Origin of the sequence: Brevundimonas subvibrioides (genome assembly GCF_027271155.1) — a bacterium.
GTDB lineage: Bacteria > Pseudomonadota > Alphaproteobacteria > Caulobacterales > Caulobacteraceae > Brevundimonas > Brevundimonas subvibrioides_D.
Window position 1 is genome coordinate 2752257 of record NZ_CP114542.1, and the last position, 54170, is coordinate 2806426.

The 54170-nt window shown below is 67.6% G+C and carries 57 protein-coding genes and 1 tRNA gene (2 of these 58 cut by a window edge); 25 read left to right on the plus strand and 33 right to left on the minus strand.

Annotated features, from left to right (window positions below; genetic code table 11):
* From O3139_RS13645 to O3139_RS13665, 5 genes are all read right to left on the minus strand, one after another.
* A protein-coding gene (locus O3139_RS13645; protein WP_269514638.1) for a Re/Si-specific NAD(P)(+) transhydrogenase subunit alpha crosses the window boundary here: on the minus strand, window positions 1–683 show its 5' portion. Its footprint begins 451 nt before the window's first position; only the first 683 of its 1134 coding nucleotides appear in the window; it begins with the start codon at window positions 681–683; the stop codon falls past the left edge of the window.
* A gap of 165 nt (window positions 684–848) precedes the next feature.
* A complete protein-coding gene (locus O3139_RS13650; protein WP_269514640.1) occupies window positions 849–1124 on the minus strand; it encodes an aa3-type cytochrome c oxidase subunit IV in 276 nt (91 codons plus the stop codon).
* Between the two features lie 68 nt (window positions 1125–1192).
* On the minus strand, window positions 1193–1408 hold the full coding sequence (locus tag O3139_RS13655; protein WP_269514641.1) for a BrnA antitoxin family protein: 216 nt from the start codon (window positions 1406–1408) through the stop codon (window positions 1193–1195).
* Between the two features lie 19 nt (window positions 1409–1427).
* The gene (locus O3139_RS13660; RefSeq protein WP_269514642.1) at window positions 1428–1727 is read right to left on the minus strand and encodes a BrnT family toxin; all 300 of its coding nucleotides are present in this window, start codon (window positions 1725–1727) and stop codon (window positions 1428–1430) included.
* 38 nt (window positions 1728–1765) lie between these two features.
* On the minus strand, window positions 1766–3574 hold the full coding sequence (locus O3139_RS13665; protein WP_269514644.1) for a M3 family oligoendopeptidase: 1809 nt from the start codon (window positions 3572–3574) through the stop codon (window positions 1766–1768).
* Between the two features lie 105 nt (window positions 3575–3679).
* On the opposite strand from O3139_RS13665, the gene O3139_RS13670 reads away from it, so the two are divergent.
* The 4 genes from O3139_RS13670 to O3139_RS13685 all read left to right on the plus strand — a co-directional run bounded on the left by O3139_RS13670 (window position 3680) and on the right by O3139_RS13685 (window position 10554).
* Window positions 3680–4165 (plus strand): DUF1203 domain-containing protein, encoded by a 486-nt coding sequence (locus O3139_RS13670; RefSeq protein ID WP_269514646.1) that lies wholly within the window; start codon window positions 3680–3682, stop codon window positions 4163–4165.
* Window positions 4166–4214: 49 nt separating this feature from the next.
* Window positions 4215–6005: a DUF4153 domain-containing protein gene (locus O3139_RS13675; RefSeq protein WP_269514648.1), complete on the plus strand. Its 1791-nt coding sequence runs from the start codon at window positions 4215–4217 to the stop codon at window positions 6003–6005.
* Between the two features lie 117 nt (window positions 6006–6122).
* On the plus strand, window positions 6123–7571 hold the full coding sequence (locus tag O3139_RS13680) for a sigma-54-dependent transcriptional regulator (RefSeq protein WP_269514650.1): 1449 nt from the start codon (window positions 6123–6125) through the stop codon (window positions 7569–7571).
* 178 nt (window positions 7572–7749) lie between these two features.
* Window positions 7750–10554 (plus strand): TonB-dependent receptor, encoded by a 2805-nt coding sequence (locus tag O3139_RS13685; protein ID WP_269514652.1) that lies wholly within the window; start codon window positions 7750–7752, stop codon window positions 10552–10554.
* On the opposite strand, the gene O3139_RS13690 is transcribed toward O3139_RS13685, so the two are convergent.
* From O3139_RS13690 to O3139_RS13730, 9 genes are all read right to left on the minus strand, one after another.
* The gene (locus O3139_RS13690) at window positions 10555–10812 is read right to left on the minus strand and encodes a hypothetical protein (RefSeq protein ID WP_269516495.1); all 258 of its coding nucleotides are present in this window, start codon (window positions 10810–10812) and stop codon (window positions 10555–10557) included.
* A gap of 170 nt (window positions 10813–10982) precedes the next feature.
* The gene (locus O3139_RS13695) at window positions 10983–11258 is read right to left on the minus strand and encodes a DUF2312 domain-containing protein (RefSeq protein ID WP_269514654.1); all 276 of its coding nucleotides are present in this window, start codon (window positions 11256–11258) and stop codon (window positions 10983–10985) included.
* A 203-nt stretch (window positions 11259–11461) separates the two neighbouring features.
* On the minus strand, window positions 11462–11587 hold the full coding sequence (gene ykgO / locus O3139_RS13700) for a type B 50S ribosomal protein L36 (protein WP_008263184.1): 126 nt from the start codon (window positions 11585–11587) through the stop codon (window positions 11462–11464).
* Between the two features lie 106 nt (window positions 11588–11693).
* On the minus strand, window positions 11694–11972 hold the full coding sequence (locus tag O3139_RS13705) for a hypothetical protein (protein ID WP_269514658.1): 279 nt from the start codon (window positions 11970–11972) through the stop codon (window positions 11694–11696).
* Window positions 11973–12052: 80 nt separating this feature from the next.
* Window positions 12053–12709 carry an SMC-Scp complex subunit ScpB gene (gene scpB / locus O3139_RS13710; RefSeq protein ID WP_269514659.1) on the minus strand — a complete coding sequence of 219 codons (657 nt, stop codon included), beginning with the start codon at window positions 12707–12709 and terminating at the stop codon, window positions 12053–12055.
* On the minus strand, window positions 12706–13524 hold the full coding sequence (locus O3139_RS13715; RefSeq protein ID WP_269514660.1) for a segregation and condensation protein A: 819 nt from the start codon (window positions 13522–13524) through the stop codon (window positions 12706–12708). Before O3139_RS13715 ends, scpB begins: the two co-directional genes overlap by 4 nt.
* Before the next feature lie 42 nt (window positions 13525–13566).
* Entirely contained in the window at window positions 13567–14613 is a 1047-nt protein-coding gene (gene nagZ, locus O3139_RS13720; protein WP_269514661.1) for a beta-N-acetylhexosaminidase, read from the minus strand.
* Between the two features lie 4 nt (window positions 14614–14617).
* The gene (locus O3139_RS13725) at window positions 14618–15367 is read right to left on the minus strand and encodes an SPOR domain-containing protein (protein ID WP_269514662.1); all 750 of its coding nucleotides are present in this window, start codon (window positions 15365–15367) and stop codon (window positions 14618–14620) included.
* A gap of 79 nt (window positions 15368–15446) precedes the next feature.
* Window positions 15447–16640 carry a deoxyguanosinetriphosphate triphosphohydrolase gene (locus O3139_RS13730; protein WP_269514663.1) on the minus strand — a complete coding sequence of 398 codons (1194 nt, stop codon included), beginning with the start codon at window positions 16638–16640 and terminating at the stop codon, window positions 15447–15449.
* Window positions 16641–16687: 47 nt separating this feature from the next.
* Here O3139_RS13730 and erpA point away from each other — a divergent pair, with 47 nt between their 5' ends.
* Window positions 16688–17065 carry an iron-sulfur cluster insertion protein ErpA gene (gene erpA, locus O3139_RS13735; protein WP_269514664.1) on the plus strand — a complete coding sequence of 126 codons (378 nt, stop codon included), beginning with the start codon at window positions 16688–16690 and terminating at the stop codon, window positions 17063–17065.
* A 12-nt stretch (window positions 17066–17077) separates the two neighbouring features.
* On the opposite strand, the gene O3139_RS13740 is transcribed toward erpA, so the two are convergent.
* From O3139_RS13740 to O3139_RS13750, 3 genes are read right to left on the minus strand one after another with little or no spacing between them, the layout of a single operon-like run.
* Window positions 17078–17377, minus strand: a complete 300-nt coding sequence (locus tag O3139_RS13740; protein ID WP_269514665.1) for a flagellar hook-basal body complex protein FliE — start codon at window positions 17375–17377, stop codon at window positions 17078–17080.
* A gap of 13 nt (window positions 17378–17390) precedes the next feature.
* Window positions 17391–17825 (minus strand): flagellar basal body rod protein FlgC, encoded by a 435-nt coding sequence (gene flgC, locus O3139_RS13745; protein ID WP_269514666.1) that lies wholly within the window; start codon window positions 17823–17825, stop codon window positions 17391–17393.
* Complete coding sequence (locus tag O3139_RS13750; RefSeq protein WP_269514667.1) at window positions 17822–18226, minus strand: flagellar basal body protein; 405 nt, start codon at window positions 18224–18226, stop codon at window positions 17822–17824. The genes flgC and O3139_RS13750 overlap by 4 nt, the downstream gene beginning before the upstream one ends.
* A 120-nt stretch (window positions 18227–18346) precedes the next feature.
* Here O3139_RS13750 and O3139_RS13755 point away from each other — a divergent pair, with 120 nt between their 5' ends.
* The 3 genes from O3139_RS13755 to O3139_RS13765 all read left to right on the plus strand — a co-directional run bounded on the left by O3139_RS13755 (window position 18347) and on the right by O3139_RS13765 (window position 19837).
* The gene (locus O3139_RS13755; RefSeq protein WP_269514668.1) at window positions 18347–18622 is read left to right on the plus strand and encodes a FliO/MopB family protein; all 276 of its coding nucleotides are present in this window, start codon (window positions 18347–18349) and stop codon (window positions 18620–18622) included.
* Window positions 18619–19443 carry a flagellar type III secretion system pore protein FliP gene (fliP, locus tag O3139_RS13760; RefSeq protein ID WP_269514669.1) on the plus strand — a complete coding sequence of 275 codons (825 nt, stop codon included), beginning with the start codon at window positions 18619–18621 and terminating at the stop codon, window positions 19441–19443. Before O3139_RS13755 ends, fliP begins: the two co-directional genes overlap by 4 nt.
* A gap of 115 nt (window positions 19444–19558) precedes the next feature.
* Window positions 19559–19837 (plus strand): HU family DNA-binding protein, encoded by a 279-nt coding sequence (locus O3139_RS13765; protein WP_209322515.1) that lies wholly within the window; start codon window positions 19559–19561, stop codon window positions 19835–19837.
* A 124-nt stretch (window positions 19838–19961) separates the two neighbouring features.
* On the opposite strand, the gene O3139_RS13770 is transcribed toward O3139_RS13765, so the two are convergent.
* On the minus strand, window positions 19962–22829 hold the full coding sequence (locus tag O3139_RS13770) for a tetratricopeptide repeat protein (protein WP_269514670.1): 2868 nt from the start codon (window positions 22827–22829) through the stop codon (window positions 19962–19964).
* 111 nt (window positions 22830–22940) lie between these two features.
* Here O3139_RS13770 and O3139_RS13775 point away from each other — a divergent pair, with 111 nt between their 5' ends.
* Complete coding sequence (locus O3139_RS13775) at window positions 22941–23357, plus strand: DUF983 domain-containing protein (RefSeq protein ID WP_269514671.1); 417 nt, start codon at window positions 22941–22943, stop codon at window positions 23355–23357.
* A 5-nt stretch (window positions 23358–23362) separates the two neighbouring features.
* On the opposite strand, the gene O3139_RS13780 is transcribed toward O3139_RS13775, so the two are convergent.
* Both O3139_RS13780 and O3139_RS13785 read right to left on the minus strand, forming a co-directional pair.
* Window positions 23363–23439, minus strand: a tRNA-Arg gene (locus O3139_RS13780).
* 222 nt (window positions 23440–23661) lie between these two features.
* A complete protein-coding gene (locus O3139_RS13785) occupies window positions 23662–23961 on the minus strand; it encodes a ubiquitin-like protein (RefSeq protein WP_269514672.1) in 300 nt (99 codons plus the stop codon).
* 172 nt (window positions 23962–24133) lie between these two features.
* Between O3139_RS13785 and O3139_RS13790 the strand changes: the two genes are divergently transcribed.
* Genes O3139_RS13790 through O3139_RS13815 form a run of 6 tightly spaced genes read left to right on the plus strand, consistent with a single transcriptional unit; the run spans window position 24134 to window position 30133 of the window.
* Window positions 24134–24574 (plus strand): ABA4-like family protein, encoded by a 441-nt coding sequence (locus tag O3139_RS13790; protein WP_269514673.1) that lies wholly within the window; start codon window positions 24134–24136, stop codon window positions 24572–24574.
* A 39-nt stretch (window positions 24575–24613) separates the two neighbouring features.
* Window positions 24614–25348, plus strand: a complete 735-nt coding sequence (locus O3139_RS13795; RefSeq protein WP_269514674.1) for an SDR family NAD(P)-dependent oxidoreductase — start codon at window positions 24614–24616, stop codon at window positions 25346–25348.
* Window positions 25345–25950 carry a 2-hydroxychromene-2-carboxylate isomerase gene (locus tag O3139_RS13800; RefSeq protein ID WP_269514675.1) on the plus strand — a complete coding sequence of 202 codons (606 nt, stop codon included), beginning with the start codon at window positions 25345–25347 and terminating at the stop codon, window positions 25948–25950. The genes O3139_RS13795 and O3139_RS13800 overlap by 4 nt, the downstream gene beginning before the upstream one ends.
* Before the next feature lie 57 nt (window positions 25951–26007).
* Entirely contained in the window at window positions 26008–28503 is a 2496-nt protein-coding gene (locus O3139_RS13805; RefSeq protein ID WP_269514676.1) for a helicase-related protein, read from the plus strand.
* Window positions 28504–28520: 17 nt separating this feature from the next.
* A complete protein-coding gene (locus O3139_RS13810; RefSeq protein WP_269514677.1) occupies window positions 28521–29846 on the plus strand; it encodes an MFS transporter in 1326 nt (441 codons plus the stop codon).
* Window positions 29843–30133, plus strand: coding sequence for an RNA-binding S4 domain-containing protein (locus O3139_RS13815; protein ID WP_269514678.1), 291 nt, complete (start codon window positions 29843–29845; stop codon window positions 30131–30133). Before O3139_RS13810 ends, O3139_RS13815 begins: the two co-directional genes overlap by 4 nt.
* A gap of 2 nt (window positions 30134–30135) precedes the next feature.
* Here O3139_RS13815 and O3139_RS13820 read toward each other — a convergent pair whose 3' ends face one another.
* Window positions 30136–30768 (minus strand): YceI family protein, encoded by a 633-nt coding sequence (locus tag O3139_RS13820; RefSeq protein WP_269514679.1) that lies wholly within the window; start codon window positions 30766–30768, stop codon window positions 30136–30138.
* Window positions 30769–30962: 194 nt separating this feature from the next.
* On the opposite strand from O3139_RS13820, the gene fdxA reads away from it, so the two are divergent.
* Together fdxA and O3139_RS13830 are read left to right on the plus strand one after the other, a co-directional pair.
* On the plus strand, window positions 30963–31304 hold the full coding sequence (fdxA, locus tag O3139_RS13825; protein WP_269514680.1) for a ferredoxin FdxA: 342 nt from the start codon (window positions 30963–30965) through the stop codon (window positions 31302–31304).
* 308 nt (window positions 31305–31612) lie between these two features.
* Window positions 31613–32173, plus strand: coding sequence for a CarD family transcriptional regulator (locus tag O3139_RS13830; protein ID WP_269514681.1), 561 nt, complete (start codon window positions 31613–31615; stop codon window positions 32171–32173).
* Window positions 32174–32231: 58 nt separating this feature from the next.
* On the opposite strand, the gene cckA is transcribed toward O3139_RS13830, so the two are convergent.
* Entirely contained in the window at window positions 32232–34292 is a 2061-nt protein-coding gene (cckA, locus tag O3139_RS13835) for a cell cycle histidine kinase CckA (RefSeq protein WP_269514682.1), read from the minus strand.
* A gap of 120 nt (window positions 34293–34412) precedes the next feature.
* On the opposite strand from cckA, the gene O3139_RS13840 reads away from it, so the two are divergent.
* Window positions 34413–35621 carry an FAD-binding domain-containing protein gene (locus O3139_RS13840; RefSeq protein ID WP_269514683.1) on the plus strand — a complete coding sequence of 403 codons (1209 nt, stop codon included), beginning with the start codon at window positions 34413–34415 and terminating at the stop codon, window positions 35619–35621.
* Window positions 35622–35637: 16 nt separating this feature from the next.
* Here O3139_RS13840 and flhB read toward each other — a convergent pair whose 3' ends face one another.
* Genes flhB through fliQ form a run of 3 tightly spaced genes read right to left on the minus strand, consistent with a single transcriptional unit; the run spans window position 35638 to window position 37763 of the window.
* Complete coding sequence (flhB, locus tag O3139_RS13845) at window positions 35638–36726, minus strand: flagellar biosynthesis protein FlhB (protein ID WP_269514684.1); 1089 nt, start codon at window positions 36724–36726, stop codon at window positions 35638–35640.
* On the minus strand, window positions 36719–37492 hold the full coding sequence (gene fliR / locus O3139_RS13850; protein ID WP_269514685.1) for a flagellar biosynthetic protein FliR: 774 nt from the start codon (window positions 37490–37492) through the stop codon (window positions 36719–36721). The genes flhB and fliR overlap by 8 nt, the downstream gene beginning before the upstream one ends.
* Before the next feature lie 7 nt (window positions 37493–37499).
* Window positions 37500–37763, minus strand: a complete 264-nt coding sequence (gene fliQ, locus O3139_RS13855) for a flagellar biosynthesis protein FliQ (protein WP_269514686.1) — start codon at window positions 37761–37763, stop codon at window positions 37500–37502.
* Between the two features lie 117 nt (window positions 37764–37880).
* Between fliQ and O3139_RS13860 the strand changes: the two genes are divergently transcribed.
* Genes O3139_RS13860 through O3139_RS13875 form a run of 4 tightly spaced genes read left to right on the plus strand, consistent with a single transcriptional unit; the run spans window position 37881 to window position 41873 of the window.
* Entirely contained in the window at window positions 37881–39032 is a 1152-nt protein-coding gene (locus O3139_RS13860) for an acyltransferase family protein (RefSeq protein WP_269514687.1), read from the plus strand.
* 59 nt (window positions 39033–39091) lie between these two features.
* Complete coding sequence (locus tag O3139_RS13865) at window positions 39092–40234, plus strand: beta-ketoacyl-ACP synthase III (RefSeq protein WP_269514688.1); 1143 nt, start codon at window positions 39092–39094, stop codon at window positions 40232–40234.
* The gene (locus O3139_RS13870) at window positions 40234–40917 is read left to right on the plus strand and encodes an iron-containing redox enzyme family protein (protein ID WP_269514689.1); all 684 of its coding nucleotides are present in this window, start codon (window positions 40234–40236) and stop codon (window positions 40915–40917) included. The genes O3139_RS13865 and O3139_RS13870 overlap by 1 nt, the downstream gene beginning before the upstream one ends.
* A complete protein-coding gene (locus O3139_RS13875; RefSeq protein WP_269514690.1) occupies window positions 40914–41873 on the plus strand; it encodes a DUF6999 family protein in 960 nt (319 codons plus the stop codon). The genes O3139_RS13870 and O3139_RS13875 overlap by 4 nt, the downstream gene beginning before the upstream one ends.
* On the opposite strand, the gene O3139_RS13880 is transcribed toward O3139_RS13875, so the two are convergent.
* From O3139_RS13880 to O3139_RS13890, 3 genes are all read right to left on the minus strand, one after another.
* Window positions 41813–42628 (minus strand): prephenate dehydrogenase, encoded by an 816-nt coding sequence (locus tag O3139_RS13880; RefSeq protein WP_269514691.1) that lies wholly within the window; start codon window positions 42626–42628, stop codon window positions 41813–41815. The genes O3139_RS13875 and O3139_RS13880 overlap by 61 nt on opposite strands.
* A complete protein-coding gene (locus O3139_RS13885) occupies window positions 42625–43959 on the minus strand; it encodes a dihydroorotase (RefSeq protein ID WP_269514692.1) in 1335 nt (444 codons plus the stop codon). The genes O3139_RS13880 and O3139_RS13885 overlap by 4 nt, the downstream gene beginning before the upstream one ends.
* Window positions 43960–44112: 153 nt before the next feature.
* Entirely contained in the window at window positions 44113–45075 is a 963-nt protein-coding gene (locus O3139_RS13890; RefSeq protein ID WP_269514693.1) for a glycosyltransferase family 9 protein, read from the minus strand.
* Between the two features lie 71 nt (window positions 45076–45146).
* Here O3139_RS13890 and O3139_RS13895 point away from each other — a divergent pair, with 71 nt between their 5' ends.
* The 3 genes from O3139_RS13895 (at window position 45147) to O3139_RS13905 (ending at window position 48223) form a co-directional block, all read left to right on the plus strand.
* On the plus strand, window positions 45147–45935 hold the full coding sequence (locus O3139_RS13895; protein WP_269514694.1) for a YgfZ/GcvT domain-containing protein: 789 nt from the start codon (window positions 45147–45149) through the stop codon (window positions 45933–45935).
* A gap of 925 nt (window positions 45936–46860) precedes the next feature.
* Window positions 46861–47448: a DNA-3-methyladenine glycosylase I gene (locus tag O3139_RS13900; protein WP_269514695.1), complete on the plus strand. Its 588-nt coding sequence runs from the start codon at window positions 46861–46863 to the stop codon at window positions 47446–47448.
* Between the two features lie 154 nt (window positions 47449–47602).
* Window positions 47603–48223: a ribonuclease HII gene (locus O3139_RS13905; protein ID WP_269514696.1), complete on the plus strand. Its 621-nt coding sequence runs from the start codon at window positions 47603–47605 to the stop codon at window positions 48221–48223.
* A 4-nt stretch (window positions 48224–48227) separates the two neighbouring features.
* On the opposite strand, the gene O3139_RS13910 is transcribed toward O3139_RS13905, so the two are convergent.
* The 5 genes from O3139_RS13910 to O3139_RS13930 all read right to left on the minus strand — a co-directional run.
* A complete protein-coding gene (locus O3139_RS13910; protein ID WP_269514697.1) occupies window positions 48228–48575 on the minus strand; it encodes a hypothetical protein in 348 nt (115 codons plus the stop codon).
* Window positions 48576–48629: 54 nt separating this feature from the next.
* Window positions 48630–49706 (minus strand): DNA adenine methylase, encoded by a 1077-nt coding sequence (locus O3139_RS13915; RefSeq protein ID WP_269514698.1) that lies wholly within the window; start codon window positions 49704–49706, stop codon window positions 48630–48632.
* Between the two features lie 139 nt (window positions 49707–49845).
* Window positions 49846–51285, minus strand: coding sequence for a pyruvate kinase (gene pyk, locus O3139_RS13920; RefSeq protein WP_269514699.1), 1440 nt, complete (start codon window positions 51283–51285; stop codon window positions 49846–49848).
* A 114-nt stretch (window positions 51286–51399) separates the two neighbouring features.
* Window positions 51400–53070 carry an alkaline phosphatase family protein gene (locus tag O3139_RS13925; protein ID WP_269514700.1) on the minus strand — a complete coding sequence of 557 codons (1671 nt, stop codon included), beginning with the start codon at window positions 53068–53070 and terminating at the stop codon, window positions 51400–51402.
* Between the two features lie 81 nt (window positions 53071–53151).
* Window positions 53152–54170: the 3' portion of an alkaline phosphatase PhoX gene (locus O3139_RS13930; RefSeq protein ID WP_269514701.1), read on the minus strand. It continues 391 nt past the right edge of the window; the window shows 1019 of its 1410 coding nt (coding positions 392–1410); its start codon lies off the right edge, out of view — the gene reads right to left on this strand; the stop codon is at window positions 53152–53154.

The following is a 54170-nucleotide window of genomic DNA, read 5'->3' on the forward strand; positions in this document are numbered from 1 at the left end:
GTCTGGGCGTTCCTGAACTCCTCGTCCTCGACCGCAAGGAATTTGGCCCCCAGCGATTCGACCTGTTCCTTGGTCGCGGGCCGGACGTCCGTGGCGGTCACCACCGCGCCCAGCCGCCTTGCCGTGGCGATGGCCTGAAGCCCCGCGACGCCCACGCCCATGACGAAGACCTTGGCCGGGGCGACCGTGCCCGCCGCCGTCATCATCATCGGAAAGCCCTTGCCGTAGGCATAGGCCCCCTCGATCACGGCCCGGTATCCGGCCAGGTTGGCCTGGGACGACAGGGCGTCCATGACCTGGGCCCGGGTGATCCGGGGCACGAACTCCATGGCGAAGGCAGTGACATTGGCCCCGGCCATGGCCGCGACCGTGTCCTTTTCGCGATACGCGTCCAGCATGGCCACGACCACCGCGCCCGGCTTCATGGCGCTGACTTCCTGCGCCGTCGGTCCGCGCACCTTGAGGACCAGGTCGGCCCCTTCCAGCACGGCGCGGGTGTCCGGCTTCACCGAGGCTCCGGCATCGGTGTATTCGCTGTCGGGAATGGCGGCCCCCAGGCCGGTGCCGGCCTCGACCGTCACCGTGGCGCCCAGGCCGATCAGTTTCTTGACGGTTTCCGGAGTGACGGCGCAGCGCGTCTCGCCCTCACGGCGTTCCCGGGTCACGGCGATGGCAACGGCCAAGCGAATCTCCCCCATCCGAAGCGGATCGATCGACGTTAGGCGTTGGAAGGCGACGGCGTCAAAGGTGAACCGCTCTCAAGGCGCGAGATGCCACGCGTCGAGCGTTGGCGAACATTCCGGCGCTCAAGGCGCGAGCGACCGCGTCGCGAGCGTTAGCGCCTCGAATTAGTGACCTGCCTTCTTCCCGCCTTTCAGGAAGAAGAAGCCGGCCGCGCCGACGACGGCCGCCGAGATCAGGCCGCCGACGATGCTGCCGCCCGGCTGGAAGGCCAGGGTCAGGAACAGCAGGACGCAGGCCACGATCAGCGAGCCCCACTTGGCGAGGTCCTGGAACAGGGCCCAGGTCGAGGCCTGTTCCTCGATCGTCATCGTGCCATGCACATAGGCCTCCGCATCATGATCGGCGGCGTCGTGCAGGGTGTCGTGATGATGGTCGGCCATGAGAGGGGTCCGGTGGTGAAAGCGTTGTGGCGGGTCTTATAGCGACAGGGGCGTCAGGCTCAAGGCTTTCAGCCTGCCTTGGCGTGGGCCAGCATATACTCTCGCAACACACGGTTGACGGCCGTCTGGTATTTCGGCTCCACGCTCTTGAACCAGGCGACCACGTCGGCGTCGAGGCGAATCGTCACGGCCTGCTTCTCGGGGCGATAGAACAGACCGCGCTTGGCCCCCGACCAATCGCGCACCGGCGGAATATCGCTGTAATCGATGTCTTCGTCGCGCATGTTCGCCAGAGCTTCCAGCTCAGCGGAAATGTCCCTCGTCGCCTCTTTCATAGGCTCTTATCTCCAGTCTGTCGGCCCGACGGGCCGAGATGATCCGGACGTAGAGTTCGCCATCTTCGTCCAGCCAGGTGTGGGCTACGAAGAGAATGGTCGCCACGCCTACCCTACCAACAGTCCTCCAGCGCTCTTCTCCGGCGACGGTACGATCGAACACTGTCACGGATCGAGGATCGTCGAAGACCCTCATGGCGACGTCGAAAGCGACACCGTGTTTGGCGAAATTTGCCTTGGCCTTTTCCGGATCCCAGTCGAACTTCATCCAAAGCTCGCCGTACTTACAATTTTGTATTTACAATTTCAAGCCAACGCCTCGAACTGATCAACCAGCCGTTCCAGTCTCTGTGTCCCGATGGCCCAGAAGGCCGGGTCGCGCGGGTTCAGCCCGAACGGCTCCAGGGCCTCGACATAGGTTCTGGTTCCGCCTGCGGCCAGCAGCTCGCGATACAGTGGCGCGAACCCGTCCGGGTCCTTTCGCCGCGTCTCCATCAGCGCCGCGACCAGCAGGTCGCCGAAGGCATAGGCATAGACGTAGAAGGGCGAGTGGACGAAGTGGCTGACATAGCTCCACCACGTCTCATAGCCGGGGTTCAGCGTCACGGCCGGGCCCAGCGACGCGCCCATCTCCTCGAGGAACAGCTCACCGAGCCGGTCGGCCGGGACCTCTCCCTTCGCCCGCTCGTCGTGGAACCGGGTCTCGAATCGATGGAAGGCGATCTGGCGCACCACGGTGTTCAGGCCGTCCTCGATCCGCCCGGCCAGCAGGCCCCGCTGCTCGGCCCTGGGGGCGGTCGCCAGCAGCCGGTCGAACGTCAGACCCTCGGCGAAGATCGAGGCGGTCTCCGCAAGGGTCAATGGCGTGTCGGCCAGAAGGGTCCCCTTCCCGGCCGCCAGGGTCTGGTGCACGCCATGGCCCAGCTCATGCGCCAGGGTCAGGACGTCGCGTCGCTCGCCCATCCAGTTCAGGAAGACATAGGGGTGACGATCGGCCGTCACCGGGTGGGCATAGGCCCCCGACTGCTTGCCGGCCCGCGCGCGCGCGTCGATCCACGGCTGATCGAAGAACCGCCCGGCGCGGTCGGCGAACTCGGACCCGAGATCGCCGAAGCTTTCCAGCACCAGTTCGCGGCCCTGCTGCCAGTCGAACCCGCGCGGGGCCGTGGTCTCCAGCGGCGCATTGCGGTCCCACTGGTCCAGCGTCGTCTTGCCCAGCGCCTTCGCCTTCAGCGCATAGTAGCGGTGCGACAGTTTCGGATAGGCGGCGGCGACTGCATCGGCCATGGCGTCCACCGCCTCGCCGTCGACCTCATTGGCCAGGTGACGGCTGTCGGCGGGACGTTTGAAACCGCGCCAGCGGTCCTCCATCGCCTTTTCGGCCGCAACGGTGTTGAGCGTGAGCGCAAGTGTCGAGGCCCGTGCCACCAGGGCGGCGTTCAGCCCCTCGGCCGCAGAGCGACGCCTGGCCTCCTTCGGATCGGACAGCTGGTTGAGCGCTTCCGACAGCGTCAGACTCTCCTTGCCGCTCTCGACCCGCAGCGCCGCCAGTGTCTCGTCGAACAGACGGGGCCACTGGGCCGCGATCGGCATCCGTTCGGCGATGAAGGTCTCCAGCTCGCCCGACAGCTCATGCGGCTTCATGGCCCGCACGCGCCGCAGCCAGGGCCGCCACTTCGCCGCGCCGGCATCGGCGGCCAACGCCGCCTCGATCTCGGCCTCCTCCAGCTGATTGATCTCCAGCGTCAGCCAGACGGTCGGGGTGGCGATGGTGGTGATTTTCTCGCGCAGGTCCGCCTCGAACCCCTGCGCCCCGGCATCGTCGCGCGCGGTCGAAGCGGCGAGGAAGGCATAGGCTCCAAGCGCGCCCAGCCTTTCTGAAGCCTGTTCATAGAGGGTGATCGCCCGGTTCAGGGTCGCCCCCAGCGCCTCCGGATCGCCGCGATTTTCGACGAACCGCCCTTGCAGCGCATTCATCTCGGCCACGCCCTGTCGAGCGGTCTCCAGATCGGCCGCGATCTTCGCATCGGTTCGCGAGCCATACAGGTCGGACAGGTCCCACAGCGGGGGCTCGGCGGGATCGGAATGGGGCGGGGCTTTGAAGGGCGCGTTCATGCCTCTCGTTGTGGGGTCACGGGCGGCGCGGCGCAACGGCCGAAAGCCGCCAGACGAACGGCATGGATCGTCGCACGCTGGGCCATACCCTCAGGAGTTCGCCCCATGACCTATCGAATCGAAGCCCTGCCCATCGCGCCGTTCGCGCCCTTTTTCACCATGACGGATGCCGAGCTGGCCGCCGTCGGCGCGCGGCGCTGGGTCGCCGACGCACCCGGCCGGGCCCCCTGCCGCGTCAGCTTGCGCGACGCCGAGGCCGGGGAACGGCTGGTTCTGGTCCATCACGTCCATATGACTGATCCGTCCTCGCCCTATCGCGCGTCCGGCCCCATCTTCGTTCGTGAGGCCGCCGTCGAGGCCGAGCCCGTCGAGGGGCCCGCGCCCGAGATGCTGCGCAAACGCCCGTTGTCGCTGCGCATCTACGATCGCCGGAACATGATGCTGGAAGGTCTCGTCATCGACGGCACCGAGCTGGATGCCCGTCTCGAGGAATGGTTTGGCCATCCGGCGACCGAACAGGTCCATATCCATTTCGCGCCCCGCGGCTGCTACCTCGCCCGGGCCGTTCGTCAGGAACCATCGCTTCCCTAAAGGCGGGGTCTGGGTCAGATACGCTGCCGGGACGGGCAAGGGGCAGACCATGATGACAGAGACCACGGATCAACACGGCGCGGGCCGCGACACGCTGGGCCAGACCGGAGACCGCCGGACCATCGGGCTGGCGCGACTGGTCATCGGGCTGGTCCAGGGCGTATTGCTCTACGGGCTGTTCCAGTCGACCGAGGGCGGCCCGCCTACCTGGCCCGCGACCGAGCCGGCCGTATTCGGTCCATTGTTGATCGTGTCCCTCTACCTGCCGCTGGTCCTGCTCGCCGGCGTGGGTCGGCTGAGGCTGCTGACCCTCGGGATCTGGGCCGCCGTCACCACCGTCATCCTGGCGCTGCTGGCCCTGCACGACATTTCCCGCCAGACCGCCGGCCTGGGCACGCCGCTGACCTTCGGCCTCATGGCCTTCGGGGCAACGGCCCTGTTCATCGCTCACCATCTGATTGTCCCGGCCGACCGCGAGCGACGTCTGTTCGCCACCTATGCCGCCTATTTCGACGTCGCCTGGATGGCCGGGGTCCAGCTGGCCCTGTCGGTCGCCTTCGCGGGAGCCTTCTGGTTGCTGCTGTTCCTCGGGGCGGCTTTGTTCAACATCATCGGCCTGAGTTTCCTCGGCGATCTTCTGAAAGAGGCCTGGTTCTCGCTGCCGCTGACGAGCCTCGCCTTCGCCACGGCCGTCCAGCTGACGGATGTCCGTGACGGCCTGATCCGGGGCGTGCGCACCGTCGCCCTGATGCTTCTGTCCTGGCTCCTGCTGGTCCTGACCGTGCTGGTCGGAGGATTCATGGCTGCCCTGCCCTTCACCGGGTTGGACGGCCTCTGGGAAACCGGCAGCGCCACGGCCCTGGTCCTGGCCGCTGCCGGTGCCCTGATCATCCTGATCAACGCCGCCTATCAGGATGGTCGTGCGGACAACCTGCCGCCGTCCGTGCTCCGGATCGCCGTGCGCGTCGCCTCGGTCCTGCTGACGCCGCTGGTCCTGATCGCCTTCTGGGGCCTGTCCTTGCGTATCGGTCAGCACGGCCTGACGCCCGACCGGATCATCGCCGTGGCCTGCGCCCTGGTCGGTCTGGCCTATGCGGGAGGTTACGGCTTCGCGGCGCTCAGGACCTTCTGGTCGAAGGGCGACTGGATGCAGCCGCTGGAACGCACCAACATCGCCACCGCCGTGCTTCAGGTGGCCATCATACTGGCCCTGTTCAGTCCGCTGGCGGACCCCGCCCGGCTGTCGGTCGCCGATCAGGTCGCACGGCTGCAGGCGGGCAAGGTCACGCCACAGGCTTTCGACTACGCGTTTCTTGCCTTCAACAGCGGTCGTGTGGGCACCGCGGCACTGGACCGGCTGATCGCCTCCCCGGACCCCGAGGTCGCCAAGCGTGCCCGGGCGGCCAAGGACGGTCTGTTCTCCGACGACCCGGCGACCGAGACGTTCGTCCCAGCCATCGAGACCCTGCCCGGTGAGGCCGCTCTGCCCGACGCCTTCCTGGCGACGCCGGCGTTGGACGACCCCAGGCGCGCCTGTACCCTCCCCGGCCTTTGTCTCGCCACCCAGCGCGATATGAACGGACAGCCGCCGCTGGAAATCCTGCTCGTGCAGGTGGACCGCATCACGCTGTTCGCGCGCGAGGACGGCGATGCCTTCGTGCCTGTCGGCGACTACCCGATCCCGACCTGCGCCGGGTCGCCACCCGGCGATGCCCGGCAGCTGCTGCGGGACGGCGACCTGGTCCCGGTCGCGCCGGGCGGCTGGAAGGATCTGGCGGTCGAGGGACGCGGGTCATCGACCCTGTCGACCAACGCCTTCCCAATCCCGCCGCCCTGTTAACCGCCCGCACACCACGCCCTCTCACCCGATCTTCACCGCGCAGGACCTAAATCCGTGCCGAAACGAGCCAGTCGCGCCTGCCTGTGCGACGGCCGATCCGGTTGATGAGGGTGCCCAATGGCCAAGACCGTTCTGGTGGTCGATGACGATCCGACCCAGCGCCGCCTGGTTCAGGCTGTGCTGGACCGCGAAGGCTATGTCGTCGTGCACGCCGAATCGGGCGGCGAGGCCATCGACCGCCTGACAAAGGGCGGTGGGGCCGACGTCGTCCTGCTGGACCTGGTCATGCCGGGTATGAGTGGCATGGAGGCCCTGGCAGAGATCCGCACCGCCGGCGTGACGGCGCCCGTCATCGTCCTGACCGCCAATGGCGGGATCGAGACCGTGGTCAAGGCCATGCAGGCCGGGGCCCAGGACTTCTTCATCAAGCCAGCCAGTCCGGAACGCATTCTGGTCGGCATCAGGAACGCGCTTCAGCTGACCCAGCTGACCGCAGAGGTCGGTCGGCTGAAGAAACACGTCGCCGGCCGCGTCACCTTCGCCGATCTGGTCGGCGACAGCCGTCCGATGCAGATCGTCAAGCAGCTCGGCGCGCGCGCCGCCAGATCGTCCATCCCCGTGCTCATCACAGGCGAAAGCGGCGTGGGTAAAGAGGTCATCGCCCGCGCCCTGCACGGTGCCTCCGAACGCTCTGGCAAGCCGTTCGTGGCCGTCAACTGTGGTGCCCTGCCCGCCAACCTGGTCGAGTCGATCCTGTTCGGCCACGAGAAGGGCGCGTTTACCGGGGCCTCGGAAAAACACCTCGGAAAGTTCATGGAGGCCAACGGCGGCACCCTGTTCCTGGACGAGATCGGCGAACTGCCGCTGGATATGCAGGTGAAACTGCTGCGCGCGCTGCAGGAAGGCGAGATCGACCCGGTCGGCTCCAAGCGATCGGTCAAGGTCGACGTCAGGATCGTCTCGGCCACCAACCGCGACCTGTCGACGGCCGTAGCCGGGGGCCACTTTCGCGAGGACCTCTTCTATCGCCTGAACGTCTTCCCCATCGAGGCCCCGGCCCTGCGCGAACGCCGCGAGGATATCCCCGCGCTGATCGATCACTTCATCGGGCGTTTCAACGTCGAGGAAGGCAAGCGGATCGCCGGTGCCGCCCCCGAGACCCTGGCCCTGCTGACCGCCTTCGACTGGCCCGGCAATGTGCGCCAGCTGGAGAACACCATCTATCGCGCCATCGTCCTGGCCGATGCGCCATTCCTGCAGCCGCATGACTTCCCGGCCATCTCGGGGATCGCGATGCCGCTGGAACCGCAGTCCCGGCCCTCGGCCGCGATCGCCGAGAGCTATGCCGACCTGTCGCCCCTGCCCGAACAGCCCATCCGGATCCTCGATGAACGGGGACACCTGCGCACGCTGGAAGACATCGAGCGCGACCTGATCCAGCACGCCATAGAGGTTTATGCAGGCCATATGTCCGAGATCGCGCGCCGTTTGGGCATCGGTCGCTCGACGCTGTATAGAAAGGTCCGCGAGCAGGGACTGGAAGGCTCGCTGAAGGAAGCCTCCTGAACGCACTGTGGCCTAAGGGCCGCACCGTGCAACCCGGACGTGTCGCCGACATGATCGGCCTCATTGACGCCGCGACGGATACCGATAGCAGGGTCGTGTAACAACGACCGCCGGACAGGGCTGCCTCGCGCTGGTCTTGAAACGTCGGGCCTTTCCTTCGTTCTGTCCGGACCGTTCCATGACCATCGCTGCCGCCCTGCTATATGCGCTTGCCTCGGGCACCCTTCAGACGATGCCGGTGCAGACCGCGCCGCCCCGGACCGCGCCGGTGCCCGCGACCCGGGACGAACAGGACGCTCAACCCACGGGCGCGCCGGCCTCCAGCGCGGACGGGGACGTCGTGGACGACGTCCTCGTGTCGGGCACCAAACCACGCGGCAGCGTCCGCGGCGATATCGAACCTGACATTACCCTGACCTCCGAACAGCTGGCGGCTTATGGCGCGACGAACGTCGCCGAGCTGTTGGCGGCGGTCGAACCGTTGACCCGCAGCGGGCGCGGGCGTGGCGACGGCGGTCCCGTCGTCCTGCTGAACGGGCGCCGCACCTCGGGTTTCCAGGAAATCCGGGGCATCCCGTTCGAGGCGATCGAGCGGTTCGAGATCCTGCCGGAAGAGGTCGCCCTGACCTACGGGTTTGCCGCCGACCAGCGGGTGGTCAACATCATTCTGAAGGCCGACTTCCGTCAGGGCTCGCTGCAGGGGCGCGTCAACGGACCGTCGCAAGGGGGGCGCACGACGACGGGTGCCCAGATCAGTGCCTTCCAGGTCAATGTCCGCGACCGCTGGAATTTCGAGCTGGAGCAGACCCACAACACCGCCTTGTGGGAAGACGAGCGCGACATCACCCGCTCGCCGGGCTCCCAACCGTTCGACCTGATCGGCAATGTTGGAGGTATCCGCTTCCCCACCCTGGTACAGCCGAACCCGCAACCTCCGTACGAAATCGATCCAGCCCTTTCGATGCTGGCCGGAACGCCTGTCACCTATGCCGCAAACCCCGGCGTATCCAACCCGACGCTGGCACAGTTCGCGGCCGGCGCGAACGCGCCTCGTACAGGCGACCTCGGTGCCTATCGCACCCTGCTGCCGCGCGGCGACGCCACCCGTCTGACCACATCCTGGGCCCGCGACCTGAACGAGACCATCAAGGGCACGGTCAGCCTGACCCTGAACGACACTGCCAGCTTCAGCTATCTGGGCCTGCCGGGCGTGACGCTGCAGGCTCCCGCAGGGCGGAACGGGTCGCCGTTCTCGCGTGAGGTGAACGTCTATCGCTACATCGCCGACCCGGGTGCGGTGACCCGCGATAACGAGACCCTGACCGGCAATCTGGGTCTGCTGCTGGACGGATACGTCGGCGACTATCGCTGGACCCTGTCCGGTGCCTATGACCGGGTCGAGACCGACACCACGACCGGCAGCGGCCTCGACACCAGGGCAGCACAGGCCGCTGTAACCGCGGGAACGCTGAACCCCTTCGGGGCCCTGGCCGCCTCCAGCTTCACCCGCCGGGTGGACACCGCCAACGCCGTTGCCAGCGGCGGCAACCTTGAGGCCGTCCTCACCGGCGACCTGTTCGACGCTCCGGCGGGCGGCGTGAACGCGACCATCAAGCTGGGCGGCGACACCCGCACCCTCGATGCCGAAAGCTCGCGGTATAACGACGCCACCGGGACCAATGTCTTCAGCAGCCGCTCGATCGGCCGCGACCGCGCCTATGGCACTGTCAACTTCACCCTGCCGGTCTCGGACCCCAGCCGCGAGATTCTGGGCTTTCTCGGTGACCTGTCAGTGAACTTCAACGCCGGTTACGATCATGCCTCGGACTTCGGCGGTCTGACGACCCTGGGCGCAGGGTTCAATTGGGTGCCGGCCGACCCGTTCAGCGTCATCGTCAGCTATACGGACGAGGAGGGCGCGCCGACGATCCAGCAGCTGAACGACCCGGTCATCACCACGCCCAATTCTCCCGTGTTCGACTACCGCACCAACAAGTCGGTGCTGATCAACCGGATCGACGGCGGAAATGCCGGGTTGAGCGCCGACAATCGCCACGTCTGGAAGGTCGGCCTGAACTTCAAGCCCTGGTCGACCCAGGATTTCAGCGTCAGCACCAACTACACCAACACTGTGATCGAGAACGCCATCAGTGCCTTCCCGACGATCACGGCCGATCTGGAAGCCGCCCTGCCGTCGCGCTTTACGCGGGTCGCCGGAGAGCTGGTTTCGATCGATGCCCGCCCGCTGAACTATGCAGAAACGCGCCGCGAGGAACTGCGCACCGGCTTCAACTTCTCGCGCGCCTTTGGAACGCCGACATCTCCGGCAGCTGGCGCGCCGGGTGCTGGCGGCTTTGCGGGCCTGGGCGGCGGTCGGCCCGGTGGTGCGGGTGGCCCGCCTCCGGGTGTCGGCGGCGGTCAGGGGCGTCCCGGCGGCGGCCCCATGATGATGTTCGGCGGCGGCGGCGGACGCGGCGGCTTCGGCGGCGGGCAACCGGGTCAGGGTCGCTTCAACGTCTCGATCTATCACACCTACCGTTTCGCCGATCAGATCGTGATCGCCGACAGCCTGCCGGTGCTCGACCTTCTGGACGGGGCCGCGACCGGATCGCGCGGCGGCACGCCTCGCAACGAGCTGCAAATCCAGGGCGGGGTGTTCAGGAACGGCCTGGGTGCCTTCGTCAACGCCAACTGGCTGCAGGGCACAGAGGTCGACGGAGGGCTCGGAGGATCGGATCTGACGTTCAGCTCGCAGACGACCGTGAACCTGAACGTCTTCGCCGACCTGTCGTCGCGCCCGACCTGGGTGGCGAGATTCCCCTGGCTGAAGGGTGCGCGCATCAATCTGGGTGTCCAGAACCTGTTCGACAGTCGCCAGGACGTGCGGTCCTCGACCGGCGACGTCGCGCTGAACTACCAGCCCGACTACCTGGACCCGCAGGGCCGGATCATCAGCCTGACGTTCCGCAAGATCCTGTACTGATCAGTCGGTCTGGGGCGGCTTGCGCTGCCCCCACCGGCGCTTCGGCACCTCGCCGTTCGCCTTCAGGGTGATCTCCTTCAGCTTGCGGCCCTGCATGGCCGACAGGGCCTGGCCCGGTGCACCCTTTTCCGGATCACCGAAGGCGCGGCCATAGGTCTTGATGCGGTCCGTGACGCCCTCGATGAACTCGCCCTCCCAGTCGGACAGGGCGATCCCCGCCTTGTCGGCGGCGCGTTTGGCGCGCTTGAGGGCATTCAGGGCCTTGCGACGCGCAGCCTCCTGCTCGGCCTCGAAGGGGCTCGGCGCGGGCTTGTCCTTCTTTTGAAACCCGGATCCGGTCTTGAACCCGGTCGAGCGCTTCAGGGACCCGCCCCCCGTGTTCCGGGGCTGGGCCTTCGGACCGCCCGGGAGGGGCGTCCGCTTCAGGTTCAGATCTCGCCGAGCGCCGACAGATACAGGTCCAGGATCGCGTCCTCTTCCTGTCGCTTGGCCTTGTCCTGCTTGCGGATGCGGATGACCTTGCGCAGGATCTTGACGTCATAGCCTTCGCCCTTGGCTTCGGCGAAGACCTCCTTCTGGTCGGCCATGATCGCAGCCTTGTCCTCTTCCAGGCGCTCGATCCGCTCGATGATGGTGCGCAGCCGACCCTGGGCGGCCGAGTTCAGAACGTCGGGCGAAGCATCGAACGAGGCGTCGTCGGCCATAGGTAAAGGTCCTTCGGGCGCTATCGCTCGGTGCGCGGCACCTCGCTGCTTGAGCGCGTTGTGAAAACGAGCGGCGACGCTAACCATGTCCCGGCCATAGGCTCAACGCCGGACACGAAAAAGGCCGCGGACAAGGTCCGCGGCCTGTGGATAGACCATCCGACGCTCAGGCAGCGCGAGACCGCGCCGCGCGCGCCAGGACGTCAGCCCTGCTTCGCCTTGAAGCGCGGGTCGGTTTTGTTGATCACGAAGACGACGCCCTTGCGGCGCACGACCTTGCAGTCGCGGTGGCGGGTCTTGAGCGACTTGAGCGAGCTGCGGACCTTCATGGTCGGACGTCCTAAAGCGAAGCGAAAACAGAAAAGCCGCAAGGGAGCCCCAGCGGCGGAGGCGTGCGTATAGCCATGGCCCCTGCCTGCGTCAAGCCGGACAGGCCTATTGCCTGTTCTGCTCGCCACCCGAAAGCACGGCGGCTTCGTCGGGCGACACGGCCGCGCCGACATCGGCGGCCGAGGCCCCCTCCATCGCTTCCGGCGTCGGCGTCACGCCGCCGTCCCTGGGCAGTTCGGTCGGGCCGCCGACGGACGGGGCCGTGGTGGACCGGATCTCCTGCTGCGGTTCGGCGGCAGCCGTCTTTTCCCCGGCGGCAGGCTGGCAGGCCGCAAGGGCGAAGGCGGTGATGGCGGTGACGGAAGCGACGGTCAGGATGCGCATGGTCGGTCTCCTCGAATGGATCGGCGTTCGATGGCAAACGACCTGTCCCCGCGAAGGGTTGCGTTCCCGCCCTGCAGCCGTCAGTCGCCGACGAAATCCTGGGCGAACTCGGGCGCGTCGCCATCCTCGATGGGATCCTCATCGTCCGGTCCGGCGCGCGAGGGATCCGGCACCTCGAACCCGGTGGGCAGCGACAGGTCCAGCAATCCTGCCGCCTTCATCTCCGCCGCGCCCGGCAGGTCGTACAGGCTCGCCAGTCCGAAATGCTCCAGGAACCGGTCTGCCGTCGCATAGGTGACCGGCCGGCCCGGCGTCCGCCTGCGTCCCCGCAAGCGCACGAACCCCATCTCCAGCAGCAGGTCCAGAGTGCCGCGCGAGATCGACACCCCTCTCACGCTCTCGATCTCGGCCCGGGTGACCGGCTGATGGTAGGCGATGATGGCCAGGGTCTCGAGCGCAGCCTTGGACAGGCGGCGCGGCTCCTCGCGCTCTTCCGTCATCAGGAAGGACAGGTCGGCCGCCGTCCGGAAGACCCAGCGGTCCGCGACACAGGCCAGTTCGACGCCCCGGCCCTCGTAACGTGCCCTCAGCGCCGAAATAGCCCGACCGGCGTCGGCCCCCTCCGGCAGGCGGCGCGCAATGTCGGCAGCGGACAGCGGACCGGCGGCGGCGAACAGCAGCGCCTCGACGCGTCGCTCGATCTCGGCCTCGTCGGGGGTAAAGGTCAGGTCGGTCACGGCGTCAGCTCCAGACCGTGGCCGAGCCCTCGCCGCTTCAGCCACACCTCGTCGAAAGCCTTCTCCTGACGGACTTCCATGGCCCCTTCCTTGACCAGCTCCAGGCCGGCGGAGAGGGTGGAGGCCATCAGGGAAGCCTGGGAGGGACCCACTCCGTCGCGGACGGGGGCCACCCACTCCAGCGAGGTCCAGTCGGACAGCTGCGGCAGGATGTGACGCAACCAGTCGCGCGCCTCCTCCAGTGGATAGGCCTCGACCCTCTGGCCGGGATTGTAGTGCCGGGCCTGTTCCCGGCGGCGCTGCCCCACATAGGCGGCCATCAGCTCATACAGGCTGGCATCGATCCGGTCGGACGGCACGATCACCGTCGCCTGGGGATCGCCCCGCATGAAGAAATCGCGCTTCAGCTGCGGCCGGGCCTGCAGGGCCTCCGATGCCTTGCGCATCGCCTCCAGCTTCTGCAGCCGGAAGGCCAGGGCGGCCGCCATCTCCTCGGCGGGCGGTTCGTCGCCCTTGCCCTGGTCGGTGCGGGGCAGCAGCAGACGGGATTTCAGATAGGCCAGCCAGGACGCCATCACCAGATAGTCCGCCGCCAGCGAGAAATTCCGCCGCCGCGCCTCGTGGACGAAGGCCAGATACTGTTCGGCCAGCCGGGTGATCGACAGCTTCAGCAGGTCGACCTTCTGGTTCCGCGCAAGGGCCAGCAGGACGTGCAGCGGCCCTTCATAGCCGTCCAGATCGACCACGAAGGCGTCACGGTCATCGACCTCGGCCACCGCCGTGAAATCCAGATTGGGCTGGAAGGTCTCAGACATCCCGGTGGAGCCTGACGCGCAGTCGTGTTGCTTGATGCGGATTCATGCCTGGGCCTCGCCGACGTCCGGACCCTTCGCCGCGGTCAACCGCCCGGCCAGCATGGCATCGAACCGGCCGCGCGCCTCGGACACGTCCAGCGGCTCGGGCGTATGGACGATCCGGGCCAGGGCCGCCGCCGCGCGCCGGGCCGCCCCGCCCTTCAGACGACCGACCCCCTCGGCCACCTCACGCATCTGGGCCAAGTCCCCGTTCCAGTGGATGACCAGATCGCACCCGGCCTTCAGGGACTTTTCCGCCCGCTCCGTCAGGGTGCCGGACAGGGCATTCATCACCAGATCGTCGGATAGCAGCAGGCCACCGAAGCCCAGACGATCGCGGATCATCCGGATGGCTTTCCTCGACTGGGTCGCCGGACGCTTCCGGTCGATGGCGGTGAAGACGATGTGGGCGGTCATGCCGATCGGCATGTCGGACATGGCCTTGAACGGGGCGAAGTCCCAGGCATCCAGCGCCTCCAGCCCGGCGTTGACCGTGGGCAGCTCCTTGTGGCTGTCGGCGAAGGCGCGGCCGTGGCCGGGCATATGCTTGATGACGGGCAAGACGCCGCCCGCCAGAAGCCCTTCGGCCACAGCGCGGCCCAGCTGGGTCACCGTGGCCGGATCCTGCGCATAGGCGCGGTCGCCGATGATGTCGTGAGCCCCCGCCGTCGGCACGTCCAGAACAGGCGCGCAATTGATGTTGATACCGACCGCCTTCAGGTCATGGGCCATAAGCCGCCCGCCCAGCCGGGCCAGTTCGCGGGCCGTCAGGGGATCGTTGGTGGCCTTCAGATAGGCGTCACCCGGCGGATATTTCGGCCAGTGGGGTGGACCCAGCCGCTGGACACGCCCGCCCTCCTGATCGACCAGAACCGGCGCGTCCCAGCCGACGCTGTGGCGCAGGGCCTCTGTCAGTCGCAACACCTGTTCGGGGCTGTCCACATTGCGCCGGAACAGGATGAAGCCCCACGGCCGGGCGTCGGCGAAGAAGGCGCGTTCTTCCCCGGTCAGCACCAGCCCGGAACAGCCATAGATGGCGGCGGTGGTCACCGCCCTATCGCACCAGGCAGTCGCCGCCGCCGGCCTTGATCGCCGAGCAGAAGCTGCGGGCATCCTCGGCGCTCAGGCCAGTGAAGGTGGTGCGATAGACGGTCGAGCCGTTGGACGCTGTCACCTCCTGCACCCGCTTGGTGGCGTTCCGCGCAAACTGCGGGAAGCGCGCGGCCATGGCGGCGTATTCGCGGTCGGCGATGACAGTCGAGGAAAACGCACCGATCTGCACGGCGGCCGATCCGCCCGCGCCGTTGGCGGCGGCGGGCGGGGTCGTCGTGGTCGCCGGGGCAGGGCGGGTCGGAGCGGAGGTGGTGGCCGGGCGCGTCACAGGCGGGGTCACGGGCCCGGCCACCTCGATCGGGCGCGGCAGAGGACGGGGCCGGGGCGTTTCGGGCGGAGGCGTGAAGGCGGGTGGGGTGGTCACGTCCTCGGCCTGGTCGTACAGGCCGACGCCCGCTTCCGGGTCGATGGGCTGGGCGTCCTCGGTCGGGGCGACGCGGATCTGGGCCACCGGCGTGCCGATCGCCGGCGGGGCATCGTTCGAGGACCGCAGGCCCGAGCGATAGAACAGCACGACCGCGATGATCAGGACCAGCAGAACCCCGGCACTGACGATCAGGGTGACGGGAGGAGCCTTGGCCGGCGGGCCGCGGCGCGCATCGAAGCCACCCCGGTTGAACGGCAGGTCGTCGTCGGTGGGAGGCGTATAGGCACCGCGTTCCCGGGGGCGGTAATCGTCGTCGTGGGACATGGGGTTCCGTCTCCATCGGACCGGGCGCGAATCGTTGCGGCGGCTGCCCAGTCTAGCCCGTCCCGACCCCGTCGTAGAATCAGAGATCGAGGCCAATGTCGAGGTTGAACAGCCTGGAATGTTCCTCGATCGCATAGCGGTCCGTCATGCCCGCAATATAGTCGCAAACAGCGCGGGCGCGGCGAGCCTCCGTGCCTTCGGCAGAGAAGGCCCATTCGGTCGGCAGAACCTCCGGCTCGGCCATGAACAGGGTGAACATCTCCGCCAGGATGCGCCGGGCCTGGCTGCGGGTCCGGTTGACGCGATAGTGGCGATACATCCGCTCATACAGGAACCGGCGGAGCACCCCCAGGTCGGCCAGCATGCCGGGCGAGAACTGCACCAGGGCACGCGGTGCGGTCCGAACATCCTGAACCGAGCCGATGCGGTGTTCGGCCAGCAGGCGGGTGGTCTCGGCCAGCACGTCATCGACCATCACGCCAATCATGCGCCGCACGGCCTCCAGCCGGATCATGCGCTCATCGACATCGGGCCAGTCGCGGCGGGTATCGTGCAGCACCGGCCCGATCAGCGGCACGTCGGCCAGATCGGCCAGCGTGAACAGGCCGGCCTGAACCCCGTCGTCCACATCGTGGTTGTTGTAGGCGATGTCATCGGCGATGGCAGCGCACTGGGCCTCCAGCGAGGCAAAGCCGTCCAGCGACAGGTCCCAGCCCCGGCCATAGTCGGCGATCGCCTTCCACGCCGGATCGTCCAGCCGGTGCGAGACGGGGCCGTTGTGCTTGATGACGCCTTCCAGCGTCTCCCAAGTCAGGTTCAGCCCGCGCCAGGCCGGATAGCGGACCTCCAGGTCGGTGACGACGCGGAAGGTCTGGACGTTATGATCGAACCCGCCCCAGGCCACCATCCGGGCCTGCAGCTCGTCCTCGCCCGCATGGCCGAACGGTGGATGCCCCAGATCATGGGCCAGGGCGATGGTCTCGGCCAGGTCCTGATCCAGCCCGAGCGCATGGGCCAGGGACCGGGCGATCTGGCTGACCTCCAGGCTGTGGGTCAGGCGGGTCCGGTAATGGTCGCCCTCGTGCGCCACGAAGACCTGGGTTTTTTCCTTCAGCCGACGGAAAGCGGTGCAGTGGATGATCCGGTCGCGGTCGCGGGCGAAGGCACTACGCGTCCGGCTGGGGGTCTCGGGGATCAGCCGCCCGCGCGAAGTCTCGGGCGTCTCGGCATAGGGGCTTCGCAGGCGATTATGGCTCACGGTGTCAGGCTTCATCCGTCCGGCCTTTGCGAACCGGCCTTTGCGGTCTCATATAGGGCACCATGACCAGCGTCCAATCCGAGGCACCAACCTTCACCCTGTCGACGCGTGCGCCCGAGGGCATCGTGCTGGCCGATAGCGCGGCCAGACGTCTGGCCAGACTGGCCGAGGTCGAGGGCCACCCCGTCCTGCTCCGTGTCGCGGTCGAGGGCGGCGGCTGTTCGGGCTTCCAGTACCGGCTCGATCTGGTGGAAACGGCCGAGGCCGACGACATCCGCATCGAGACGGCGGGTCAGGCGGCCCTGATCGATCCGGTCTCGGTGCCGTTTCTCAAGGGTTCGGAGATCGCCTGGGTCGACGAGCTGGCCGGTGCCCAGTTCGTGATCCGCAATCCGAACGCGGCCACCAGCTGCGGCTGCGGGGTCAGCTTCTCGATCTAGCCACGATCGGCCCTAGATCGGCATCCGCATGATTTCCTGATAGGCCTGGATCACCTGGTCGCGGACGGCGATGACGGTTTCCAGAGAGGCCTCGGCGCTCGAGACGGCCGTAACCATGTCGATCATCGATCCCTGACCCTGAACCGCCTGGGTCATCTGCGTCTCGGCGGCCCGGGTCTGGTTGGTCATGTCGCCCATGACCCCCTGCAGCATCTGCGAGAAGTCGGGGCCGCCCGTGACGGTAGCCCCGGCACCGGTTTCACCGGCACCCTGGGTGGCCGCATAGGCCCGTGCCGCCATCAAGGGGTTCATCGTTCAGCCTCGCCTAGCGTTTCAGGATATCGAGGGTGCGGCTTGCCATCGTCCGCGCGGTCTCGATCACGTTCAGATTGGCTTCGTAGGCCCGCTGGGCCTCGCGCATGTCCATGCCCTCGATCAGGGTGTCGACATTGGGACGCAGCACATAGCCGTCGGCATCGGCGGCGGGATGCGACGGATCGTATTCGCGGCGGAAGTCGCTTTGGTCCGGGCGGACCTCGGCCAGGGAGACTCCGGTCGCGCCGTCGATCTGGCGCGCCTCGAATACGGGGATCTGGCGGCGATAGGGCTGGCCGCCTGCCGTGCGAGCGGTCGATTCGGCGTTGGCGATATTCTCGGCGATGATCCGCATGCGCGACTGCTGCGCCGTGAGGGCGGAGGCCGCGACGGCCATGGCGCTGTTGCGGGGCGCGCCGTTTCGGCCATTGACGGGATCGCTCATCTACCGGGCACCTTGGCGGCGAGGCGCAGCATCGACATCGACTTCTGGTACAGGCCGATGGCGGCGTCATAGGCCATCCGGCTCTCGGCCATCTTGAGCATCTGCTCCTCGACCACGACCGAGTTGCCATCCAGCGTCGTTTCCGAATCAGGAGACGCCGAAGAGGTGAACCGGGCGACCGGGGTTCCGCTCGTCAGGTGGGCGGCATTGGTCCGCGACATGGTCAGACCACCCCCGTTCCGCAGCGCCGCCGCGAAATCGGTCGGGGTCTTCAGGTCCTTGGCCACATAGCCGGGGGTGTCGGCGTTGGCGACGTTCTGGGCCACGACCCGCTGGCGCTCGTCCAGCCAGGACAGACGGCCCTTGATCTGGCCCAGCAGAGGTATGTCGGCGACGCCCATCGGGATCGTCCTCGTGGTCGATAGGCAATAAATGCCGTCTGTGTGGTTAACGGGGGGTTATCTAAACGCGGCGTTAACCCTGATCGTTAAGTCTCGGAGAGGTTTCCGGGGCCGCACAGCATGAACTTCCTCGATCTCGCGCGCGCCATCTTTGGCCTCGCCTTCACTCTCGGCCTGATCGGCCTGGCCGCCTGGGCGGCCCGTCGCTATGCGCCCCAGATCATGGCCAGGCTGAGCGCCGAGCGGGGCGAGCGACGGATGACCGTGGTCGAGACCCTGGTTCTGGATCCGGCGCGGCGGCTGGTTCTGGTCAAGGTCGACGATGAGGAACGGCTGATCCTGCTGGGCGAAGGCCGCGAGTTGATCGAGCCGCGGGGTCCCGGAGTCGCATCATGAAACTCAAGGACATCTTCACGGTTCCTACTCGGGCAGAGCTGAAAAACGCGCTCAAGCTTTCCCTGCTGACGACCCTGATCTGCCTGGCCTGGCCCATCGCCGCCTTCGCACAGGATGCCGCAGCGGCCGCACAGTCCGGCGCGGCGATCAACCTGGACCTCGGCACCGGTGCCGGGCTGACCGAACGGGTCGTGCAGCTGGTCGGCCTGATGACCGTCCTGTCGCTGGCCCCGTCGATCGTCATCATGACCACCAGCTTCGTGCGAATCATCGTCGTCCTGTCGTTGCTGCGGACCGCGCTGGGCATGCAGCAGTCGCCGCCGAACGCGGTTCTGGTGTCGCTGGCCCTTTTCCTGAGCGCCATCGTCATGGCCCCGACCTGGCAGGACGCCTATGATTCGGGCATCCGGCCGCTGATGGATCAGCAGATGGAACTGCCCCAGGCGTTCGATCTGGCATCGGAACCTGTGAAGACTTTCATGCTGGCCCAGGTGGACCAGGGAGACCTGGCGCTGTTCACCCGATTGAGCCGGATCGAGGTCCCGACCCAGGCCGCCGACCTGCCCCTGCGGGTGGTCACCCCCGCCTTCATGATCTCGGAGCTGAAGAAGGCCTTCGAGATCGGATTTCTCCTTTTTGTTCCGTTCCTTGTGATCGATCTGGTGGTCGCCAGCGTGCTGATGTCCATGGGCATGATGATGCTGCCGCCGGTGGTGATCTCCCTGCCGTTCAAGCTGATCTTCTTCGTGCTTGTGGACGGGTGGAGACTCGTCGCCGGAAGCCTTGTGGAAAGCTTCAGACAGGCCTCCGGGGCGGGGTGAATCCCCACCCTCAAAGGCTTTCCGCTCCGATGGCGCTTGCAAAGTCGCCCAAAAGGCGTGTTGATCCCCCCGTCATCGCTCGGGAATCGAGCGAGCTTTTCGGGAAACGACCCTTATGACCACCCAAGCTGAACTCATCGCCGCCGTCGCCAAGGACGCAGGTGTCTCGCAGGCCGACGCCGGCCGCGTGCTGGAAGCCATCGTCAAGAACATCCATTCGTCGCTGATCGGCGGCGGCGACGTTCGCATCTCCAACCTGGGTGTGTTCGACACCGCTGCCCGCGCCGCCCGCGAAGGCCGCAACCCGGCCACCGGCGCGACCATCAAGATCGCCGCCTCCAAGGCCGTGCGTTTCCGCGTGTCGAAGCCGCTCAAGGATGCGGTCAACAAGTAAGGTTTGATCCTCCCCCATTTGGGGGAGGTGGCATGGCGCGGCTTCGCGCCATGACGGAGGGGGCCAACCGCAAATCCGGTGTCCGGGGCAAATCCCCTTCACCGCCTCGCGGTCCCCCCTCCCCCTACGGGGGAGGATTTTTCCCGCCCGTTCTTTCTTTGAGCTGTGCCTTCATCTGGGTGACCCAGCCGGTAAAGGTGTCGGCCGAAGCCGTCAGCCCCGCGAAGTCCTGGGCGCTCGCGGCACCTTCCATTCCATTCAGACCGTCCAGCGCGATCCGCAGCGCCGCGCCCGATCGGGCCTTGGCCTCGAACGGCCCATAGTTGCGCGACAGGCGGGCCAGAGAGGCCTCGTCACGCGTCAGGGAATAGCCCACGCCTGCCCGGATCACGCGGCTCTCCTCGTCCGGGGTCAGGGCCGTGGCCGTGTCCTTGAACCGTTCACCGAGGCGGGCTTCGTAAAGAGCGGCGGCCCCCGCCCAGTTTTCCTGCTTCCAGAAGATATCGGCCCGCACGTCCATGGCCGCCGGGCTCTGGTCGTCGCCCAGGGTCTCAATCGCGTGGTCGTAGCGTCCCAGATCCATCAGGGCGCGCGCCTCCAGCGCCCGCCGCTCGGCATTGAGTGCGGTCGGCAAAAGCGTCGTGCGCGAGCCCCAGATGGCCTGCAACGCCTTCTCGGGCTGACGGTCCATCAGATAGACGGTGGCCAGGTTGGTGGCGACCTGGGCCTTGGCCACGCCCTCCAGCCGCTCATCGACCTGATGCTTCAGAAGCTCTGCCGCCTGGTCCAGAAGGTCAACATCGATCAGGCGTCTCGCCAGACGTCGCACCATCTCGTCGCCGTCGGCTCCAACCGGCGTCAGGTCGCGGAAGTCATAGAACAGCGCCAGGGCCTGAACCGGTTGCAGGCCATCGGCCGCCCCGTCGAGGAACATGGCCCGGAAGGCATTCTGCAAGTCGGACTGCAGCTCAACCGCACCCGGCAGGTTGCCCAGCCGCCTGCCTGCGCCGCGCAGTGTGTCCAGCGCCTCGCGGTAACGTCCCTGGGACAGGTAGAGGCTACCCAGGGTACGGATGACCGCCAGTTCGGTTGCGTCGCCCCGCCAACGCCACTTCAGCTGTTCCAGCTGGGCTGCCGCATCGACCGGCGTCATCGTGCCCTTGGCCAGTTCGATCTTGATGACACCCAGCTTGGCCGGGGTCGCGATCCCGTCCAGCGGCGCGCGGCCGATGGCGCGATAGACGGCCAGCGCACGATCGGTCTGACCGTCCAGTTCGAACAGCCGCGCCTGGACCAGCCTGGCTGTCAGCTGGTCGGCGGCGGGGGCGTTCTGGGAGAAACTGTAATCCAGAAGCGCGCGTGCGGCGGCAAGATCGCCGGTCTCGAGCGCCGCCATCGCATGGGCGGCTCCGAACCGGGCACGCCACACGGCCGGGAACTGGTCGATCACCGCGGCCCCGGCGGCGAAGGCCGTGCGCGCGGCGGCCCAGTCGCCCTGTTCGGAGGCCAGATACCCCTGCCAGACCCGGGTCGCGGGATCACCGGCCAGGGACCCGGAGGAAAAATCGATGATCGCCTCTTCCACCCGACCGATGGACGCGCGGGCCGCGCCGCGCAGGCCGCGCACCTCCGGCTCGCCCTGCATGGCCGGAGTCCGGGCGATCAGGGCATTGACCACGCCGATGGCCTCAAAACCCAGGCCGTTCCCGACCAGGAACCGCGTCAGGGCCATCCGCGCCTCGATCGGGGCGCGCGGATTATCGGCGGAGGCGATGGTTTCCTGAGCTGCCGCATCCTGCAGCTTGCGATAACGGATAGCGAAGCCTTCTGGACCTGCATCGCCCCAGTCGGCCAGAATCAGGGACGGGAACGGGGCCTTGGCGGGTCCGGGTTCCTCGGCGGGCGCTGCGGGGTCCAGCACGTTGGAGGGCGGCGACAGCAACAGGCCGCCGGGTCGGGTCAGGGTGACCAGATCGCCCTCCGCCCGGATCGACAGGTCGTCGGTGGGTGTCTCGATCGCGAGCCCTTGGGCGGTGGGCAACAGGGTGGCGTCGACGCTGGATCGGCGGTCGCCGAAGCCCTTGCCCGGGGCCAGGGCCGTAACGGCCGCGAACCGGTCGCCGACCATCGGATCGGTCAGCCAGATGGCCTTGGTCGTCCCGGCCATGCGGGCGACGATCGAGGCATCGGTCGTGTCGTCGCGGGTCACGTCCACGCCGGTCGCTGCACCCGGCGCGCCGCCGATGGTGACGCTCCAGCCGGTTCCCGCGCCGACCGCCGTGACGGCCTGGTCCTCGGGGACCGAGATCCGCATGGCGGTATAGTCCGGCCCGACCGCCCAGCGCGCCTCGCGGCCGGTGCCCAGATCGGTGGCCTGGCGCAGATCCATGCGCGCGGCTGTGTCGAACACGATCCAGACCGCCGCACCCCTCCGGAAGACCGCAGCGCCAACGGGGGCAGCCCAGTCGAACTTCAGTGTGACCTGCTGGTCGGTTTTGGTCGCCGTCACGGGGACCGCGCCACCGGCGGGAACAGGACTGACCTCGGTCGCGACGGCGGCTGTCGAACCGGCCGGATACAGATTCAGCCAGACCGCCCCGTCGGCCGAGCCGGACCGTGCGTCCGCCCCCTCGGCCAGGGTGACGACGAGCTCGGTGGCGTCGAGGGCAGAGCGGGTCTCGACCTTCTCGACCCCGGGTGGGGGGTCGACCTTCAGACGGCTGACGTCCGGGGCGGCAGTGGAGCCGATGCGGACGATGACGCTCTGTCCCTCGCGGCGCACCCGCGCGCGCGAACCGACGATCCCGGCGAACTCCACCCGGGTGAAACCCTGATTGGCTCCGATGCGGATCGTGACAGGGTCCAGCGCCGCGCTGGCCTCCTGGGCGATCGCGGGCAGCGCACCTGCGATCGGGGCGAACGCAATCGTCCCGGCCGCGCCGAGCGCTACCGTGGTTCGTCCGATTGCGGTCCTGCTGCGGGCTCCGGCCATACGCGCGCACACTCGCGCGAGCGCCCTTTCGACGCGGTTAACGGGGTGTGACTGATCGCGTGTTGATGCGTTGCGACATATGGCCGACCTGATGTGGGTCAGGAGTCCAGAATGTCCCCCTTAACCGCCCCCGAATATCCAACCCTGTCCACGCTCTCCACGGGCCTGCGCTGTCGCTGTCCGCGCTGTGGCAAGGGGCCGCTGCTGCAGGGATACCTGACCATCCGACCCGCCTGTCCGGCCTGTGGTCTGGACTATAGCTTTGCCGAGCCCGCCGACGGCCCGGCCTTCTTTGCCATGTCCGCGATCGGCGTCATCGGCATGGTGGCATTCATGGCGTTCGAGTTCACCGTCCACCCGCCGATCTGGGTGCATTTCGCCTTTACCTTTCCCCTGATTGCCGCGGCCTGCCTGCTGGTGCTGCGGCCTTTCAAGGGCTGGCTGGTGTCAGAGCAGTACGTCCACAAGGCCGCGCCGCCCGAGTGGGAAAGCATCGGTGGCCACGGCGAGGGGTCGAAGTGGAAATGAAGGTGTGGCGGCCCCGGAGGGACTCCAACCCCCGACCTCGGCTTTAGGAAAGCCTTGCTCTATGCAGCTGAGCTACGGAGCCGTTGGCCGCGTCCTAGCGGGTCGCGCCGCAAGGGGAAAGATGGGCCCGGGATTTCGACGCCAGCGGACGGCCGTTTGCCCCTGTTGACCGAATCTTTTTTGTGGTTAATAGGCATTAAGATACAATATCTTGGGGTGAACAAACCCCGAATCGAACGTGGTCGCCGATTCGGTCCTGATTCGTTTCCGCCCTGTTCCGCACTCGCCTTGCTGGGCGTTAAGCTCAACGTCGGAGGATGAGAATGAGAGTGCTGTTCGCCTGAACGTTGTAGTCGGCAAGGGTGCGATTATCCTCCAACTCCCGACCGGCGAAAATGATTCTCTGCCGGTCGCCGGGCACGCCTTTCTGATCCTGGACCTTGGTCTTGACGTTCTCGATAGTGTCACTGGGTTCGACCTGCAGAACAATGACGCTGCGATCAGGCATCCTCAGAAACACCTCCATGGCGAATGCAGGGGACACGAAGGCCGTCATCACAGATATTGAGATGGCCAGGGCCCAGGCTTTCAGGGGTCGCATCATGAACAATCTCCATGTGTCAAAGCGGCAGGATAGTGTGGGGCCTGTTCGCCCTGTCAATCATGCCCGGGGCCGCCGCAAAAGTATGCCGCCCGGGACCCGGTTGGAGCTCCCGCTGCATGGCCGAGCAGAATCTTCGAATTGACGCTCACTACGGCTGTTGAAAGAGCATCCAATGACCCTCGACGCCCTGTTCAACATCGCAAATCTGGTTGCCCTGGCCGGATGGATCATCCTCGCGTTCGCTCCGTTGCGACGAGGTGCGATCGTCGCGGCGGCACGCTGCATCGTGGTCGCCCTGGCCGTCGCCTACACCATTCTTCTGGTCCAGGCGGTCGCGGGCGGCGGGCTGGGTGGCGATCTGACCACCCTGTCGGGCCTGACCGAAGGGTTCAGCCAGCCGCGCGCCGTGCTGGTCGGCTGGGTCCACTATCTGGCCTTCGATCTGTGGGTGGGATCCTGGGCGATCGAGGACGCGGGCAAGCGGGGCGTGCCGCACTGGGCCATGCTGCCGGTCCTGTTCCTGACGCTGATGGCGGGGCCGATCGGCCTGCTGACCTATCTGGTCGTCCGCGCTCGTCCTGGACGTCAACAGCCGCCCGCGTTGACGACTTAGTTTTGATATGAAACGGTCTCTCGTCCACGAGAGACTGCCATGCCCCTGAAGCCATCCTGTCTGATCGTCGGTGCCGGAGACGGCGTAGGCTCCGCCATCGCCCGCGCCTTTGCCCGCGAGGGTCTGGCCGTGTGCATCACCCGGCGGCCGCGCAACCTGGCTCAGCTGGAAGCCGTCGCCGCCTCCATCCGCGCCGGGGGCGGCGAGGCCCATGCCTTCGGCGTCGATGCTCGCGTCGAAGCCGAAATGATCGCCCTGATCGACAGGATCGAGGCCGAGATCGGCCCGCTGCAGGTCGTGGTGTTCAACATCGGCGCGAACGTGCGCTTTCCCGTGATCGACACGACGGCCCAGGTCTATTCCAAGGTGTGGGAGATGGCGGCCCTGTCCGGCTTTTTCACAGGACGGGAGGCAGCGCGCGTCATGGCCCCGCGCGGCAAGGGGACGATCCTGTTCACCGGGGCGACCGCCTCGACGCGCGGCGGTGCGGGATTCTCGGCCTTTGCCGGGGCCAAGGCGGCGCTGCGCCAGCTGGCCCAGAGCCTGGCGCGCGAGATGGGACCGCAAGGCATCCACGTGGCCCATGTCGTGGTCGATGGGATGATCGATGGCGTCTTCGCCCGCTCCATCGCGCCGGACATCCAGACCCTGCTGGACGAGGACGCGATCCTGAAACCCGACGAGATCGCAAGGAATTACGTCTGGCTGCACAATCAGCAACGCAGCGCCTGGACGTTCGAGCTGGACCTGCGCCCCTGGAAGGAAACCTGGTGACCAAAACCGTCGACTTCATCTTCGATTTCGCCAGCCCCAACGGCTATTTCGCGCTCAAGGCCCTGAGGGGTGTCACGGAACGGACGGGAGCCCGGATCAATCTGATCCCGTGCCTGCTGGGTGGATTGTTCAAGGCCACCGGCAACCAGGCACCGATGGTCGCGTTCGGCGGCATCAAGGGCAAGATGGACTATGAGATGCTGGAGATCCGCCGTTTCATCGCCCGGCACGCGCTGACTGCGTTCCGCATGAACCCGCACTTTCCGATCAACAGCCTGCTGGCCATGCGCGGCCTGTGCGCGCTCGAAGGCAGCCCGGATTTCGAACCCTACGTCGAGGCGGTCTCGGCTGGCTTCTGGGAGCAACGCCTGGCGATGGGCGACCCGGCCATCCTGGCCACCGTCCTGACCGGGGCAGGCCTTGATGCCGAGGCGATCCTGACGGCAGCACAGACCGATGCGGTCAAGGCGAGGCTGGCGGACAACACCGCCGCCGCTGTCGAACGCGGAGCCTTCGGCGTTCCCACCTTCTTCGTCGGCGACGAGATGTTCTTCGGCAAGGAACGGCTGGGGCAGGTGGAGGAGTTGCTGACGCAAGTGTGACGACGAGACGCCGTTTCGCTTGAGGAACCCGAAGCGAATCGCCACCTTGTTGAAATCATGAGCGATCGCTCGACAGGCCTGCCGCCCTCCCGCGTCGTCGCGGTTCTGGGCCCCACCAATACCGGGAAGACCCATCTGGCGGTCGAGCGGATGCTGGGTCATGCCTCGGGCATGATCGGCCTGCCGCTGCGGCTGCTGGCGCGCGAGATCTACGAGCGGATCGTCAGGCAGCGCGGTGCCAATGCCGTCGCCCTGATCACCGGCGAGGAAAAGATCATCCCGCCCCGGCCCCACTATTGGGTCTGCACGGTCGAGGCCATGCCGCTGGAGCGCGAGGTCGAGTTCCTGGCCATCGACGAGATCCAGCTGGCCGCCGATCCGGAGCGCGGCCACGTCTTCACCTCGCGTCTTCTGCATGCCCGCGGCCGGTTCGAGACCATGTTCCTGGGGGCCGCGACCATGGCCCCCCTGATGCGGCGGCTGATCCCCGATCTGGAGATTGTCACCCGCGAGCGGCTGTCCAACCTGACCTGGGCCGGATCGAAAAAATTGACCCGCCTGCCCCGCCGCAGCGCCATCGTCGCCTTCTCGACCGAGCAGGTCTATGCCATCGCCGAACTGATCCGGCGCCAGCGCGGAGGCGCGGCCGTGGTCATGGGCAGCTTGAGCCCCCGTACCCGCAACGCCCAGGTGTCCCTGTTCCAGTCCGGCGAGGTTGATTTCCTGGTCGCCACCGATGCCATCGGCATGGGGCTGAACATGGACGTGGATCATGTCGCCTTCGCCGGAATGCGAAAGTTCGACGGACGGCGGACCCGCTGGCTGCACGCCCACGAAATCGCCCAGATCGCCGGCCGCGCCGGGCGCCATATCCGCGACGGGACATTCGGCGTCACCGGCGAGGCCGAGGAGTTGGACGAGGACCTGGTCGAGCAGGTCGTCGAACACCGCTTCGACCCCGTCCAGGCCATCGAGTGGCGGAACGCCCGGCTGGATTTCGACACCCTGCCCGACCTGCTGCGATCTCTGGTCCAGACGCCGGGCGTCCCCGGGCTGAAGCTGACCGGACAGGCGCTGGACGAAACCCTGCTGCGGCGCGCCATGCAGGACGACGCGGTCAAGCGCATCGGACGCTCGCGCGGGACCATCATGCGTCTTTGGGAAGCGTGCCAGCTGCCGGACTTCCAGAAGACGACGATCGAGGAACATGCCCGCCTGTCACGCGACGTCTTCCACGCCCTGACCGGCAAGCGCGGCCGGCTGAGCGAGGACTGGTTCGCACCGCGCTTCGCCGAGGTCGATCGGGACGACGGGCAGATCGACCAGCTGTCGGCGCGGCTCGCAGGGGTGCGGACGCTGAGCTACATCGCCAACCGGCCGGACTGGCTGGACGGCATGAAGGGCTGGCGCGAGCGGACGCGGGCTCTGGAGGACCGGCTGTCGGACGTGCTGCACGAACGACTCACGGCCCGGTTTGTGGATCGCAAGACCACCGCCCTGATGCGGTCCCTGCACGACCGGCAGGACACGATGGCCGAGGTGGCCGACGACGGCATCGTCACCGTCGACGGCGAGGCGGTCGGGCATCTGGAGGGCGTCCGGTTCGCGGTGGCGGCCGGAGGCTCGGCCCTTGCCGACCGGACGCTCAGGACCGCCGCCCTGCGCGCCGTGGGCCCGGAGATCGCGCGCCGCCTCGGCAAGCTGGCGGGCGACGGCGACGACGCCTTTGCCGTTACGCCAGAGGGCGACGTCCTGTGGGCGAGCGCCCTGGCGGCGAAGATCGTCAATACCGAACCGTTCAGCCCGCGCGTCCGCCTGATCGGCGACCTCGGACCCCAGGCCGCCCGGGACCGGGCCCAGCGACGCATCGAGGCCTGGCTGGCGTCCGAGGCCGGGCGTGCGCTGCGTGACCTGCGCCGGCTGAAGATCGCGATCGAGAGCGGAGCGCTGAAAGGGCTGCCGCGCGGCATCGCCTTCCGCCTGCTGGAGGCTGGCGGCGTCATTGACCGGCGCGAGGTCGAACGCGATCTGGCAGCGCTCAGCCAGGTCGAGCGGCGCACAATCAGGACCTTCGCCATTCGGGTCGGGACGCATTCGGTATGGTTGCCCGGGGTGCTGAAGCCCCGCGCCCGCACCCTGGCCCAGGCGTTCGCCGCCGCCGAGCCGTTCCGGGCCAAGCCGGAAGGCCTGATCCTGTTACCGAGCCCCGCCCCGTCCGCCCGTGCGCTGGCGGCCTTCGGCGTGCGCGCCGCCGGGCGCTGGGCCGTACCGGTCGAGGACCTTGAGCGGGCTGCCGATCTGAGGCGCGAAGGCAAGGGCCGGCTGTCGGATGAGGCGCTGACGACGCTGGGCTGGAGCAGCGAGGCGGCCAGGGCGATCTGGGCCGCGCTGAAGGTCGTGCGGGCCCAGATGCCGGATCGGGACGGCAAGGTACCGGCGGTCGTGAAGGATTCACCCTTCGCCAGACTGGCCGAACTGTCCCAGGCCCCAGCCCCGGCCCCGGCGCGACGCGCGCGCAAGCGACCGCGCAAGGCTGTGGCGACATCTGCCTGATGGAGTCCGCCGCCGGAATGCGCCCGTTTCATCATTTGCTGGTCAACAATCTGGTGGCCAACGTCACCAATTTCACCGTCTGGTTTGCCCTGACCTTCTGGGTCTATCTGGAGACCCGGTCGGTGTTCGCCACGGGCATGATCGCGGGACTGTATCTGGCGCTGACGGCGGGGCTGGCCTTCTGGCTCGGCAGCCTGGTCGATCACCATCGCAAGAAGCGGGTCATGCTGGGGTCCAGCGTCGCTTCGGCCGGGTTCTATGCCGCGGCCCTGACTCTGCTGGCCCTGACACCGGATGCCGCGCTTCGGTCGGTGTCGGGGCTGTTCCTGTGGGTCTTCATCGGCCTGATCATGCTGGGCGTCATCGCCGGCAATATCCGCACCATCGCCCTGCCGACGCTGGTGACCGTGCTGGTGGACGAGGATCGGCGCGACCGGGCCAACGGGCTGGTCGGTATGGTCACGGGGATCGGGTTCCTGACGACCTCGGTGATCTCGGGGTTTCTGGTGGCGTGGGGCGGCATGGTCGCGACCCTGGCAATCGCCCTGGTCCTGACCGCGCTGATCTTCCTGCATCTGGTCCTGGTGCCTGTGCCGGAGCCAGCCCCGTCGTCCGAAGCCGGTGAGAGGACCGCGCCGCGCCGCGTCGATCTGAGGGGGACGATCCGGATCGTGGGAGCGGTGCCGGGCCTGTTCGCCCTGATCCTGTTCGCCACTTTCAACAACTTCCTGGGTGGGGTCTTCATGGCGCTGATGGACGCCTACGGCCTGTCGATGATGCCGGTCCGGCAGTGGGGCCTTTTGTGGGGCGGCGTCTCGATCGCCTTCATTCTGTCGGGGATCCTGATCTCGCGCGTGGGTCTGGGAAGCCGTCCGCTGCGAACCCTGATGATCGTCAATCTGGTGGCCTGGGCGACGGCGGCGATCTTCACGATCCAGCCCTCCATTCCGCTGCTGGCGACGGGGTGTTTCATCTGGATGTTCCTCGGCCCCTATGCGGAGGCGGCGGAACAAACGACCCTGCAGAAGGTCGTGCCGTTCGAGCGTCAGGGCCGGGTGTTCGGCTTCGCCCAGTCGGTGGAACAGGCCGCCTCCCCCCTGACCGCCTTCCTGATCGGCCCCCTGACCCAGTTCCTGGTCATCCCCTTTATGACCGACGGCGCGGGAGCGGAGGCGATCGGGGACTGGTTCGGGCGCGGCCCGGCCCGGGGCATGGCCCTGGTCTTTACGGTGGCAGGGGTGCTGGGGCTGATCGCCACGATCGTGGCCTTCAACTCGCGGTTCTATCGCCGACTGTCGGCCGCCTATGCGACGCCGGCACCGGAGACGGGCACCCCCGCATGACCCCGGTCGAGTCCGTCCGCATCGATGTCTGGCTGTGGCGGGCGCGGTTCGCGAAAACGCGGTCGCTGGCCGCCGCCCTGGTCGAGCGCGGCGCGGTGCGTCTGACGCATCAGGGGCGGCAGACGCGGCTGGACAAGCCCAGCCGCGTCGTCCACCCGGGCGACGAGATCGTCTTCGCCCGCGAGGGCCGGATCACGGTCGTGCGGGTCGAGGCCTTGGGCGAGCGGCGCGGCCCTCCGGCGGAGGCCCGCGCCCTCTATGTCCCGATCGGGGATGACCCCGAATAGGCCTATTCGACGATGTTGAACTCGCCTTCGATGTGCAGCTTTACCTCGTCGGACACGGCCGGCAGGGCGTAGTTGATGCCGAACTCCGAACGCTTGATCGTGGCCTCGCCGTCGAAGCCGGCCTTGTAGGCACCCATGGCGGTGCCGGCCTGATTGAACTGAACCTCAATGGTCACCGGCCGGGTGACACCGCGCATGGTCAGGTCGCCGACCACCGTGGCCTCATTGGCGTCATCCGCGTCCACCGTCACCGAACGCGACACGAAGGTGGCGGTCGGGTGGTTGGCGGCGTCGAAGAAGTCGGCGGTCTGCAGGTGAGCCTTCAGCCGGTCGTCGTTCGGCGCGACGTCGGTCAGGGGGATGGTGGCGGTCAGGGTGCTGGCCGACGGATTGGCCGGATCGATGGTCAGGTCCGCCTTCACGTTCACGAACTGACCGTAGTAGGTCGAGAAGCCGAGGTGGTTGACCGACCAGGTGATCTTGCCGTGGCCGGAATCGAGCGCATAGGCCCCGGCGCGGACTTCGGCGGGGTTCTGGGTCAGGGCGGACTGGGCGACAACGGCCCCGCCCCCGAGCAGTCCGAGGGCGAGAGCCCCGGCGACGGTGGATCGAACGAGCAGGCGACGGTTCAGCATGGAGCAAACTCCTGGATGGGAAACAGCGCTAACTGCAATCAGCACTGCTGCAAATAGGCGGGCTGACCGGAAGGGCAAGGTTTATGCGTCCATCCGGGCCCGCCGGGCGTGTTGACAGGGGCGAGGCGCGCCTGCATGTCCGGAACGCCCGAGAGGGTGTTTCGCCCAACCTTCCAGAACACCGATTTTCGCCCATGACCTACATCGTCACCGACGCCTGCGTGAAATGTAAGTTCATGGACTGCGTCGAGGTCTGTCCCGTCGACTGCTTCTATGAAGGCGAGAATTTTCTGGCCATCGCGCCCGACGAATGCATCGACTGCGGCGTCTGCGAACCCGAATGCCCGGTCGATGCCATCAAGCCGGACACCGAGGACGAGCCGGACGGCAAGTGGCTGCAGATCAACGCCCAATATGCACGGGTCTGGCCCAACATCACGGTCAAGGGCACGCCGCCGGCCGATCGCGAGCAGTTCGAGCGCGAGACGGGCAAGTTCGAGAAATACTTTAGCGCCGAGCCCGGCAAGGGCTCCTGAGCGCGTCGGACGCAATGCGGTCATGATGTGCGGTGCCCGGAGCATCTCGCGCGTGACGTTTTGAAATTGCCTCGTTTTGTGATATGTTCCTTCGCATTGGGTCGGGCGGATCGCGTTTTTCACGCGCCGCCCGCGTTTGCGACAGAACCCCGTCCATGACGGCGGGGTCGGCCAGAGGTTCGGTGATCCGTTTCCACGACTGACGAATGACGCTCTTTCCCACTGGCGACCCCCATCGCCGGTCGGTGAAGCCGTTTCCGCCGTCGCGTGTTCGTCTCGCCAACCCCTGCGTCCGGGAAAGGAATGACATGACCACCAAGAGCGTTCTGGAATTCAAGGTTGGCGACGCGGTCGTCTATCCGGCGCACGGCGTCGGCAAGGTCGCGGCCGTCGAGGTCCAGGAAGTCGCCGGCATGTCGCTGGAGGTCTATGTCGTGACCTTCGACCACGAGAAGATGACCCTGCGTGTCCCGACCCGGAAGGCCAAGACGGCCGGCCTGCGGTCGCTGGCGTCGGAAGACGTGGTGACCAAGGCCCTGACGACGCTGAAGGGCCGCGCCCGCATCAAGCGCACGATGTGGAGCCGCCGCGCGCAGGAATACGAAGCCAAGATCAACTCCGGCGACCTGGTCTGCATCGCCGAGGTCGTTCGCGACCTTCACCGGGCCGATTCGCAGCCGGAACAGTCGTATTCGGAGCGTCAGCTCTATGAATCGGCGCTGGACCGGATGGCCCGCGAGGTCGCCGCCGCCAACCGCATCGACAAGGACGCCGCCGTCCAGCTGCTGTCCAAGTCGCTGAGCGCCAAGAAGGCCAATGCCCCCGTCGCCGAAGTGGTCGACGAGGACGCGGAAGCCGAAGCGGCCTGATCCTCCAGGCCATGCGGACAAGACCAGGCCCGGCGGAAACGCCGGGCCTTTTCCTTGGCTAGCCCCTCAGCTCCTGCTTGACCCGTTCCGCCAGGGTCTTGATGTCCAGCGGCTTGGGCAGGAAGGACACCCCGACCTCGTCCTGCAGCAGGTCCGAGAAGTCGCTTTCGGCATAGCCCGAGATGAACATCACCGGCGCGTCGCCCAGGTATTGGCGCGCCTTCTTGAGCAGGGACGGCCCGTCCAGGCCCGGCATGATGACGTCGCTGATCAGCATGTCGATCTGGCCGGCCCATTCCTCGGCCAGGATCAGGGCCTCCTCGCCGTCGGCGGCCTCGATGACCTCATAGCCACGTTGACGCAACAGCTTGGCGGCGATGCCGCGCACGGCCGCCTCGTCCTCGACGAACAGGATGCGGCCGTTGCCGGACAGGTCGCGCGGCGCGGCCTTCATCTTGATTTCGAGGGGGGCGACCTCGGTCAGCTCCTGTTCAGTCGCGGCCGGCAGGAAGATTCGGAAGGCTGCCCCGGCCCCGTCGAGGTTCGTGACGCCGATATGGCCGCCGGCCTGCTGGACGATGCCGTAGACGGTCGCCAGGCCCATGCCGGTGCCCTCATTGACCGCCTTGGTGGTGAAGAAGGGCTCGAAGATCTTGTCCAGCAGCTCGGGCGGCACGCCGGGACCGGTGTCGGACACCTCGATCAGGGCGCTGTGGCCCGCCGGAGCCTCGCGCCAGCCCAGGGTCCGCGCCTGCTCCTGCGACAGGCGCAGGGTGCGGATGGTGACCACCCCGGCCCCGGGCTCGACCACGCCGCGCATGGCGTCGCGGGCATTGACGGCCAGGTTCATCACCGCGGTCTCCAGCTGGGACTTGTCGGCCAGGACGATCGGCAGATCGCGGCCATAGTCGGTCTCCAGCCGCACATCCTCGCGCAGCAGGCGGCGCAGCAGGACCGCGAACTCTCCGACCAGCTCGCCCAGATCCAGCCGTTCGCGCCGCACCGTCGATTTGCGCGAGAAGGCCAGCAGCTTCCTCACCAGGTCGGCGGCTCGGATGCCGGTCTGACGGATCTGGTTCAGGCCGTCGTAGGACGGATCGCCGACCGGGTGCCGTTCCAGCAACTCGGAAAGCTGCAGCTGGATCGCGGTCAGCAAATTGTTGAAGTCGTGGGCCACGCCGCCGGCCAGCTGGCCCACGGCCTGCATCTTCTGGGCCTGCGAGAGCTGCAGCTCCATCGACTTCTGGGCCGAGACATCGAACAGCCAGACGCGGCGCTTGTCGCCTTCGGGCGCGACATACAGGTGCAGCATCCGGTCGGGGTGGGCGCGCGCCACCAGCTCGATCGGGCCGGTCGATCCCGCCGCCATCCGTTCGCGCGCTTCCGCAACCCCGGTCGGATCGAACAGATGGCCGAAGGCGGCATCGCGCGCCGCGGCCGGGCCGGTCAGAACGGCCAGGGCGGGGTTCGCATCCTCGGTATGGCCGACGAACAGGTCGTCGCCGCCGATGATCGCCGATCCGAACGGAGCTCCGGCCGCCATGGCCCGCCCCTCCCCCGCCTGGGCCACATAGGCATTGCCCGCCACCGTCGGCGGCGGCGTCGTCAGCGTCGCTTCGGGGGCCTCACGAACCAGAAACCGACCCTCCCCGGCCTGGCCGATCAGGACCTCAATCTCGCGCGCGCCGATGGTGACGATAGCGCGCCCCTGATGGCCCGAGCGCGCCTGGGCAAAGGCCATGTAGAGGGCCTGGGCCGACTGGGCTTTCGGCAGGGCCACCGTCGCGCCGTTCTGCGACACCCAGGCCCCGTTGAAGGCCAGAATCTGGCCGGTGGCCGTGACCAGGGCTGCCGGCTCCGCCATCGCATCCAGCATCTCGACCGCGACGTCACCGTCGGGTCGCGCCGGCTTGCGGGTCTCGGTCCGTCCGAAGGCGAAAAGGCCCAGCAGGGCGACGCCCGCGACGGCAATCATGAGCAATATGTACGGCGTGGCGATCGGCCCGGTGCGAAACATCGGCCAGGCCAGGGCCGCGACGGCGACCGTGAATCCCACCACCATCAGGACCAAGGCAATGTCGACCGGCGGGCTGGAACGGGTCGGTCCGGTTGTCGTCATGGGGTCGCTCCCGCGAATCGCAGGGCATAAGCATACGCGCGATCCATCGGCCTGGCGAAATCGCCCGCCGCGCCATCGGCCACAGTCCGCAGGCGCCGGGCCTGCGCTATGGCTCGGGTCATGTCCGACCCACTTGATCGCTTTCCTCCCACGCGCGCCGCCGGCCTTCGGCGACTGGCCGACTTCATGCCGCATGCCGGAGAGGCCTATGGCATGGGGCGCAACACCGATGCCGGGCCGGAGGGACGGCAAGCGGTATCGGGCCTGTCGCCCTGGCTGCGGCACCGGCTGGTGACCGAACACGAGGTCATCGCCAGCGTGCTGGAGCACCACGATCCGCGCTCGGCCCGGCGGTTTATCCAGGAGGTGCTGTGGCGGACCTACTGGAAGGGCTGGCTGCAGATGAACCGGGAGGTCTGGACCCGTTTCCTGATCGAACGGGATGCCCCGCTTTCGTCAGACCTGAGCCGTGCGGTCGCCGGGGCCGAGGCGGGGGCGACAGGCATAGAGGGGTTTGACGACTGGGCGCGAGAGCTCGTTCGGACCGGCTATCTGCACAATCACGCGCGCATGTGGTTCGCCTCGATGTGGATCTTCACCCTGGGCCTGCCCTGGGCCCTGGGAGCAGACTTTTTCCTGCGACATCTGCTGGACGGGGATCCGGCCTCGAACACCCTGTCGTGGCGATGGGTGGCCGGCCTGCAGACCGTGGGCAAGACCTATCTGGCGACGCCGGAGAATATCGAGCGGTTCACCGATGGCCGGTTCCGCCCGCAGGGTCTGGCGACCCGCGCCCTGCCGCTGAACGAGGCCCCGCTGCCGGTGACACGGCCGCTCGCACCATTGACACCTTCGCCGCCGCCGGGCCGAAGTCTGCTGCTGGTGACGGGAGAGGACCTCAGTCCCGAGAGCGCCCTGCCGGCCGGGTGGCGACCCGAGGCCGTGGTGATCGCGGCCTGTGGCGATCCACAGTCATCCTGGGCCGAGGCGAAAGGACGGTTCGCGGCCGCTGCGATGGAGGACACAGCGACCCGCTGCGCAGCCTACTTCGACCGCCCCTGTGTCGTCGCCCTGTCACAGGTAGGCGATGCCGTGTTGAAGATGGCCCGGGACACGGAGACCGATCAGGTGGTCGTTCTGGAAGCACCCGTGGGTCCGGTCGCGGATGCCCTCGTTGAGCTCGAGACAGCCCTGACGGGACAGGGCATCGCTCTGACGCGGCTCCGCCGGCCCTGGGACGACCGGCTCTGGCCGCTGGCGACAAAAGGGTTCTTCAAGTTCAGCGAGCGCGCCCCCGCCGCCCTGATCGCCGAAGGCCTGCGGATCTGACCGGCAATCGGGAGCGTCAGCCCGCCGCCCGGCGCATCCCGGGCTGGCGCTTCTTCATCACGAAGCCGATGACCTTGGCCGCAGCTTCGAAATGCTCGCGCGGGATCGTCTCGTCGATGTCCACGGCAGCGTAGAGGGCGCGGGCCAGCGGTACGTTCTCCACGATCGGCACGTCGTGCTCGCGCGCGATCTCGCGAATGCGCAGGGCGACTGCGTCCACACCCTTGGCCACGCAGACGGGGGCGGCATCGCCGGCCTCGTAGCGCAGGGCGACGGAATAGTGGGTCGGGTTGGTCACGATCACCGTGGCCTTGGGCACGTTCTGCATCATCCGCTGGCGGCTTCGCTGCATGCGGATCTGCTTCAGCTTGGCCTTGATGTGCGGGTCGCCCTCGGACTGTTTGAACTCCTCCTTCAGCTCTTCCTTGGACATCCGCATCCGCTTGGCGAAGCGCATTTTCTGCCAGACGAAATCGCCCCCGGCGGTCAGGCCGAGGAAGGCCAGGGCCGCGCTCATCAGCGCGATCATCATGTCGCGCGCCATGGGCAGGATGGTCAGGGGAGACATGGCCGCCATGGTCTCGAACTGGCGGGCGTGGGGCTTCAACACCATCCAGCAGATCACGCCGACGGCGATCAGCTTCAACAGCGTCTGGGCGAACTGCATCAGGCCGTCGGGGCCGAAGATGCGCTTGAACCCGGCCATGGGGCTGACCTTGTCCCATTTCGGCTTCATCTTTTCTGCCGACATGACCAGGCCCGACTGGGCGACGTTGCCGCCGACCCCACCCAGGATCGCCGCCAGCATCACGGCCCCCATGAAGGGCGCGACCACCCACAGGACACGGGCACCGATCTCGACGCCGCCGCCCGCCTCCAGCCCGCCCAGCATGGAGTGGGGCGCGGCAATGAAGGGCAGGAAGCCTTGCGCCATATTGGTCGCGAAGTAGCCGCCACCCATGACGATGACGGCGGTCACGCCCAGCAGGCTGAGGGCCGGGGCGACGTCGGCGGATTTCGCGACGTCGCCCTTTTTTCGCGCTTCCTCGAGTTTCTGAGGTGACGCCTCTTCTGTTTTGGACTCTGGATCGGCGTCGTCAGCCAACGCCGCCTCCCGAGACGAACAGATTGGCCAGGGCGCGGTAGCGGTCGATGAAGACCGTGCCCATGATCCCCAGCGACAGGGCGAAGATCGACAGCCCCAGGATCACGCTGAGCGGGGCGGCAGCGAAGAAGACCTGGAACTGCGGCATCACCCGCGCGACCAGCCCGGATGCCAGGTTGAAGATCAGGGCAAAGACGATGACGGGCGCGGCCAGTTGTATCCCCAGCATGAAACTGTCGCCGATGGTGCGAATGGCCAGTTCCGTGAAGTCGCCCATGACCAGCGGGCGGGCGGGCGCGATCAGCTCATAGGACCCGACCAGCCCGGCGATGAACAGGTGGTGGGTGTTGGTGGCGAAGACCAGGACCGTGCCCAGGATCATCAGGAAGGCGGAAATGGTCGCTCCCGGCGCGGCCTGTAGCGGGTTAGCGGTCTGGGCGAAGCTGAGCGTCGTTTGCAGGGAGACAATCTCGCCCGCGGTGGCCAAGGCGCCGGTGAACGCCCGCAGGATGGTGCCGATCATCAGGCCGGTGACGACCTCGCGAATGATCCAGCCGACCATGCCGCCGAGCGTCTCGGGCAGGGCCGGGAGCGCGTTGCCGACCACCGGCCACAGGGCCAGCGACACCACAAGCGCCAGCGACAGACGGATGCGTGGCGGCACATAGCTTTCGCCGATGCCCGGCAGGCTGAGCAGGATCGCCCCGATGCGGGCGAAGATCAGCCCGCCGGCCCAGACCTGATCGGCGGTGGCATAGGGGTCCACGCGGGTCCTACATCCCGGCGATGCGCGCCGCGATCGTGCGCATGAAGGCCCCGAGCAACCCGCCCATCAGAGGCAGGAACATCAGCAGGGACACGAAGATGGCGATGATCTTGGGCGCATAGACCAGGGTCTGTTCCTGGATCTGGGTCAGGGCCTGAAACAGGCCGATGCCGACGCCGACGATCAAGCCCACGATCAGGACCGGCGCGCACAGCTGCACCGTCAGCCAGATGGCATCGCGGCCCACATCCAGAACTTCTGCGCCGCTCATCGTCATGACCCCAAAGCCTACCGGGCAGAAAATGCCGGGAGCGTGGTTAATACGGCGTTAGCGACGGGACCCGCTGGCCCGCTCCTTGCGGAATTCCCCGCAAAGGAGAGGCGTCCGATGGTCTGGAGCGCGATTTCGACCCGAAACGAGACACCCGCCATTTCAAGGGGGGGGTGGCTCGACGCCCTGCGCTTCATCGTGGCGTCGATGATTATCCTGCATCACTTCCAGGCGGCGGGACCTGTGCCCCTGGCAGAGGGTCTGCATCCGGTGTTCGAGCGGGGCGGATTCCTGCTGACCAACTTCTTTCTGATCGACAGCGGCTATGTGCTGATGCGGGTCTATGGCCCGGCCGTCGGGCGGGGCGCGATGTCGCCAGCCGACTTCTTCCTCAAACGCCTTCTGCGGGTCTATCCGGCCCATCTGATCATGGGGCTGTCGCTGGTCGCGCTGGTGCTCCTCAGCGCGGTCGCCGGCGTCGCGCCGCGCAATCCCGAGTGGTTCGCCTGGGACCAGCTGCCCGCGCAACTGACGCTGACTCAGGCGTTCGGGATTCATGGTGGACTGGGCTGGAACGCGCCCAGCTGGTCGGTCTCGGCCTTGCTCGGCTGCTATGTCCTGTTTCCCTACATCCTGATCGGCCTGAAGCGGCTGGGGCCCTGGTCGGCGCTGCTGGCGGTGGTGGGACTTTACCTGATCGCCAATGCCGCGACGCAGGCCTGGCTTGGTTTCCCGGTCTATCAGATGCCGATGAAGTTCGGCTTCTTCCGCGCCCTGCCGCTGTTCATCCTGGGCATGGGACTGGCCGTCTTTACTGACCGGGTCTGGATCGCGCCGCGCCTCGCCCGGATCGTTGGCATCTCGGCCGCGGTCGGGCTGGCTGTCGTTCAGGCTTTCGACAAGAACGCGCTCATCAGCCTCACCTTCATCTCGCTGATCATCCTGGCAGCAGGGGCGATCCCGGTGCTGAAGCCCTCGAAGCTGATCGAGCGGGCCAGCGTGGTGTCCTTCTCGATGTTCATCACCAACGACGTGGTGCGCATCGCCTGGTTCGGCGTGGCCAATCTCCTGATTGCCAGATACGCCCTGTCGGTGCCGGTCCAGTGGAGCCTGTGGGGTGGCGGTGTGCTGGCGGCCTTCGTCTTCGCCTTCGCCTTCCACTCGGCGATCGACCAGCCGGTCCAGCGTGCGATCAAGACCTGGATGTCGCGTCGTCGTCAGGGCTGGCGTCCGGTCGAAGTGGGCGCGGTTGTGTCGCAGCAAGGCTGACTCGAGCCGTCAGATTTGGCAGCCTTGCGGGGATCGGTCATCTGCCGCAGTGACAGGCCATGTCTTCAGGCCTGCTCCGCGACGTCTTTATCACCGGAACCGGGGTTTTCCTGCCCGGTGATCCCGTTGGTGTGGACACGATGGAGGATTTCATCGGCCGCATCGGCGGGCGCAGCTCGGCCGTGGGTCGCCGGGCGCTGCGGTGGAACGGGGTCGAGACGCGCCACTATGCCCTGACGCCCGACGGCCGGCCGCTGCACTCCAACGCCTCGATGACGGCGGCGGCGACGAAGGCCGCGCTGGAGAACGCGGGCCTGTCGATCGGCCAGCTGGGTCACCTCGCCACGGCCACCACCCAGGGCGACTATATCGTCCCCGGCCACGCCAGCGCGGTGCATGCGGAACTCGGTGCCGGACCGATCGAGATCGCCAGCTACCAGTCCGTCTGCGCCTCCGCCCTGATGGCGGCCAAGGGGGCATGGCTGCAGGTCCTGGCCGGAGAGGCCGAGGTCGCGGCCTCGGCGGCGGGGGAATTCAGCTCTCGCTGGTTCCGGCCGGAATTCTATGAGGGCACGTCGCTGGTCGATGCCAAGGGTCGGGCGCGGGTCGAGGCGGACTTCCTGCGGTTCACCCTGTCGGACGGCGCGGGGGCGGTGGTCATGGAGCCGAGGCCCCGACCGGACGGCCTGTCGCTGAAGGTCGAGTGGATCGACCTTACCTCGCTGGCCGGACGATTCGACCCCTGTATGTGGGCCGGCTCGACCTTTGCGGACCGGGCGGACATGACGAGCGCCTGGAGCCACGCCGGGCCGGTCGCGGCGCATGCGGCGGGGTCGGTGGCCCTCGTGCAGGATTTCGAGCTGCTGAAGATCGTCATCCGGGCCTGGATCGGGGTCTGGCTGGAAAAGGTCGATTCCGGCCGGATCGTCCCGGACGCCGTGGATCACCTGCTGTGCCACTACTCGGCGCGGTCGCTGCGGGACGAGATCGTGTCGGTGCTGAAGAGCACCGCCGCCATGATACCGGAGGAAAAGTGGTTTTCGAACCTGCCGAGCGTCGGCAACATCGGCGCGGCCTCGATCTGGGTCATGCTGGATGAGTTCATGAGGTCGGGACGGGCAAGGACCGGCGAGAAGGTCCTGTTGATCGTGCCGGAGAGCGGGCGGGCCATGGTCGGGTTCATGATGTGCGAGGTGGTGTGATGGCGGACGGAACACGCGTGGACGACCAGGTCGCGGACACCCTGCGCAAGCTGGCTGTGGTCTTTGCCGACTTCGAACAGCGGCTGGAGGCGACGCCGCTGATCAGGAAGCTGACGCGCGGCCGGTTCGAGCTGGCCGACTATCAGCTGTTCCTGATCAATCTGCGCCAGCAGGTGAAGGACGGCGCATTGTGGATGAGCCGTGCAGCGTCGAACATCGGCGAAACGCATCTGGAGCTGCGCTCGACCCTGATGCGCCATGCGGTGACCGAGCATCGCGACTTTCGCCTGCTGGAGGCCGACTTCGTCTGTTCCGGAGGTGAGGTCGAGGTGATCCGCTCGGCCCCCAAGAACGTGGGTTCCGAGGCCATCTCGGCCTGGATGTTCCACGAGGCGTCCAGGCCCGATCCGTTCGGCCTGCTGGGAGCCATGTTCATCATCGAAGGGCTGGGCTCGATCAAGGCCGCGCCCTGGGGCCGACTGGTCAAGGAGCGGCTGGCGCTGCCGGACGAGGCGGTGCGGTTCCTGCTGTACCACGGCGAGAATGACGCGGAGCATATGCGCGAGTTCGAGGAGATGCTGCGGATGGTCCTGCCTGACGCCGCCGTGGCCGAGCGGATCGTCATGACGGCCCGGGTCACCGCCCGCCTGTATGCCCTGCAGATCGAGGAGATTGCCGCGTGAGCCTGTCTGACGGCGGAGACGCGGCCGGCTGGAAGGCCGATCCGTTCGACGCGCGCCGCTATGACGCGAACGATCCCGACCCGTGGCTGGCACTGTATCTCGATCACTCCCTGCCGATCGATCCGCAGGCCAAGCGGGCGCTGCTGCTGGGGGCGCGGTCGTGGTCGCGGCGATGGCTGTTCCCGGTCAGTCGCCCGGTGGTCTTCCTGTTCTTTTGCGTCGTGAAGGTTCTGCGGGCCATCTCGCCGCGCTATCCCAATCTGAACGGCCTGCTGCACAGGTCCATCCACTGGGGGCTGCGGATCTTCGGATCGCCGGAGTGCAACACCCTGATCCTGCGCCACTTCCATGTCGGGACCGAGCTGCTGGCCTTCCTGAAGGCCAATTCCGGGGTCGATCCGGCGCTGGTGAAGACGGTGCCGCTAAAGCCTCTGACGCTGAAGGATCTGGAGGACAATGTCTTCCTCCAGCACGACCTGAACATCTTCAACTTCATCATCGAGCTGAACATGGCGCTGCGGGCCGCGGGCAAGGAGATCACCCCGCCCGAGCGGGTCGACTTCTCCATGTTGTCAGACATCGAGCCGGCGTTCGAAACCTTCCCGACCGGACCGCTGAACCGGATCGACATCCAGACGGCAGTGGAGTTCTACACGCCCCTATATGCCCTGATGCTGCCCCGCGCCGACTTCATGCGGGCCAGCCATTCGCTGCAGCTGGACGAGATCGTCGGTATCTATATCGGGCGGATCCTGGGCACCGACTACCACATGCATTTCGTCAAGAACGGGCATCCTCTGGTGACGCTGTCGACGCTGCAGGCCGGGTTCCGGCTGATGATGCACGGGCTGGACTGCGAGGCCATGCACGGCTGGCTGCGGGTGCTGAAAGCCCGTCAGGAGGCGGGGCTGCCGCTGGATCCGCGCGATCCCACGGGTGGGCCGGAGCTGGCCTGAGGCGTGGTTCCGTCGTCGAGGTCGGCCCGGGCCCGCGCCGCAAGATCGAAGAAGCGGTTACGAACCCCGGCCGCATAGGGGTTCTCGCGTTCGATCGCACGAAACACGGCGGGCGAATCGTAGCGGACCATTTCGACGGCCTGCATGATCCGCTCGAAGCTGGTGGTGGTCATCCGCGTCGGCAGGGGCTCCATCGACAGCAGGACGCGCGAGATCAGATGCGTCAGGCCCTGGACGACGGCCGCCTCGCGGTCGTGATCCTCGGGCGAGACGATGAAAACCTTCAGCTTCAGGGCCTGGCGGCAGAAGGCGGCGACGCGGCGGGCGATGCGGTCGCCGCGCACCGGGCAGACGGCGATGCGAAGCCCCGCGATGCCGTCCCGCGCGCTCTGCGGCCCGAACAGGGGGTGGGTCCCCACGGCCTGGACGCGGGCGGGCAGGTGCTCGGCCATCAGGCGGGCCGGGCCGACCTTGACCGAGCCCACATCGACGACCAGCGCGCCGTCCTGCAGGTCGGGCCCGATGGCCGACAGGGTCTCTGCCAAGGCCTCGACCGGGACGGCGAGGATCACCACCGGACAGGCGGCGGCCGTGGCCAGGTCGGTCAGGCGAGCCCGGTCGCCCGCCTCCTCCGTGGCCGCCGGGTCATGGGCCAGGACCTCGAACCAGGGCGACAGGTGCCGGGCGGTCAGGCGGCCGAAGGCGCCATAGCCGATCAGGCCCAGCCGGGGGCGCGCTCCGGCCGGGCCGGTCACGCGGTCAGGGCTTCCTGGAAATTGACCGGGCGGCCGTGGGCCGTGCCGATCAGTTCGCCGTCGGACATGACGACCCGTCCGCGCACGATGGTGGCCATGGGCCAGCCGGTCGCCTCGAAGCCGTCGAAGGGGGTCCAGCCGCAGCGGCTGGCCATGTCCTCATGCCGGATGATCCGTTTCGCCTTGAGATCGACCAGGGTCAGGTCGGCGTCATAGCCTTCGGCCAGGCGGCCCTTGTTCGCGGTCTGGAACACCCGCTGGGCCCCGGCCGAGGTCAGGTCGACGAACCGCTCCAGCGTCATCTTCCCGTTGGCGACATGGGTCAGCATGACCGGCACCAGGGTCTGGACGCCCGGCATGCCGGACGGCGAGGCCGGATAGGGCCGGGCCTTTTCCTCTTTCGTATGCGGGGCATGGTCGGAGCCGAGCACGTCCACCACGCCCTGATCGATCCCGCGCCACAGGCCGGCGATGTGGGGGGCGTTGCGGATCGGCGGGTTCATCTGGGCATAGCCCTTCAGCCGCTCATAGGCCTCGTCGCCGTCCAGCGTCAGGTGCTGGGGCGTGGTCTCAACGGTGGCGACGTCCTTGTGATGCGCCAGGAATTCGATTTCCTCGGCCGTCGAGACGTGCAGGACATGGATGCGCTTGCCCGTCTCCTTCGCCAGCCGGACGAGGCGGCGGGTGCTCATGATCGCGCTTTCGGCGTCGCGCACATCGGTGTGGCTGGTCCAGTCGCCGGGGCGCGCCAGGGGTCGGCGCTCGGCCAGCCGGTATTCGTCCTCGGAATGGAAGGTGGCGCGGCGCGACACGGCGTTCAGCACCTTTCGCACCCCGTCATCGTCGGCGATCAGCAAATCGCCGGTCGAGGCGCCCATAAAGACCTTGATGCCGCAGCAGCCGGGCAACCGTTCCAGTTCGCCCAGATGCACGGCGTTGGCGTGGGTGCCGCCGATATAGAAGGCGTGGTCGGTCCACATCCGGTCCCGCGCGCGGGCCAGCTTGTCCTCAAGCGTGGCGGGGTCCGTCGTGTTGGGTTCGGTGTTCGGCATCTCGAAGACGGCGACGACGCCGCCGAGGGCCGCGGCGCGGGAGCCGGTCTCCAGGTCTTCCTTCCATTCCAGGCCGGGTTCGCGAAAATGGACCTGGGTGTCGATGACGCCCGGCAGGACCGTCAGACCCGAGGCGTCGATCACCTGGCCCGCCGAGGCCTGCGACAGGTCGCCGACGAAGGCGATGCGACCGTCGCGCACGCCCACGTCGGCAGGGCCGCGTCCGGCGTGATTCACCACCTCGCCGCCACGGACGATCAGGTCATAGGTCTGGGTCATCGAAGGGTCCGGGTCTGGAAAGGCGGGATCTGAATAGTCTGATTTCGATCGAACGAAAAAAACTAAGTGCACATAGTGCAGACCGTGCAGCTTGGGCAGCGGGGCTGGAATTGGAAGTCGGGGCCGGTCCGGGAGCCCGTTCGGTCGATTGCCTCAGCCCGCCGCCGCATCCCTTGCCAGCAGGCCCCGCGCCGCCCGCAACACGCGGTCGGCGGGCAGGCCCAGCATGTGGTGGATGTGCTGGTTGAGGCGGGGGTCGATGGCCCTGAACTCCTCCAGCGAACGTTCGCCGCGCAGGGAGACCCCGTTCCACGGCCCGACACGGGCATCGTCGGACGGGCCGAAGACGCCCACCGAGGGCACGCCGGCCGCGACCGCCAGCTGGGTCCAGAGGGAGTCCGCCCCGACATAGAGGCTGGCGCGCGACAGGGCGGCGGCGGTCTGGAGCCAGGTCAATTTGCCCTGGAGTTCGATCACCCGGGTCCGGGGCACCGCCAGGCGGATGGTGTGGGCCAGGTCGCGATCGGCCTCCTCGCCCACGATCATCAGCCGGCCACCGGCGAGGGGGCCGTCCTCGGCCAGAAGCGGTCCGGCGACCTTGGCATAGCGTTCGGCGGGCCAGCGGGTGCCGATCCAGTCGGTGCCCGGTCCGACCGCCAGGATCGGGGCCGGATCGGGGCCGATCAGGGCATCGGCGGCGGCGCGGGTGTCCTCGCTGAAGAACAGCCGGGGGGCGGGCACCTGGTCGAGCTGCAGCACCCGGGCGGCGGCCTCCACGGCATGCAGGCCGGGATGATCGGGGCCACGCACGGCGCGTTTCAGACGACGCAGGCGTTCGGAAAACTTCGTGCCCCGCATGTCGACGATCAGGCCCCAGCGCGTGTCGCGGACCTGGTTCCACAGACCCAGCCAGTCCCAGCGGGTCGTCCGGTCCAGCACGATCAGACGTTTCAGGCGCGGCGTGTCGGCGAAAAGGGGGGCAGAGGCCGCAGACCCGACGATCGTGAAATCCGCGTCCGGCAGGCTGTCGACCAGCCAGGCGAGGACGCCCGATGACAGGACGGCGGTCTGGGCGTCGGCCTCGGCGATGTAGAGAATAGGGAAACGCGCACTCATGGGTGGACCGTATACGGATTCTCTTGCGGCGGGGGTGGGGCGACGGCGCGACTGGCCCTATCTCTCATGCCATGACCGATCGCATCGCCCGACTGAACAGCCGCGCCCTGATCCGGGTAAGCGGAGCAGACGCGAAACCGTTCCTGCACAATCTGCTGACCCAGGATGTCGAAACCCTGACAGACGGCGAGGTCCGGTTCGGGGCCATGCTGTCGCCGCCGGGGCGGCTGCTGTTCGACCTGTTCCTGTGGGGCGAGGCGGGCGGCGTGGTGCTGGACGTCGCTGCGGACCGGCGCGACACGCTGATCCAGCGGCTATCGATGTACAAGCTCAGGGCCCAGGTCGAGATCGCGGCCGACGATCGGCCGGTGGTCGCCAGTTGGCCGGGCGTGGCGGCGGGCTTCGTCGCAGATCCCCGCACGGTGGCGATGGGCGGCCGGACGATCGGGGATCACCCGACCGATGCATCGGAGGCCGATTATGACGCGCATCGCCTGTCGGCCGGCGTACCCGATCCGGCCGCGGATGCGGGGTCGGACCGCACCTATCCGATCGAGGCCAATTTCGACCTGCTGAACGGCATCGACTTCGGCAAGGGCTGTTTCGTCGGCCAGGAAACCACCTCGCGCATGAAGCGGCGGGGCGAGATCAAAAAGCGGATGCTGGCCCTGACCTTCGACGGGCCGCCGCCGGTGCCGGGTGCCGAGGTGCTGAACGGTGAACTGCGCGCGGGCGAGCTCCTGACCGGCCAGGACGGCAGGGCCATGGCGCTGGTGCGGCTGGACCGGCTGGAGGGCGCGCTGACGGTCAACGGGCGGGCGGTCGCGGTGCAGTGGCCGGGGTGGATGGCGCCAGACTAAAGGTGCTCTGTTGCGCCAAGGTGCGAGAAACAGCGACCTTGTCGTCCTGCTGCGGACGACAGAAGCAGACCTATTGACGGACCGCTATGGGTGGGAAGCGGACGTCGGATACTGGCTAAATCAACTTCAGTGCGACGAGGGTCGCCGGGCATCTCAGGTTGATCTATCGGGCTTCCGCATTTCCGCCCGCCAGCTAAATACAAACACGGTGAATGTGGCATACATCCACCCTGAAAACGGGATTAGATTAGCCGCAACTAAGGCCCACCGAATGTAAGGTGGCCCAAACCACAACGATTGCCCTGACCACTTCTCAATCAGCCAAGAAATTGCCAAAACGACACCAAGGGCGATCGCCCAAGGAAGGCCAGCGGTCGGAGGTGTAGTTGTCAGCCGTCTTACATCGGTCTTGGCACCGGCCTCGCAAAGCCATCGATGGTATCGTTTTGCGAGCGTGATTAGCATCGTCGTTCTCAGTTCGGCGTCACTGATACCATGCCGCGATATGTCCGCAACGGGTCGAGAGCAGTCACTCGCTTGCCGCTCAAAAACGACATCCACTCAGGTCAGAAATTGGTCGCTTAGATGGGCGTGCCCAAGCGCGGCGGGTGTGCCCAGCACGCTTGATGCGGTACTCCCTGGCCAACCTCACATGAGCCATTCGAACGGCAACAAGGATCATGAGGATACCGGTCACCGGCATTGCCCAAGCTTTCCATCCAGTGCCGTAACCTAACAGACCTGCGATTGTGTAGAGGCCGCCGAGGGTCACAAGCGCGAGACAGCCAGTCAATGTCAGGCCATCTCGAACCCCTGCCCTGACCAAAATGGGAAAGCGCTTCATTCCGGAATGCTACACGATCTCGACCATGTCCGCTTTGGGTCGAGAGCGGACATCGGCTTCGCGTATCGCTATCCTGAGCGCATGCTCGACTCACAATCACGCTGCGCCTGGTGCGGGACCGACCCGCTTTACGTGGCCTATCACGACACCGAATGGGGCGTGCCCGAGTATGACGCGCGGGCGCTGTGGGAGAAGCTGGTGCTGGACGGGTTCCAGGCGGGCCTGAGCTGGATCACCATTCTGAAGAAGCGCGAGGCGTTCCGGGCGGCGTTCGACGGGTTCGATCCCGACCGGGTCGCGGCCTATGGCGAGAACGACCGGGCGCGGCTGATGGCCGACGCCGGCATCGTGCGGTCCGGAGCCAAGATCGATGCGACGATCCGGGGGGCGAGGGTCTTCGTCGAGATGCGGGACCGGGGCGAGGACTTCGCAGACTGGCTGTGGTCGTTCGTGGACGGGCGGCCGGTGCAGACCACGCCGTCGACCATGGCCGGGGTCCCGACCCAGACGGACCAGTCCGTGGCGATGTCAAAGGCCTTGAAAGCCAGGGGCTTCAAGTTCTGTGGCCCCGTGATCGTCTATGCCTTCATGCAGGCCACCGGCATGGTGAACGACCACGTCGCCGGATGCTTCCGGTGCGAGGAAGTTCGGGCGATGGCCGGGTCGTGACCGCTCTGCGTCTTCTTCTCCTCCGTGCACCCCGGCGAAGGCCGGGGTCCAGATCACGGTCGCGGGCGGCAGGGATCAGGCACCGGGTCCTCAGATCGGCAGACCGTGTTTGCCATCTGGACCCCGGCCTTCGCCGGGGTGCACGGTGAGGGGGATGGCGAAGTCATTCCCGACCCTTGCGCTGGAGACCCTGCTGGCGGCCCGCGTCGGCGGGCCGGTCTGCGGGGTGGACGAGGCCGGGCGCGGGCCTTGGGCGGGGCCGGTCTCGGCGGCGGCGGTGATCCTGAACGCCGACGACCTGCCCGCCGGCATCGACGACTCCAAGGCCCTGACGGCCGCGCGGCGCGAGGCGCTGGAGGTCGAGATCAAGGCCCGGGCCGTGGCCTGGGGCGTCGGCTTCGCCTCGGTCGAGGAGATCGACGCCCTGAACATCCTGCACGCCACGGGCCTGGCCATGTGCCGGGCGATCGAGGCGCTACAGGTCACGCCGGTGGCGGCGCTGGTCGACGGGAACTACCGGTTCCGGCTGCCCTGCGACGTGGAGACGGTGGTGGGCGGCGACGGGCTGTCGCTGTCGATCGCGGCGGCCTCCATCCTGGCCAAGACCGCGCGGGACCGGGTGATGGTCGAGATGGACGGACTGTACCCCGGCTACGGCTTTGCCGGGCACAAGGGCTATAATGCGCCGGTGCATTCGCAGGCCCTGCAGGCGATGGGACCTTCGCCGATCCACCGCCGGACCTGGGCCCCGATCCGGGCGCTGCTGGAGGCGTAGGGCCTCAGACCGACAGGATGCCGCCGACCAGGGCGCCCAGCAGGGCCGCGACGACGGCTCCGACGGCAAAGGTGAGCCAGCCCGCAGGACCGTGGGCGGCCGGCGTCGGCTGGGGCCGGGCGGAATACAGCCGCATCGGCAGGATGGCTTCGGCACGGACGAGGAAGTCGTTGGCGGGACGACCGTCGAAGCGGGTGGCGGTGGGCGGGCGCCAGGCGGCGGTCTGCCAGGCCTCCGTCGCCGTCCGGGCGGACGGCGGTGGGGCGGGGGTGGGGAGCGGACCCGGGAAGACGCCGGGAAGGGCGTCGCGCACCGGCGTCGCGTCCTCGCTCGGGCCTTCGGGAGTGGTCACGCTCGCGCCTCGACGGGTCAGGGACCGCCATAGAGACTCGCAGGCTTCGGCCGGTCAAGCCGCGAGCGCGGAGGCGCCGTCGGAGACGACGAACAGATATTCGACATTGCGCAGCCGCCCCACGGCCCCGACCTTCTCGCCCCTGGGGTTATGGATGCCGATGCGGGCCCCGACATAGCGCGGACGGGGGATCTCGATCACCTGCACCGGCCCGCGCACCGACAGCATGGCGACCAGCTGCTCGCGGCTCAGATAGCCTTCGTCGTTGAAGGAGACGATCAGATGGGGCGCGCGGATCGCCTCGATCACGGCCTGCAAGGCCGGGCCGATGCCTGGGCGGGAGTTGAAGGCCGACTTGCGTGTGCGCACGTCGATCCGCTTGTTGGCGATGCCATAGGTTTCAGGCCGGTCCCACAGCACCAGGCTTTCCCAGACATGGTAGTTCCCCAGGTAGGAATGCTGGTTGTACGGCGGGTCCAGATAGACGAGGTCGCCGTCGAAGGCCCGGGCGATGTCCAGCGCGTCGCCCTGCGTCGCGCGGCAGGGTCCGGCGGCGACGGCGGGCTGTAGCGCGGGCATGCGCAGCTCCAGCGGTTTGAGCGCCCGCGCCGCCCAGGACTTCATATAGGCCATCTGCAGGCCGGCCGTGGAATCGACCCGGTCGGCGGCCTCCATCAGGCTGACCAGGGCGATGGCCTTCAGTTCCGGCTCCAGGCCCATGGCCTCGATCCGGTCGCGCATGGCGTCGATGCGGGCGCCGTTCCCGGGCGTGAAATAGCGGGCGTCCTCGCAGAAGGTCCTGGTGAACCAGCCGGGCGCTGGCGGGGTCGCGGCCAGGTCGGCGAGGACGGCGGCGGCCCGGTCGTGCCAGCGGTCGCGGTCGGCCTGGACATAGGCGGTGGCGAGCGTCGCGGCATAGGCGTTGTGGTCGTTGGACCAGACCTGGAACCCCTGCCCCTTCAGTGCGTGGCCGACGCGTGCGGTGCCGGAAAACAGGTCGCAGACCTGACCGCCGTCCGGCAGCAGGCCCCGGATCGACGCCGTGATCGGGTCGAGGAGGGCGCGCTTGGAGCCGAGGTATTTGATCATGGACAGACGCCCCTCTCCCGGCAGGAGAGGGCGATCGCGCACGGCATCGTCGCCGTCGTTCTGGCGCGGTCGGGTGAGGGTTTACGGTGGCTGATCGTCGACATCGGTCCCCTCACCCTTTCGCGCAAGAACGATCACCAGGGTGATCGTGCGCTCAAGCCCTCTCCCTCCGGGAGAGGGTTCAGGACTGCCGTTTCGCCTTCTTCGTCGGAGCATGCGCCAGTCGCAGCAGATTCGCAGCCCCCGGGGCGCCGAAGGGGGTGCCGGCGAGGATCAGGACGCGCTGGCCCGGCTGGGCGAGGCCGTATTGCATGGCCGAGTTGACCGCGTCGTCGGTGACGTCTTCCAGCGAGGTCGGCTCCTTGCCGAGACGCGGTTCCAGCCCCCAGACGAGGGCCAGACGACGCGCGGTCTCGGGTCGGGGCGTCAGGGCCAGCATCGGCTGGAGGGGCCGCTCGCGCGACATGCGACGCGCGGTGCCGCCCAGGGTCGTGAAGATGACGATGCAGGCGGTGGACTGGGCCTCGCCGGCCTTGCGTGCCGCCGCGACCAGGGCATCAGCGTCGATATCGTCCATGCCGGCGTGTTCGGCGTCCATGAGACTGGGCCACAGGGGGTCGCTTTCGACCCGCTCCATGATCCGGTTCATGATGCCGACGGCCTCCAGCGGATAGTCGCCCGACGCCGTTTCCGCTGACAGCATCAGGGCGTCCGCCCCCTCATAGACGGCATTGGCGACGTCTGAGGCTTCGGCGCGGGTAGGTGCGGGCGAGGCCGTCATGGACTCCAGCATCTGGGTCGCCACGATCACCGGCACGCCGCGCTGGCGGGCGGCGCGGATGATCCGCTTCTGGGCGACCGGCACCTCTTCCGGATCCATCTCCACGCCCAGGTCGCCGCGCGCGACCATGACGCCGTCGCAGTAGTCGAGGATGGCGTCGAGGTCGGCCAGGGCCTGGGGTTTCTCGATCTTGGCCAGACAAGCGGCGCGGCCCTTCACGATCGCCTTCAGCTCGGCCATGTCCTCCGGTTTCTGGACGAAGCTCAGCGCGACCCAGTCGACGCCGAGCCGCAGGGCGAAGGCCAGGTCCTCGCGGTCCTTGGGCGTCAGGGCCGAGACGGGCACGACGGCCTCGGGCACGGCGACACCCTTTCGGTCGCTGAGTTTCGATCCGCTCTCGACGGTCACATCGGCCCATTCGTCGGTGCGCGCCCCGACCCGCAGCCGGACCCGGCCGTCGTCGAGCAGCAGCAGCATGCCGGTGCGCAGGGCCCGGAAGATTTCCGGATGGGGCATCTCCACGCGCGTCGCATCGCCCGGCGTCGGGTCGAGGTCGAACCGCATCCTGTGGCCGGGCTTCACGTCGATCTCGACGTTGGCAAAGCGGCCCAGGCGCAGCTTGGGGCCCTGCAGGTCGGCCAGGACGCCCAGCGGTCGCTGCAGGGCGATCTCGGCCCCGCGCACAGCCTTCAGCGCGGCGGCGTGATCGTCGTGCGAGCCGTGGCTGAAGTTCAGGCGAAAAACATCGACGCCGGCCTCGGCCAGCGACCTGACCATGCCGGGGGCGCGGCTGGCCGGACCCAGTGTCGCGACGATACGGGCGCGTCTTGCTCTGATCATATGTCCCACCTGGACCGACGCATTGGTCGGCATCGTTTCCCGAAGGCCTTGTGCCACGAAACGACGGCCTGCGGCAGAACGGTCGAGCCCCGGGAAACAGGAAGTGAGTCGTTGTTACCGAACCGGCTCGACCGCCGGACAGGCCGGGGCACCATAGACGCCGAGATCGAGGCAGAGCCCGTCCACCGTGTCGGCCGGCGTCAGCCCCATCAGATTGGCCAGGCTGGGGGCGATGTCGACCGTCCGGATCTGCCAGAACCGTTCCTGTGCCGGACCGCCCGGGCGCCAGAAGATGATCGGCACGCGGCGGTCATAGTCCCAGACCGAGCCATGGCTGGCGACCGCACCACCGGCCCGGGTCTGGCCGGTCAGATAGGGTCCGTAGGCGATCATGATGTCCGCGCCCTTGTCGGCCACGGCGCTGAGGCGCAGCCGCTGCCGCACCGACAGGGCCTCCGGTTCGACGTCACGGGCGGGCAGGGGATCGGCCAGCAGGTCGTCGATGGCGACGGCATAGGCGACGGTCGGCTCCTGGGCCAGCAGGGCCACGGACGCGGCGACGATCTGTCCGCGCAAGGGTTGCGGCAGCCGGACGTGATCGGCTCCGGCCACGATCAGACCGGTCGAGCCGTTCTGAAGCGGCGCATACATCAGGCCGAATTCCGCCTGCAGGCCGGCGTTGATGCGGTCCATCATCTGCGGGTCGTTGCGGCCGGCGGGCGCGCCGCGCGCGGCCATGCGTTCCGGGGAATCCGAGCCACCGTGATCCGCCGTCAGGACGATGATGGCCCCGCCCGGAACGTCGGCGACCTTGTCCAGGAAGGCCCCCAGGGCGTCGTCCATCCGCAGCAGCTGTTCGCACATCTCCGGCCCCTGGGTGCCATAGGCGTGACCGATCTTGTCGGTGCCCGACAGACTGACGCCCAGCATGTCGGTGGCGCCCCGCCGGCCCAGTTGCTGGCGCTCCAGCAGGTCGGTCGCGGCCGCCAGCGTCGTCTCGTCCAGAGCGGGCGAGTCCTCCAGAGTGTAGTGTTCCGGCGGCAGGTCGGCGTGCAGCACCTCGCCGTACAGGCTGCTTTCACCCGCCAGCGTGCGGCAGAAATCGTGCTGATAGGTCCAGCTTCCGACCGGATCGGCGGTGTAACGCGCACGGTAGGCGGCGTTGAAGGCGGCGACGGGCGCGAGCCGGTCCCCGGCCGTCTGCCCCGGCTCGACATAGGTGGTCAGGCCGAAGCCTTCCTGGATCCAGTAGGCTCCGTCGGGATGGTGACCGGCCAGGTTGATGGCCCCGCGATCCTTGCCCGATACGGCATAGACGCGGCTCTGCGGGCTGATGGACTTCAGCCAGTCGGGCAATATGGTGATGCGGATGTTGTCGGGGCCGACGCGGCCATTCTCGCCCGGTCCGCCGTCGGCCAGCGTATTCTGCGGCGCGGCAAGGCAATAGACCTGAAGGCCGCTGACCGGGTCGATCCATTCATTGGACGGGATCCCCACGGTGGTCGGCCAGGCTCCGCTGAGGACGGTCGCGTGCCCGGGGCAGGTCTTGGTGATGCCCTGGGCCTGGTAGCCATTGGCATAGACCAGACCCTGATCGGCCAGGGTACGCAGTCCGCCCGTGAACCGGCTGCGGTACTGGTTGAACAGATTGGCGCTGAACTGGTCGATGACGATGGTCACGACGAGAGCGGGGGAACGCCCGTTCCCGGCCTCGCTCTGGGCCGTGGCGACGGCGGGAGCCAGAAGGCCGAAGAGAAGGCAGGCGCTGGCGATCGGTCGGGTCATGGCACACCGTAGAGTTTGAAGGTCGGCCCTAGACCCGGGACGCAACAGATGGAAGACGGCCGGCGCACCGGACAGTCCGCGTCAGGCGACCACGGCCTCCCACGGGCCTGTGATGGCCAGGGTGATGCCGGGAAACTGGAGGTTCACGAACAGCGTCCCGCCGTCGGGCGAGAACACGGCACCGGCAAACTCCGAATTGCCGCGGAACGCGTTCCTGGCGATCGTGTAGAGGCGACCGTCGGGGGTGACGCCCTTCAGGTGATTGCGGATCGTGGCCGAATAATTGTCCTCGCACACGATCAGATGGCCCCAGGGGGCGACGACGAGGTTGTCGCCCATGTTCAGGGTGCGTTCGTCGGCACTTTCGACGAACAGCTGGATCCGGCCGGCATTATCCGCCGCACCGGTTTCGCCCTCCAGAGCCGATGGCTGGTAGCGCAGGATCTGCCCGCGCTGCAGCGGCCCGCCCGAGGTGGCGGTCAGATACAGTTCGTCCCTGGCCCAGAAGACGCCTTCGCCGCGCGCGACGAGGGCCGCGCCCCTGGCATGGCCACGTTGACGAAGATCGCCCTTCGGGCTGTCGACGTCCTCCATGTCGATCCACACCACCTCGCGCCAGTCACCGGGCGACCAGAGCCGGGCGTGATGATTGGTGGTGTCGGCACCCAGCATGTCCTTCAGGGCCATGGCCTGGAGCCGGCCGCCCTCGACCAGCTTGCCCGGAATGTTCGGGATGAAGCGGTAGAACAGGCCGTCGACCCGGTCCTCGGTCAGATAGACGACGCCGGTGCGCGGATCGATGCAGACGGCTTCGTGGTCGAACCGGCCCATGGCCTTGAGCGGCACGGGGTCGACGAGGCCGGTCTCGGTCGCCGGCACCTCGAAGACATAGCCGTGGGCCTTGGTCACATCGGCGTCGGCCGGCGTCTCCTCGGTCTCCTCGCAGGTCAGCCAGGACCCCCAGGGCGTCTGACCGCCGCAGCAATTGGTGCTGGTCCCGGCCAGCGACAGATGTTGTCGCACCGTCTGGCCGGTGGCCATGTCGTAGATCAGGGTCGTGGTCCCGCCGGGCAGGGGCCGACCGTCCTTGTAGGTGTCAT

What these genes read in the sequence shown, in the direction of transcription:
- O3139_RS13890 (WP_269514693.1), bottom strand. Translation starts at nt 45,075, where the DNA reads ATGAGTGCGCGTTTCCCTATTCTCTACATCGCCGAGGCCGACGCCCAG.
- O3139_RS13680 (WP_269514650.1), top strand. Translation starts at nt 6,123, where the DNA reads ATGGCCAAGACCGTTCTGGTGGTCGATGACGATCCGACCCAGCGCCGC.
- O3139_RS13870 (WP_269514689.1), top strand. Translation starts at nt 40,234, where the DNA reads ATGGCGGACGGAACACGCGTGGACGACCAGGTCGCGGACACCCTGCGC.
- O3139_RS13885 (WP_269514692.1), bottom strand. Translation starts at nt 43,959, where the DNA reads ATGACCCAGACCTATGACCTGATCGTCCGTGGCGGCGAGGTGGTGAAT.
- O3139_RS13670 (WP_269514646.1), top strand. Translation starts at nt 3,680, where the DNA reads ATGACCTATCGAATCGAAGCCCTGCCCATCGCGCCGTTCGCGCCCTTT.
- O3139_RS13925 (WP_269514700.1), bottom strand. Translation starts at nt 53,070, where the DNA reads ATGACCCGACCGATCGCCAGCGCCTGCCTTCTCTTCGGCCTTCTGGCT.
- O3139_RS13795 (WP_269514674.1), top strand. Translation starts at nt 24,614, where the DNA reads ATGCCCCTGAAGCCATCCTGTCTGATCGTCGGTGCCGGAGACGGCGTA.
- O3139_RS13675 (WP_269514648.1), top strand. Translation starts at nt 4,215, where the DNA reads ATGATGACAGAGACCACGGATCAACACGGCGCGGGCCGCGACACGCTG.
- O3139_RS13755 (WP_269514668.1), top strand. Translation starts at nt 18,347, where the DNA reads ATGAACTTCCTCGATCTCGCGCGCGCCATCTTTGGCCTCGCCTTCACT.
- O3139_RS13865 (WP_269514688.1), top strand. Translation starts at nt 39,092, where the DNA reads ATGTCTTCAGGCCTGCTCCGCGACGTCTTTATCACCGGAACCGGGGTT.
- O3139_RS13830 (WP_269514681.1), top strand. Translation starts at nt 31,613, where the DNA reads ATGACCACCAAGAGCGTTCTGGAATTCAAGGTTGGCGACGCGGTCGTC.
- pyk (WP_269514699.1), bottom strand. Translation starts at nt 51,285, where the DNA reads ATGATCAGAGCAAGACGCGCCCGTATCGTCGCGACACTGGGTCCGGCC.
- O3139_RS13740 (WP_269514665.1), bottom strand. Translation starts at nt 17,377, where the DNA reads ATGAACCCCTTGATGGCGGCACGGGCCTATGCGGCCACCCAGGGTGCC.
- O3139_RS13905 (WP_269514696.1), top strand. Translation starts at nt 47,603, where the DNA reads ATGGCGAAGTCATTCCCGACCCTTGCGCTGGAGACCCTGCTGGCGGCC.
- O3139_RS13695 (WP_269514654.1), bottom strand. Translation starts at nt 11,258, where the DNA reads ATGGCCGACGACGCCTCGTTCGATGCTTCGCCCGACGTTCTGAACTCG.
- O3139_RS13900 (WP_269514695.1), top strand. Translation starts at nt 46,861, where the DNA reads ATGCTCGACTCACAATCACGCTGCGCCTGGTGCGGGACCGACCCGCTT.
- O3139_RS13685 (WP_269514652.1), top strand. Translation starts at nt 7,750, where the DNA reads ATGACCATCGCTGCCGCCCTGCTATATGCGCTTGCCTCGGGCACCCTT.
- O3139_RS13820 (WP_269514679.1), bottom strand. Translation starts at nt 30,768, where the DNA reads ATGCTGAACCGTCGCCTGCTCGTTCGATCCACCGTCGCCGGGGCTCTC.
- fliP (WP_269514669.1), top strand. Translation starts at nt 18,619, where the DNA reads ATGAAACTCAAGGACATCTTCACGGTTCCTACTCGGGCAGAGCTGAAA.
- O3139_RS13805 (WP_269514676.1), top strand. Translation starts at nt 26,008, where the DNA reads ATGAGCGATCGCTCGACAGGCCTGCCGCCCTCCCGCGTCGTCGCGGTT.
- cckA (WP_269514682.1), bottom strand. Translation starts at nt 34,292, where the DNA reads ATGACGACAACCGGACCGACCCGTTCCAGCCCGCCGGTCGACATTGCC.
- O3139_RS13665 (WP_269514644.1), bottom strand. Translation starts at nt 3,574, where the DNA reads ATGAACGCGCCCTTCAAAGCCCCGCCCCATTCCGATCCCGCCGAGCCC.
- O3139_RS13895 (WP_269514694.1), top strand. Translation starts at nt 45,147, where the DNA reads ATGACCGATCGCATCGCCCGACTGAACAGCCGCGCCCTGATCCGGGTA.
- O3139_RS13730 (WP_269514663.1), bottom strand. Translation starts at nt 16,640, where the DNA reads ATGAAGCCTGACACCGTGAGCCATAATCGCCTGCGAAGCCCCTATGCC.
- O3139_RS13840 (WP_269514683.1), top strand. Translation starts at nt 34,413, where the DNA reads ATGTCCGACCCACTTGATCGCTTTCCTCCCACGCGCGCCGCCGGCCTT.
- flgC (WP_269514666.1), bottom strand. Translation starts at nt 17,825, where the DNA reads ATGAGCGATCCCGTCAATGGCCGAAACGGCGCGCCCCGCAACAGCGCC.
- O3139_RS13785 (WP_269514672.1), bottom strand. Translation starts at nt 23,961, where the DNA reads ATGATGCGACCCCTGAAAGCCTGGGCCCTGGCCATCTCAATATCTGTG.
- erpA (WP_269514664.1), top strand. Translation starts at nt 16,688, where the DNA reads ATGACCAGCGTCCAATCCGAGGCACCAACCTTCACCCTGTCGACGCGT.
- O3139_RS13655 (WP_269514641.1), bottom strand. Translation starts at nt 1,408, where the DNA reads ATGCGCGACGAAGACATCGATTACAGCGATATTCCGCCGGTGCGCGAT.
- O3139_RS13790 (WP_269514673.1), top strand. Translation starts at nt 24,134, where the DNA reads ATGACCCTCGACGCCCTGTTCAACATCGCAAATCTGGTTGCCCTGGCC.
- O3139_RS13765 (WP_209322515.1), top strand. Translation starts at nt 19,559, where the DNA reads ATGACCACCCAAGCTGAACTCATCGCCGCCGTCGCCAAGGACGCAGGT.
- O3139_RS13750 (WP_269514667.1), bottom strand. Translation starts at nt 18,226, where the DNA reads ATGGGCGTCGCCGACATACCTCTGCTGGGCCAGATCAAGGGCCGTCTG.
- fliQ (WP_269514686.1), bottom strand. Translation starts at nt 37,763, where the DNA reads ATGAGCGGCGCAGAAGTTCTGGATGTGGGCCGCGATGCCATCTGGCTG.
- O3139_RS13650 (WP_269514640.1), bottom strand. Translation starts at nt 1,124, where the DNA reads ATGGCCGACCATCATCACGACACCCTGCACGACGCCGCCGATCATGAT.
- O3139_RS13770 (WP_269514670.1), bottom strand. Translation starts at nt 22,829, where the DNA reads ATGGCCGGAGCCCGCAGCAGGACCGCAATCGGACGAACCACGGTAGCG.
- O3139_RS13860 (WP_269514687.1), top strand. Translation starts at nt 37,881, where the DNA reads ATGGTCTGGAGCGCGATTTCGACCCGAAACGAGACACCCGCCATTTCA.
- O3139_RS13725 (WP_269514662.1), bottom strand. Translation starts at nt 15,367, where the DNA reads ATGTCCCACGACGACGATTACCGCCCCCGGGAACGCGGTGCCTATACG.
- O3139_RS13815 (WP_269514678.1), top strand. Translation starts at nt 29,843, where the DNA reads ATGACCCCGGTCGAGTCCGTCCGCATCGATGTCTGGCTGTGGCGGGCG.
- O3139_RS13660 (WP_269514642.1), bottom strand. Translation starts at nt 1,727, where the DNA reads ATGAAGTTCGACTGGGATCCGGAAAAGGCCAAGGCAAATTTCGCCAAA.
- O3139_RS13705 (WP_269514658.1), bottom strand. Translation starts at nt 11,972, where the DNA reads ATGCGCATCCTGACCGTCGCTTCCGTCACCGCCATCACCGCCTTCGCC.
- O3139_RS13810 (WP_269514677.1), top strand. Translation starts at nt 28,521, where the DNA reads ATGCGCCCGTTTCATCATTTGCTGGTCAACAATCTGGTGGCCAACGTC.
- fdxA (WP_269514680.1), top strand. Translation starts at nt 30,963, where the DNA reads ATGACCTACATCGTCACCGACGCCTGCGTGAAATGTAAGTTCATGGAC.
- O3139_RS13715 (WP_269514660.1), bottom strand. Translation starts at nt 13,524, where the DNA reads ATGTCTGAGACCTTCCAGCCCAATCTGGATTTCACGGCGGTGGCCGAG.
- O3139_RS13775 (WP_269514671.1), top strand. Translation starts at nt 22,941, where the DNA reads ATGTCCCCCTTAACCGCCCCCGAATATCCAACCCTGTCCACGCTCTCC.
- ykgO (WP_008263184.1), bottom strand. Translation starts at nt 11,587, where the DNA reads ATGAAGGTCCGCAGCTCGCTCAAGTCGCTCAAGACCCGCCACCGCGAC.